Origin of the sequence: Acinetobacter sp. P8-3-8 (assembly GCF_000214135.1) — a bacterium.
Taxonomy (GTDB): domain Bacteria; phylum Pseudomonadota; class Gammaproteobacteria; order Pseudomonadales; family Moraxellaceae; genus Acinetobacter.
Genome location: NZ_AFIE01000002.1, coordinates 57,672 through 115,342 on the forward strand (window position 1 = coordinate 57,672; position 57,671 = coordinate 115,342).

Below are 57,671 nucleotides of genomic sequence, written 5' to 3' on the forward strand. Positions count from 1 at the left end.
AACAGCATCCTGAACAATATTCAGTTTTTGCAATTACTGGGCATAGTCGAATTCAAGAACTGAGTGAAATATGCAAACAGTATCATCCAAAATGCGTTGTTGTACCTTCGGATAAAGTGGGTGAGTTACAGCAACTTTTAAAAGCTCAAAATATTTTAGATATAGAAATTTTGACTGATGAAGCGGGTCTGATCGCTGTTTCAGAACATCCTGAAGTGGATGTTGTGATGGCTGCAATTGTTGGTGCGGCAGGTTTATTGCCAACTTTAGCAGCAGTAAAAGCAGGGAAACGAGTTTTGCTTGCCAATAAAGAAGCTTTGGTGATGTCTGGTGATATCATGCTTCAAGCAGCAAAAGATCATCAAGCTTTGTTACTGCCTGTTGATTCTGAACATAATGCAATTTTCCAATGCCTTCCTCAAAACTATTTACAATCAGAAGGTAATGGTCAACCGAAGCAGGGTGTTAAACAAGTTTTGTTAACAGCGTCTGGTGGGCCATTTTTAAACTTTAGCTTAGAACAATTAAAAACAGTAACTCCTGCACAGGCATGTAAGCATCCAAACTGGTCAATGGGACAGAAAATTTCAGTAGATTCAGCTACATTGATGAATAAAGGCTTGGAGTTAATCGAAGCGTGTCATTTATTTTCAATTCAAGAACAATTTGTTACAGTTGTTGTTCATCCACAAAGTATCATTCATTCAATGGTTCAATATGTGGATGGTTCAACTTTGGCTCAAATGGGTAATCCTGATATGTGTACACCAATTGCACATGCACTTGCGTGGCCTGAGCGAATTGAAACACATGTTCCTCCTTTAGATTTATTTGTACATTCACAACTCGATTTCCAAGCACCAGATGTGGCTCGTTTTCCTGCTTTAAAACTCGCACGTCATGCAATGCAAGCGGGCGGTTTAGCACCATCTATTTTGAATGCGGCGAATGAAGTTGCTGTGGCATCTTTCTTGCAACAACAGATTTCGTTTGTTGAAATTCCTCAGGTGGTTGAACATACGCTTAATCACGTTCAAAATGGTTCAGCAGATTCGATTGAAACGATTTTGCACATTGATCAACTTGCTCGCCAAGTTGCATCTAAACGTATCACGCAATTGGAAAGCTGATCATGAGTGTTTTATTTATCATCGTTGCTGCCATATTCTTACTCGGTCCGTTGATTGCAATTCATGAGTTTGGGCATTATTGGGTTGCACGCAAACTTGGTGTCAAAGTTCTGGTTTATTCAATTGGTTTTGGGCCAACTTTGCTTAAATGGACTTCAAAGAAGTCAGGTATCCAATATCAACTTTCAGCATTACCGCTTGGTGGTTATGTGAAAATGTTGGATGAGCGTGAGGGTAATGTAAGCGCTGAAGATGTGCCTTATGCATTTAATCGCCAGCCACCATGGAAACGTATTGCCATTGTTGCTGCTGGTCCTTTGATTAATTTGATTTTTGCAGTTTTTCTATTTTGGATTTTATTTTTACCTGCGCAAGAGCAACTCAACACTCGTGTCGGGGCAGTATTACCCAATACACCTGCTGCGGCAGCACAAATGCACGTGGGTGATAAAATTGTTGCAATTGATGGTACACAAGCAAGCACATGGGAAAAGCTCAATTATGCAATTGTAGACCGTGTGGGTGAAACTGGACATATTGATGTTCAAGCTGAGCGCAATGGTCAATTAAAAACATTTGAATTGCCAATACAAAGTTTCTTAAAAGATCAAAGTCAGTCTCCGTTTGATGTACTTGGATTTACACCTTATCGTCCGCACATTCCTGCAACTGTTTATAAGTTAACGAGTGATGGTGCGGCAATTCGTCAAGGTATGAAAGAAGGTGATCAAATCATTTCAATCAATCAAGTCAAAATGAAAGATTGGTTTGATGTGGTGGATGTGGTACAAAAATCACCTGAAAAGTTACTCAATGTAGATGTGCAACGTAACGGTCAAATTGTACATTTGCAAGTCATGCCGCAAGGTAAGCGGGATAATATGGGAAATGTCACTGGTATGTTAGGCGTGCAAGCGCAGACTGACAAACTGAGCATTCCTGCTGAATATAAACAAACGATTCAATATAATCCTGTTGAAGCATTTGGTGTTGCTGTTGAAAAGACAGGTCAGCTTTCAGCAATGATCTTGAATTCGATGGTGAAAATGGTCCGTGGCTTAATTGGCTTAGACAACTTGTCGGGTCCAATTACGATTGCTAAGGTTGCTGGTCAAAGTGCAGAAATGGGCTGGCAATCATTTATCTCATTCATGGCACTGATGAGTGTGAGTTTAGGGATTTTAAATTTATTGCCAATACCAATGTTAGATGGTGGTCACTTGGTTTATTACATAATTGAAGCAATTCGTGGTAAACCTGTTTCTGAACAAATACAATTGGTTGGCTTAAAAATTGGTATGGTACTGCTTGGTAGCATGATGCTCCTTGCAATATTTAATGATTTTATGCGTTTATAACGTAATAGTGGATTAACTTACTGGAAAATAATAGGCATGCAGCAATCACATTTATTTATGCCATTGGCACTGGTTAGTGCTATGGCGGCTGTACAACAAGTACAAGCTGCAGATGAGTTTATTGCACGAGATATCCGTGTAGATGGCTTGGTACGTTTAACACAACCTAGTGTTCTAGCACTTTTACCCATAACCAGTGGTGAACGTGTCAATGATCCTGCGATTGCTGATTCAATCCGTGCTTTATATGCTTCAAATTTATTTGATGATATTCAAGCGTCAAATCAAGACAATGTCTTAGTTTTTAAAGTTGTTGAACGTCCAGTTATTTCTAAAATTAACTTTAAAGGCAATAAGCTGATTCCAAAAGAAGCGTTGGAAGAAGGTTTAAAGAAGATGGGCTTAGCTGAAGGCGAAGTTCTGAAAAAATCTGCGTTACAAACTTTAGAAACTGAGTTAGAGCAACAATATGCTCAACAAGGTCGCTATGATGCTGATATTAGTGTTGAGCAAGTTGCACGACCAAATAACCGTGTCGACCTAGATATTCAATTTAATGAAGGCAAACCCGCTAAAGTTTTTGATATTAATGTCATTGGTAATACCGTTTTTAGTGATGATGATATTAAACAAGCATTTGCTGTCAAAGAAAGTGGTTGGATGTCTATTATTTCTCGTAATGACCGCTATGCCCGTGAAAAAATGGCAGCAAGTTTAGAGTCCTTACGTGCTTTGTATTTGAACAAAGGTTATATCAATTTTGATGTGAACAGCTCGAACTTAAATATCAGTGAAGATAAAAAACATATCTTTATTGAGGTTTCTGTCAAAGAAGGCGAGCAATTTAAATTTGGTGAATCTAAGTTCCTAGGTGATGCACTTTATAAACCTGATGAACTCAAAGCACTGCAAATATATAAAGATGGTACAACGTATTCGCAAGAAAAAGTGAATGCAGTTAAACAACTGTTAATGCGTAAGTATGGTAATGCAGGTTATTACTACACAGAAGTGAATGTGGTTCCTGAAATTAACAATGAAACGAAAACAGTTGATTTAAATTATTATATTAATCCAGGTCAGCAAGTCACGGTTCGTCGTATTAACTTTACTGGAAATACAAAAACCGCAGATGAAGTATTACGTCGTGAACTGCGCCAAATGGAAGGTGCGTTGGCAAGTAATGAAAAAATTGACTTGTCAAAAGTGCGTTTAGAACGTACAGGTTTCTTTAGTAAAGTTGACGTTAAACCTGTTCGTGTGCCAAATGCACCTGACCAAATGGATTTAAATGTTGAAGTTGAAGAACAACATTCAGGTACAAGTACCTTGGCAGTGGGTTATTCGCAGAATGGTGGTATTACCTTCCAAGCGGGTTTAAGTCAAACCAACTTCTTGGGTACAGGTAACCGTGTTGCTATTGATTTGTCACGTTCTGAAACGCAAGATTATTATAACTTAAGTGTGACTGATCCATACTTCACCATTGATGGTGTGAGTCGTGGTTATAACTTGTACTATCGTAAAACCAAGTTAAATGATGACTATAACGTCAATAACTATGTAACAGACAGTATTGGTGGTGGTTTGACTTTTGGTTATCCGATTGATGAAAACCAAAATATTAGTGCGGGTCTAAATATTGACGAAACTAAAGTCACCACAGGTGCTTATGTTTCGACTTATGTACGTGATTATTTGTTAAAGCACGGTGGTAAGCAAACTCATACATCTACCTACTGTACTGAAGAATTAGAACCAATTAAAGATGTTAATGGGAATATTACTGGCTACAAAGACTGTCCGCCAGATAAATTAGTTCCATATGGTGATGAGTTTGAAGGTAAGTTCTTAACCTATAACTTGAATTTAGGTTGGTCATACAATACTTTAAACCGTCCAATTTTTCCAACCAATGGTACTTCGCATCGTGTCAATGCAGAAATTGCATTGCCTGGCAGTGATGTTGAATACCAGAAGGTAACTTATGATGCGCAAACCTATTTCCCATTAGGTCATGACTTTGTGTTAAGAGGTTATGGTAAATTGGGTTATGGTAATGATCTACCATTCTATAAAAACTTCTATGCCGGTGGTTTTGGATCTGTTCGTGGTTATGACAACAGTACATTAGGGCCACAGTACCCAGGTGTAACGTATAACGAAAGAAAAACCAAAGATTATGATCCAGAAGAAGTGGGTGGTAATGCTTTGATTCAATTCGGTACAGAGTTGGCATTGCCGGTTCCATTTAAAGGGGATTGGGCACGTCAAATTCGTCCAGTATTATTTGCAGAAGGTGCACAAGTATTTGATACCGATTGTAATACTGCTAAAGGTCCACTTTATTTAAATGGTTCGACTACATCTGTTGATGCAAAACAATATTGTAAAGATAACTACGATTTTGATATGAGCAATATGCGTTACAGTGTGGGTGTTGGCTTTACATGGATTACCATGATTGGTCCACTTTCATTGAGTTATGCATTCCCATTGAATGATAAACCAGGTGATGAAACCAAAGAAATTCAATTTGAGATCGGTCGTACTTTCTAAGTACGATTCATCTTGGATTTAATGACAGCATAATTAAGGAACAAATATGAAAACAATGAAGATGGTTGTATTAGGCCTAGGTCTAGGCATTGCTGGATTAACTCAAGCAGCAGGTTTTGGTGTGGTTGATTTAGAAAAAGTTGTAGAAAGTAGTACGTATTTAAAACAACAAAATGCGAGCTTAGAACAATCTGTTAAACCACAGACTTCAAAGCTTGAACAAATCACCAAAGACATTGAAGCTTTAAAACAGAAAGCACAAGCTCAAGGTGCAAATGTTCAGCAAATCAATGCACAATATCAAGCCAAAGTGAATGAATTTCAAACCATTCAACAAGGTGTGCAAGCAAAAGTTCAAAGTACAATTCAAAGTACCAATGCAACTTTTGAGACGCGTGTAAAGCAAGCTGCTGAACAATTACGCCAAGAAAGCGGTTTAGATTATATTTTGAATAAAAATTCAGCACTTGCTTATGACGCAAAGAACGATATAACTGCTAAAATGATCCAAAAGGTCAATGCAATTAAATAATCAATGAGATCCAATTATTTCCATCTCGATGAATTAGCTCAACTTGTTCAAGGCGAGCTAATTGGTCAACCTGATTTAGCCCTCAATGGACTTGCAAGTCTAGAACAAGCGCAGGCAAATCAAATCGCCTTTGTAAATGGTGATAAGCATTTGAATGCCGCACAAAATTCTAAAGCAGGTGCTTTGATTGTGACAGCTGAAATGCAAAAGCAGTTGAGTCATCATCAAAACTTCATTGTTGTGGCAAACCCTTATCTTGCATTTGCAATCTTGACGCATAAGTTTGAAATTAAAATCACCCAACGTGGAATTGAACGGACTGCTCAAATTTCACCTTCTGCCATCATCGCAGATGATGCCTATATTGGGCATTATGTTGTGATTGGTGAGGACTGTGTGGTGGGTGCAAATAGCATTATCCAATCTCATGTTAAAATTGACGATGGTGTGGAAATTGGTAAAGATTGCTTTATTGATTCTCATGTGACACTGACGGGTTTTGCAAAGATCGGTGATCGAGTACGTATTCATGCCAATACAGTGATCGGCGGGGAAGGTTTTGGATTTGCGCCTTATCAAGGTAAGTGGAATCGAATCGCTCAATTGGGTTCGGTACGTATCGGAAATGATGCGCGTATCGGTTCAAACTGTAGTGTTGATCGTGGTGCATTGGATGATACAATTATTTCAAACGGTGTCATTATTGATAACCTTGTGCAAATCGCTCACAACGTACACATTGGTGAAAATACTGCACTTGCTGCCAAGTGTGGTATTGCTGGAAGTACAACCATTGGCAAAAACTGTATCCTTGCGGGTGCTGTAGGTGTTGTTGGACACATAAATATCACCGATAATGTGACAATAACAGGTATGTCAATGGTCACAAAAAATATTTCTGAAGCAGGTTCATATTCTTCAGGTACTGGACAATTTGAAACAAATCATTGGCGAAGAACGGTTGTTCGTCTTCGACAATTAGCAGATGTGCCATTGACCAAATTGGTCAAACAACTGGATCATATGCAGACTCAAATTGAGTCCATTGAATCAACTTTAAAATCGCGTAAATAATTATGACTGAGTCTACATCTCTACCTTTTACGGTTCCTGAATTACCTATGCAAACTCAAACGATTCGTGAGTATTTACCACATCGTTATCCGTTCTTGCTTGTTGATCGTGTAACTGAAGTTACAGAGAACGGTATTGTTGGGTATAAAAACGTTTCAATTAATGAAGAGTTTATGCAGGGACATTTCCCTGGTTATCCTATTATGCCTGGTGTTTTGATCGTTGAAGCGATGGCACAAGTTTCAGGTGTGTTAGGTTTCATTATGAATAATGAAAAGCCTAGACCGGGTTCTTTGTTTTTGTTTGCTGGCGCTGAAAAGGTGCGTTTTAAAAAACAAGTCGTTCCTGGTGATCAACTCGTGCTAAAATCTGAATTACTTATGCAAAAACGTGGCATTTACAAATATTTATGTACTGCTAGCGTTGACGGCATGGTGGCAGCAACCGCTGAAATTATCATTTCTCATCAGAAATTAGAGCAGGCATGAGCAATAACGATCTAATACACCCAACCGCTATTATTGACGCATCTGCAGTGATAGCACCAGATGTTCAAATTGGTCCATATTCAATTATTGGGCCACAAGTGACTATTGGAGCAGGCACCAAACTCCATTCTCATGTTGTGATTGGTGGATTTACACGTATTGGTCAAAACAACGAAATTTTTCAATTCGCCAGTGTCGGTGAAGTTTGTCAAGACTTGAAATATCAAGGTGAAGAAACTTGGTTAGAAGTTGGTGACAACAATAAAATCCGTGAACATTGCAGTTTGCATCGTGGTACAGTTCAAGATCGAAGTCTGACCAAGGTTGGTAGTAATAACTTACTGATGGTCAATACGCATATTGCACACGATTGTGTGATTGGTGATAACAATATTTTTGCAAATAATGTGGGTATCGCGGGTCATGTGCATATTGGTGATTTTGTAATCGTCGGTGGTAACTCAGGTATTCATCAATTTTGTAAAGTTGATTCATACAGCATGATTGGTGGCGCTTCACTGATCCTTAAAGATGTTCCTGCCTATGTGATGGTATCTGGAAATCCTGCACATGCTTATGGAATGAATGTTGAAGGCATGCGTCGTAAAGGCTGGTCTAAGAAAGTGATTCAAGGCTTAAGAGAGTCGTTTAAATTGATCTATAAAGAGAATTTAACGACTGAACAAGCGATTGAAAAAATTCGTCAAGATATTCTTCCTGAAGTTGAAGAAGTACAGTTGTTGATAGATTCGATAGTAGAATCTAAACGAGGTATTGTTCGTTAATTCTATTATTCATCAAAAACCGACTGAATCCAGTCGGTTTTTTTATGACTTATTTAAGATACTGAGTGTATTCTCATGCAATATTGGGCATTGATTAAATGCAGAAAATTTTTGTATTTCAGTTTTTAATTCAGTAAAAAAGTGCTCTCGATCCGCTATGTTATTTTCCAAATGTAGACTTAAAATTTCGAAGACCTTCTTGGCACGATGTGCTTTACAATCAATACGACCAACCAGTTGATCACCATATAAAATAGGTAGACAAAAATACCCATAAATACGTTTAGATTCAGTCACGTAACATTCAATGCGATAATCAAATTTGAATAGAGAATTAAGGCGGTCACGGTGAATTACGAGATTATCAAAAGGTGACAAGATTTTTACTTTTGGTTCAATCGAAATAGTTTGATTGAGTGAAGCACTATTCACATAATAAAGTTGTCCATCTACATCCTTGATCGTTGTAATCAAACCTTCTTCAATTTACTGATTTAAAACGTTTTGCATTGCGTCACGAATATCTTTACCCGTTTTCAAATGCAGTAATTGTTTTAATGTAAATACGCCATGTGCTCGAAATGTGGTATTCAATAGATATAATGCATATTCATCCAATGAAGGTTTGCTTAAATCAAGACCAGAGGGTAGGCATGATTCTGTAAGGCTATAGACTTTTTCCATACCTATACGTTCACTGATCATCAAATCACCTTGCATGAAAAGCTGCTCAATGGAACGACGGGCAAGACTCATATTCCACCAACCACCTGTATTGGCTTTATTTTCTTTATCAATATCACGTAGGCGAATTTTTCCTTCAGCTTTAGCACGAATGAGGATTTCATTCATTAAGCGTTGATCACCTCTATTAAAATATCGATGGATACCATCACGGACTTTTTCCATGCGAGGAAGCGCATAGCGATAATCTTGAATGGGTAAATAAGAGGCTGCGTGATACCAATATTCAAAAATTTGTTTTTGTTGAACCAATTGATTGAGGTGACTTTGATCGTAATCTGGAACACGACTCCATAAAATATGGTGGTGTGCACGTTCAACCACAGAGATCGTATCGATTTGCACATAACCTAAATGCTCAATGGCTTGATGCGTTGCAGACAGACCTTTCCCAAAAGAAGGTGAACTCATAAGTCCTTGATGCTGTAAGGCTAAACCTCTTAGTGACTCAATCATAAATAACTCTGTAATTTGTAATAAACTTATATTTGTTGAATGGTTGAAAATATCGAATTTAATTCATTTATCTATAAAATTTTGAATAAGTCGTGCATGATTATTTTATCTCCAGTTTTAATGATTCTTTCCATGATTGAATGAGTATAGCGTTATATCTACTGTGTGTAAGGTGGAAATAGAGTGACGATTACAACAAATATTTTGAGCAAAAGATTGCTTATAAACTCACTTCAACAGCTAAGAGAACCGAATTTAAATCTATTTTTGAATTTGAAACAAAATCAAGTTTAACAAAATAATTTGATTCTTCAAAGATTCTTTATTGAATTGATTGTGATTATAAAGATGTCGGCTTACAATCACTGAAAATCCAAAAGATTGGGAAAATGGTATGTTGCAAGATTTTGTTGAAGAACAGAAATTAGTCTGTGAAGAGTTTGATTCTAAATATATCAAAGTGAATGAAACAGATTTAGTGGCAATTGCTAAGCATACTTTAAATAAAGAACCGATCGTCGGGATTCGTAAAAAACCTGATGCTGAAAATGTGTCGTGGTTTATTTATGGTGGTGAATTAGAGGAAGGTGAAGATTTTTTTGATGTAGTGAGTGTAAAAGAACTTGAAGAGATTTTTCCAGACGCGATTCCATACCTGTCATTGGAAGAAGGTTTTAGATTTATGATCGACGCTGACGAATATGAAGACGTTTGGAAAGCTGATCTTTTGTAGCATTTAACTTGCTAAAACAAATCATTAACTTGTGATGTGAATCATATGAAGAAAGCATTATTGGCAATATTGGTGATATTTGGATCTGCATATAGCTATGCGGATCAAATGACACAGAAACTGACACAAGATGAATATAACAAGAAAATTCAAGAATATACGGATCAAGTGAATGCAACAAAACTGGTTTTAGACGAACCAAATTCAACGACTGATGCCAAACAACAAAAAGAAGCCTTTTGTTCACGTTTGGATGCTTACCAAAATATAGCATTGATTTCTAAAGAGAATATTCAGCTTGATACTGCAAATATGATGTTTATCATTGCGAATAACTTTTTAGATCGTCAAAAGCAAAGTCTGAAAGCTTCTGGAATGACGAGCGAGGTATTCTGCTCAGTTAAGGTTAAATAGTATGATTTTTATTCTATTGGATGTCGTGAGATGACATAAAACTGGCGCAAAATGACAAGATGAAAATCAAAGAAATATAAATAATAGATGCATGAAACAGCGCTATATTATTTGATTTTCCCTGGTCTAAATATGTGTGTGTTTTAATGATCAACAATAAATTGATCTTGCTCCAAACCCGCTTTTAGCGGGTTTTTTAATGTGTGTTTAGAACATTACAATCTTAACATCAGTTCTGGATAAGCTTTGATGTAAGTTATTGAAAAGATAGATCAGGTACAGCGGAGTCTTACCGTTTAAAAGTCAAATGCAAGGATTAACCCACTTCGTCTTGCACTTCGCTTGAAATATATTTCAATCTTATTCAGGTTCGACCTGAGAGGTACTACCTCGCAAGGCTTTCGGGATGAGTGGCACTGCCACGCAAGGGCAAAACCTGAGCTGTGATTAAAGCAGCGCAAGAGTCGCCAACTCGACAGATACTATCAAGTACCTAATGTATCGCAAAAACAGTATATTACAGATCTTGCGGAATATATTCCTCATGCCTCGAACAATGCGACTGACGCTTCCGCGTATCAGATAGTTGGGAATATATCTTATCTCGAACTCAGGTAACCTTATTCAGCTAATAATTTATTTAAATCCTTTGGTACACCTTGCTGACTTTGAACTTCACCTTTGCTATCTTTCCAAATTAAAGCAGGTGTTGCATAAAAACCATATTTATTCATCAATTCTGCATTGAAGTCCAACTTGTCTGATAAATCTTTAGAAGGAACCATAGGCGGCGTCTGTTTAAGCTTAGATTTTCCATTAGAGAGATTGTATTGCTTAAAAAATTCAGCAGGATTTGGATTGTCCAAAATAATTGAAGCCTCACGTTTACTTGATGGTCTAATGATACCCACCAGAATATGACGTAACTGAACTTTACCTGAGTCTACATAAGGACGTGCTTGCTTCCAAAAAGTATGGCAATAAGTGCAATTGGGATCATTAAAAACATAGATAATTTTTTCAGCATCTGGTTTTCCATCCTGAATCCAAGTTGATTTTTCAAGACTTTTCCAGATTTCATTAAGTACAGCACTTTTAACATGCGTATTGATTGCTTGCTCAGTCAAATTTTTACCAGATTGATCAAACAAGTCACCAACCAAGTAGTATTTTTGATCTTTGGCAATAAAAACAGTCGAAGGATATTCATTCTTATATCCTGTCCAACCGATCAAACCTTCAGGTGCTTCAATTTTTTTAACAAAAGTATAGCCTTCTTTTTCAAGTTTGTTTTTTATCAGATCAGTTTCTGCTGCAAAGGCAACACTATTTGCCAACACCCCAATGGTAAAAAGACCTAAAGTTTTAAATTTTTTCATGTGATTGTTCCTAGTCTGAAATAATTTTTTGAACATAATGATCCAATGCAGCATGGGTGATTTCTCCCATATGTGAATCGACCAACTGTCCTTGAGCATTGAAAAACAAAGTACTGGGTAAACCATACATTGCAGTTTTTTGCGCTGTACTACCATGAGGATCCAATAAAACCCAGCGCAACTTTAAGGTGTGCTGTTGTAAATAAGCATGAACAGTTGCTGCATCTTCAAATTGATTAATAAAGACAAATTGTACATTCGGATAAGTCTTTTGCGCTTGATCGAGTACAGGCATTTCACGGCGGCATGGTGGACACCAACTTGCCCATAAGTTAATCACAGTTGGCTTACCTATAAACTGAACGAGTTCAACTTTTTGCTGTTGTAAACTCGTTAAACTGACCTTTGGAAATTGTTGATATTGCAAAAGTACCTGTTTGTGAATGGCTGTGCCTAAAAGTGTGATTGTCGTAAAAATACTCAATAAAATGATCAGAAATCGTCTTTTAATCGCACGATTTTTCCAAAATATCCATAAAGAAGCAGCCAATAACCCTAAATAAAAATTGAAGCCTTTATCTTGAATCTTAATGATTTCAATTGGATGTTGTAGATAGGCATCAAGATTCAATAGAACAAAGCCGATACGCGCGCAGAGCAGACCAATTAAAATTGCAGTCCATATGGTGTCTTTAAATACAGTCCATTGTGAATCACAGACTTTAAAGCGTCGATAACCATAAGGACTATATTGTCCAAACAGCAAGGCTACACCTATTGCGACCATGAGAATCATCAATCCCCATGGCAGCATGATTGGACCTAAGTGTATAGCTTGTGCTGTGATCATGACAGCGGAGTTGTAGGTTTATGAATTTTTGCAACTTGTTGAATCAGTTGTGTTGCTGAGAATGTTCCTGTAAAGCGTAATTCACGAATTTCTTGAGCATTCTCATTTAAAAACAACATGGTGGGTGGCCCTAAAATTTCACGTTGTTTGAGAATGCTGTCCTGAGATTCGTTATAAGTGGTTAAATCCAATTGAATTAAAGTAAAACCTTTTAAAGCCTCTTGTACATCTGTACGGGGAAAAACTTCTTTTTCAATTGGTTGGCAGGCCACACACCAGTCGGCATAGACATCAATAATAATCGGCTGACCTAACTGTTTTGCATTGACTAAAGCATTTTCAAGTTCAGTTGCTGTAGTGACTTTATGCCATGTTAAATGTTGCGTTTGGCTATGCTGAATTTGATAAGCTGAATAACTTTGTTGAATATTCCAAATTGCTGCCACTAAACTGATTAAAGCAATAAAGATTAAAATAATTTTATTGCTTGTTTTTTCAGTATCACGCAAAGCATTGAACAGATAGATTGCAAGGGCAATACACAAGAGGGCGAAAATTGCAGAATATAGTGTAGACGGAAGCATTGGACGAATAAAATACAAAGCGACCATGAGCATAACAAAGCCAAAACTGACTTTAATACGATCCATCCATTTACCCGGTTTAGGTAGTAATTTTGAACCAAAGACACTAGCAATAAATAGTGGTAAACCTATACCTAAACCAAGGATAAATAAGTATAAACCACCTAGAAAAGCACTTTTAGATTGTGAAACGAATAACAATGCTCCTGCCAAAGGCGCACTCATACATGGGCCTACAATGAGTGCAGAAAGTGCTCCCATTGCAATTGCACCATATACAGTGCCTGCTTTTTGATTATTTTGTAGATTACTCAGTTTTTGGCTGATGGCTTGTGGCAAATTGAGTTGATATAAACCAAATAAATTGAGCGCCAAAACAACAAACAGGACAGCAAATAATGAAACAATCCAAGGACTTTGGAACCAGCGTTGAAAACTATAACCAATTTCAGCAACGACAATACCCATGATGGCATAGACAACAGCCATGCTCACAACAAAGCTGAGCGCAATAACAACCGCTTTATAGCCTTTGGCACGTTGGATAATAATACCTGAGAGGATTGGAATTAGAGGTAAAGAGCAAGGTAAGAAGGCCAGTAAAATACCTAATCCAAAAAAGACTAAGAGATTGAGGATCAGTGAATCTTTAGAAAGGAGTTTAAAAAAGGATTGATCATCATTCCATTGTAATGACGTTGTACTGTTATTAGTTGTATTTTGATCTGTTACAAGCTCAGAATTTGTATAACTTGTAATGACAGTGCTTGAGTCCGTAGATTCTTTTAGCTGAGCTTGATTTGGATTAATTTCACTTGCTGAACTGTTAATCGAACGATCTGAATCCTCGGCCTTATTTTCAGCTAAACTCTTGTTTTGATTTGACTGATTCGTTGCCAAATCAGTTTTTATATCTGAATTTTGCTTGTTTAATTTATCTTTTGATTTACTGTCACTCGATTGAGTGAGCAATGATTCTGAATTGCTATTGCTCAGTAAGTTTTTCGTCGCGGTATTTGTTGATGCATTACTTTGTGGAAATAAACCATCTGCATCTGTGCTGATTGTTTTACGTTGCAAGGGATAACATAGACCATCCGCTGAACATCCTTGATACATCACCAAATATTTTGAATTGGGTTTTACCTGAATTTGCGTAGTGACTTGGTCATAATGAACTTCTGTTTTACCAAAGGTAGGATCATCCTTTATATGGCCCTTAGGCAAGTTCAATGGAATACTTTTGTTGTTTACACTGACCTTAAACTGATCATGGTAGAGATAATAATGTGGTGCAATTGTCCACTTGAGTTGTGCTTTATTTTCGGAAATAGATTCAGCAGAAAGCTGAAAGGCTTGATCTGGAGGTAAAAATTCAGTATTTGCTAAAGCAACTGTATTCACTGTATTAAAAGCCAATACAGTCATGCATATAGCATTCAACAACATTCGCAACTTCATAATTCCAAGTCTTTCTATCATTTAAATTCATTATCCATAATTTCAGATTAAGAGAACATTAATCTGAGTTTTTCTTTGTACAATAGTGTACTGAGTTTTTGGGAGCGTGCATGTTTATTTTACTGGTTGAAGACGATCCATATATTGCAAAAAGTATTTGCTTGTCTTTACAGCATCTGAATTTCTCAGTTGAACATGTAACGACAGCTAAAGATGCAGATTATTTTGTGAAAAATACAGCGGTTGATTTGTGTCTGCTGGATTTAGGTTTACCAGATGAAGATGGTTTAATATTACTGAAAAATTGGCGTGATCAGCATATTCAAGTGCCTGTTCTTGTTTTAACGGCACGTAATAAAACACAACAATGCGTAGATGCTTTAAATTATGGTGCAGATGACTATCTCACTAAACCTTTTGAATTATCAGAACTCATTGCCAGAATTCATGCATTGGCTAGGCGTCATCGTGGTTTTGCATCTAATCAAATTAAACAAGGTGCTTTGAAAATAGATACTGCGACGCAGCAAGTGTTTTTACAAGATCAAATTTTAAATTTATCTAGACGTGAATACACCTTACTTGAAATTTTTATGATGCATCCAAATCAAGTGCTGAAAAATGAAGTGCTGATCGATAAAGTTTATGGTTTTCAAGACAATATTGAAAGTAATGCTTTGAATGTACATGTTTTTCACCTTAGACAAAAAATAGGTGCTCAATATATTCAAACTATTCGAGGCGTGGGTTATCTCTTTCAAGTTGAATTAGAAAGTTAGGGCTTTGAATTCATCTATTTATTTGGTTTTAGTTCCAAATAATCGATTTATAAATTATTGAAGAGATTTGATTGTTTTGTCGATATATTGTTTTGTCGATATATTGTGTTGATATATCTTGCATTTTTGTGCTTAGTTTGTGATGTCTAGATGATGAAAAATTACAGTCTAAAATGGCGGTTAGTTCTCAGCATTACCTGTGCCTTTATTCTTGTATGGGCTGTGGCTTTTGCTTGGCTGTATCTTAATTTAGAAAAGAAAATGACAGAAACCTTGGACGAGCGATTATCTGCATCTGCGCATATGGTGTCACGTTTACTCAGTCAAATTCCAGCAGAACAATTGGCGAAGTCTGCTAAACCGATGGTTTCAGAACTCAGCCAACAAAATTTGATTGCTTGTGAAGTGTCTTATTTTAGTTCTGATGTGATTATTAATCATCACGTTGTTGCACGTACCAAAGGCGCACCTGATGGATTGGCGAATCGTGCAGAGGGCTTTAGTACGTGGATTCAAAATGGCACTGAATGGCGTAGTTTTGTATTAAAAAAAGATCAATTACAAGTGGTTGCTGCTGAGAAAATTACGCTCAGAAATTCATTATTAGCTGAGATTTTAAAATCTATTTTATACCCACTCATTTTGACATTAATTCTCTGTATTGTTTTAATTTTATGGATTGTCAAAGCTGAATTTAAGCCGATTGAGAAAGTTACACAATCACTCAATCAACATCAACGAAATGAGACACATGAACTTGCATTTTTATCCAATCTTAAGGTTGAAAGTATTCCCAATGAAATTCAACCTTTTATAGAAAATATGGTTGAATTGGTCACTCGTTTAAAAGAAAGTTTAGAGAATGAAAAGAACTTTAGTGCCTATGCTGCGCATGAATTAAGAAGCCCATTAACTGCGATTAAAACCAATGTACAACTGAGTAAAATGATTGCAACGCAACAGCAGGAAAACGGTCAAAATACTGAGATTATTCACATTCTCAATGATGCGGAAAGTAGCATTCTCCGTTATCAAAATTTGTTAGAACAATTGCTGATTTTAAGCCAAACAGAGCATCAACAAAATTTATATATCGAAGCTACGGATTTAAAAATTTTATTAGATGATGTTCTGATGCAGTTACAAGTGCAATATCCTGAAATTTATAGCCAAATTGATTTAGATGAAGATTCATTGACTGTAATTGATATGTCATATACAGCGATGATGATTGTGCTACGCAATATTATTGAAAATAGCTTGAAGCATTCGAAAAATTTGGATCAACAAAACCCACAAAAAATTAAGATTTTTCAAAAGGGACAACAGCTTTATATCCAAGATTTTGGCATTGGCTTAGATCAGCAAGAATTGAGTTTGGCAACGAAACGTTTTTGGCGTAAGGATTCTTTACAGCAAGGTTATGGTCTAGGCTTGGCTTTGAGTCAAATCTTGTTAGAACAACAACATTTTCAGCTTCAATTTGAACAAACCCAACCTCAAGGTTTAACGGTGATGATTAATTTTCAACCAGACTAATTGTTGTTAAGGGTTTTTAATGACTATTAATGACCGTCACTAATTGAAGAATTAGTATTAGGAAGATCAAAATCTGATTGTCTAGAGCCTTTTAAATTACAAAATAATTTTAAATGACAAAATAATTTTTCAATACGTTATGTTTTTGAATAGATGACGAGGTGACTCGTCATTCAAGATGATTCATTTAAGTTTGATTACTTTCATAAAAAAGCAAGGTAGAATCGTGCTTTAGTATTTATTTTCCAAAAGGAATTGTGCGTCGTTATGAATTATAAAAGATCCTCAGTGATGGAAGAAAAGATGCAACAAAATCGTGAGATGATTTTAAAATCTGCACGGGAATTAGTTGCACACGGAGGATTTAAAGATGCACAAATTCAAGCGATTGCAGATCGAGCAGGGATTTCTAGTGGTTTAGTTTATCGTTATTTTGAAAATAAAAACCAAGTTTTGATCGAAGTATTAAATGCGGCGATTCATATTGAAGTCAGTATTTTGAATGATATTGCCCATACTGATCAGACGGCTATAGAAAAATTGCATCGTGCCGTCACAACCTTTGTCAAAAGAGCAATGAACAGTCCTCGCTTATCCTATTCTTTACTTTTTGAACCTGTCGATCCTAAATTTGAATTAGAACGGTTTCAAAGTAAGCAATTGATTAAAGAGAGTATTATCAAAATACTGACTGAAGGGCGACATTCTGGAGAATTCATTTTTGAAGATTTGAATACCACAGCGCTTTGCGTCGTGGGCGCGATGACATTTGTAGTGATTGAGCCTTTAAGTATTGCCAAAACAAAGATGTTTGATCAAACTTATAAAGAATATTTTGTGAAACAAATTGCTGATTTTTGTTTACAAGCGGTTCGGGTTAAACATGGTCATGCTCAGGATTAATCATGGCAAAAGATTTTAACAATCCGCTGGTTGTTGATGGATATGATGAACATATTCGTAAACTCATTCCAGGTTATGAATTGATTCACTTACAAGTTCATGCACTCTTAGAAAGTTATTTAAATGAATATGCACATATTTTGATTGTCGGTTGTGGAACAGGTTTTGAGTTGCAATATTTACTTGAACAGTTCCCAAAATGGACATTTACCGCAATTGATCCTGCATTAAATATGCTTGAAAAGGCACAAAACCATATTCAAACACGCGCATTATCAGATCGCGTCAACTTTATTCATGGGGATACTGCAATTTTAAATTCAAGCCATGAAAAGTTTGATGCAGCACTTGCAATACTCGTTTCACATTTTGTTCCTGTTGAAAATAAAGCAACTTTTTTTCAGGATATTGCCGATAGTTTAAACCCGAATGGATTTTGTATCAGTGTAGATCTAACTCAAATATCTACTCAGGATGAATTAAAAGTATTAAAAAACATCGCCTTAAAAACAGGACTTTCTGAAAAACAAAGTCAGGCCATGATTGAGCGTTTAGAATATGATTTTCATTTGATCAGTGCTGACGATCTATTGGATTTATATCAGCAATCAGGTTTAAAGCAGAGCAAAAGTTTTACTCAAATTTTAAATTATTATGGGTTTATGGGTTTTAAAGCATAAAAAAACCGAGCTTTACTTCGGTTTTTTATATCGTATTCATCTATTTCAAGTTATTCGATGCTTAAATTCTCAGATGTATTTAAGTATTTAAACCACTTTCATTAGGCTTCTTTGGGTAAATTCATCTCATATAAATGTGCAAATGATGTCAGTAAGCTCAGTGAACCATCAGATTGAATAATGTTAATATTTTGATTTTCAATCGAAATTAAACATTCAGCAACAAAGTATTCTAAAAGTTGATCAATTTCAGCTTGAACCTCAACACCATCCCATTTTAAATAAAATTGTTTTTGAACATTCACATAGTTTTCAGCAATCAAATTGAATAATTGTTGCTTTTCAATGGTCAGGATTGATTGTTCAAGCTGATTTTTCAATAAACTGGCAATCAACGCAGGCAAAATCACGGTATGAATAATATTATTACTAAAATATTTGAGTAGTGCTGCTTGAGTGTCCGCAACTTTGATCCAGCGTTCATTATCATGTTCAATAAATTCAATTTGTTTAAGTTTTAACACATATTGAATGATTTCATGATTGGAAAGTGCTGTAATTTTCATACGATCATCATAACGATGATGTTGAAGTAAATGACGGAATTGCTCTAAGCGTAATAGCACTTCACGTTCTGAAAGCGCATGAGTCGGCGCATTCAATAAAACCAGTGAAACTAAACTGACAGGATTAATCACAACGGCTTTATTAATATTTTCAAGGATTTCATTTGCGACATCATTAATTGACGTTTTTACAGATTCAGGTAGTTCATCTTGTAAGGCCACATGTTTCGGTGCTTGATTTTTATTTAAAATATCATTTAAAAATACAGGTTCACCAAAGTTTACATGAACGATTCCAAACACTTTTTCAATTTTTTGAATTGATTTTAATAAACCAAAAAGTGATTCAGCTTGTTTTTTCTGACCGCCTAATTCCTTGATATAGGATGAACCTTCCATCAATTTTTCATAACCAAAATAAGTTGGAATAAAGACAATAGGTTTACTATGACCACGTAAATGACTCTGAATGGTCATGGCAAGCATGCCTTTTTTCGCGGGTAGCAATAAGCCAGTACGGGAACGACCGCCTTCAATAAAATATTCTAAAGGTGTATTTCGGCTGAGTAAGCTATAAATATATTCTTTAAATACAGAAGTATAAAGCGCATTACCGTTAAAACTACGACGTATAAAATAAGCACCTGCACCACGCATTAATTGCCCAACGATAGGCATATTTAGATTAATCCCTGCGGCAATATGCGGCACCATCAAACCACGCTTATAGATCACAAAGGACAATAATAAATAATCGATATGACTACGATGACATGGTGTGTATACAATTTCATAATCTTTGGCAAGCTCACGCACGGTATCAAAATGATGAACCTCAATACCATCATAGAGTTGCGTCCATAATTTGGTTAATGCAATTTCACCAAATCGTAAGGTGGAATAAGAAAAATCTGAAACGATTTCATCTAAATAACCTCGTGCCAAACTTTCAGCAGCATTAACACTGATTTTTTTATGGATACTTTCAGTCAAAATGGCTTGTTTTACGGCATCAGTCGTCATCAGTTTGTTAATCACATTACGACGATCTGATAAATCGGGCCCTAAAATGGCTTCTTTATATTGATAAAAAGATTTATTTAATTCAGTCACAACATAATGTGCAGGAGCAAAGTTTGGTGCAACTTCAAGTGAAGTATTGATTAAACTTCTTAAAGATATGGCTTGATGAAATTCAATATAATTCTCACGCCCATATAACGTGATATTAATTGCTTGTTTAATTCCTGTAGGCTTAGTCCATGCATCTGCCATCAGTGCTTTATACCAACTGTCCTCATTCTCTGGTGCGCGACCCCATAGAACCGTCACAGGAACCAATAAAACATCAGCTTCAGGGTGTTTAAGTAGATATTCAACTAGGCGAATTAATTTATCTGGATAATATGCCGAAGCATTAGACTTACTGGCTTCAAGCGTCAGAAAAGAATCATCTTCTTGATAGTCACCCATGCTTAAAGGTGCAAATGCAGGACTTAAATTTCTTTTCTCGGTCTCATTATCAATCAAGACTTTATTTGAGGTCGAATCATCTTGGATAACATAGCAAATTGGAAAAGCATTCGATGAATCGCTATTTACTGTATTTTCAAGTGCTTGTGTATCACCCAAAATTTGTGGGGAAACAATTTTATCTAGAATTTTTTTAGTGAATTGACGATAAAATTTTTGATAAGCATTTGTTGCCATGTGATTCTCAAAATATTTTTAATGCGCTTATTATGCTTTATTTCTTATACAGTTGTGCAAGCAGATTTGATGACAAATCAGTCAAATAGTTGAATAATATAACTAAGTTTATGATTTGTAAAAATAAACAATTCGTATAACTAAATATTTTTAGAGAATATCTAATATCGATAAAAAAGCGATATGATAGGATCAATATCACTTACTTAAAATTCAAGGACAGATTATGGCGACAGATCCAAATTTCCCACAAACAGAAAATCTAGGCATCGCAGTATATAGCAATAACGCAGATGCAATCGGTAATACACCTTTGGTACGTATTAACCGTTTAATTCAAGGTGGAGCGACAGTTTTAGCGAAAATAGAAAGCCGAAATCCTGCATTTTCAGTAAAAGACCGTATCGGTGCTGCCTTGATTGCAGATGCTGAAGCGAAAGGTTTACTTAAAAAAGGCATGCATATTGTAGAGCCAACCAGTGGCAATACGGGGATTGCATTGGCATTTGTGGCAGCAGCAAAAGGCTATGATATTACTTTGACCATGCCTGCGAGCATGAGTATTGAACGCCGTAAAGTGTTGAAAGCTTTAGGAGCTCACTTAATTTTAACTGAGCCTGCTAAAGGTATGAAAGGTGCTGTTGAAGAAGCTGTACGTTTAGCAACAGAGCAACCTGAAAAATACTATTTACCGCAACAGTTCGAAAACCCAGCCAATCCAAAAATCCATGAAACAACCACTGGCCCTGAAATTTGGGCAGCAACAGATGGTAAAGTTGATATTTTGGTTGCAGGTGTCGGTACGGGGGGAACGATTTCAGGTATTTCTAGTTACTTTGAAAATGTGAAGAATCAACCGATTTATTCTGTTGCTGTAGAACCAGCGGATTCACCAATCATTGGGCAAACTAAACGTGGTGAAACCTTAACGCCAGGGCCACATAAAATTCAGGGGATTGGCGCAAACTTTATTCCTAAAAACCTAGATTTAGATTTAGTGGATGAAGTGATTGCCATTGGAAACCAAGAAGCGATTGATTTCGCACGTCAAAGTGCCATTCAAGAAGGTATTTTCGTGGGGATTTCAAGTGGTGCAGCTTTAGCTGCCGCATCTCAATTGGCTGCACGTCCTGAAAATGCAGGAAAAACCATTGTGGTGGTACTTCCAGATGCAGGTGAACGTTATTTATCATCAGTATTGTTTGAAGATATTTCAGCAGATTAAACCTTTCAGGGCGTAATCCGTTTGAGTCAATATTGATTAAGACCTATCTAATTCTGTATAGCTATATGAATGTTCGTTTTACATATCATATAGCTAGAGTAGAAGGTAGGTCTTTTTTATTATGCTTATTTATAAAGTAGTTGTTTATAAATAATGTCATAAAATCATGAATTCAACTTTTTTAAGAATAATAAATAATCTTTAGCGACTTTCGCAGGTGCTTCAAGCATAGGTAAATGCCCAGTATCATCCATAATAATTACTTGAGCTTGAGGCATCAAAGCTTTAATGGTTTGCGTGGTTTTAACATCTAAAAGTTGATCCTCTTTACCCCAAATGACAAGTGCGGGTGTTTTAACCGTTTTTGCACGTTCTTCAATTGAATCAGTAACCAATTGAGCTGAAATTTTGCGTTCCAAAGCAGCATTTTTAAGACTGTCTTGCGCAAATTCTCTCAGCATAAACTGAGGAACAAAGGGGGGATTACTCATCACAACTTGATAGAGCTTTAAATAATCTTCTTCATTTTCGATAATCAGAGGATTTTGACCCGTTCCAAAGTTCGCAAAAATCGGCATTCTTGGAACACTCCAAAAGCCACCACTGTCTAGTAATAACAAGCTTTTCACTTGCTGAGGGTATTTCGCTGCAAATGCAAGAGAAATATGCCCACCCATAGAGCTACCGCCCAAATGAATCTGTTGTATCCCTAATTGTGTAATGAATTGATGTAATCTCACTGCCTGAGCATCAGAATCATACTGCGCATTATCAATACGGCTAGATTCACCGAATCCTACGCTATCTGGCAGGATAACGTGGTATTGGTCTGAAAGTTTACGTGAGAAGCGCGTAAAATTATCTTTATTTGCACCAAAACCATGGAGTAATACAATGGTTTCATGCTTTGGATCACCTGCTTCTAAGTAGACAATCTGTTCACCAGTGTTCAGCGTTAACTGCTTTTTTTCTAATCCTGAAACTTTACGTTCAAGATTAACTGCAAGCTGTGTCGTACCTTGTGCATTAAACTGTGAGCATGCTGTTAAACCGAGTGTTAACATGCATATTATGAAAAAGATACTGTAATAAAAGCGTTTTTTATTCATTGTTATTCCTACATAAAACGAGCTTATTTAGTTGTCCAAGACAGTTAAGTAAGGATTTATATTGACAATATATGTTGTCAGTTTTTTAGTGTGCCTAATCTATCACATTTTTGTGTTATATGTATGCTTACGTGAATAATGAACTTATTTGCATCATTTTGACGATAGGGGGCGCTTATTCGTAATTCGTATAGCAAAAATCAGAAGGCGATTCATTCGTTTTAAATCTAAAATAATCTAGTCCTATCAATTCATTCATCAATAAAAGGTTTAAGTTAATGGCTATTTATTTAATTCGTCATGCAGAAAGTGTGGGTAATGTGAATGGACGAACTGCATCACATGCAAGTATTGAACTGACTGATTTAGGGCATGAACAAGCAAGAAAACTGCTAACTCAGTTGCCATGTGCGAGTCACGTGTATATTTCTGCATTTAAAAGAACCAAACAAGCAGCACAACCTTTGCTGGATCGTGATCAATTAGAGCCTGAAATATTTGCCATTGAGGAATTTTCATATTTGTCAGATTCACGTTGTCAAAATACGACATTGGAAGAACGTAAACCGTGGGTAAATGTCTATTGGAAGGCTTTAGATGTAGATTATATAGATGAAAATGATGCAGAATCTTTTCGTAGTTTTTATCAGCGTGTTCAATCATTTAGACAACATCTTTTAGAAATACAGTCTAATTTTATTGAAAATAATTTAATGGTTTTTAGTCACGGTCAATTTTTGAAATTATTTCAAATGTTAAGTGAGCAAGACAGGGTATTATCCGCATCTCTGATGTCAGATTTTAGATATGAAATGATACATCATCCAATTCAAAATACTGAGTTTTTTATTCTTGATCTCAGATCGTAGCCTATTTTCAGACTACGATCTATTGAACGATTTTTAAATTATTTTGAAAATAGCGACAACATTAAGCCATTTCTGTATCAGGTTTTGCTTTTTGAGTTTGTTCAATCAAAAAACCACCTGTTTGTCTTTGCCATAATTGCGCATAAATACCATTTTGAGCAATCAATTCCTCATGCGTACCTTGTTCAGCAATATGCCCTTGATCTAAAACAATTAAACGATCCATTTGAGCAATGGTGGATAAACGATGGGCAATGGCAATCACAGTCTTGCCTTGCATCAATTCATCTAAACTGGATTGAATCGCAGCTTCAACTTCTGAGTCCAAGGCACTGGTCGCTTCATCTAAAATAAGAATTGGCGCATCTTTTAAGAATACACGGGCAATGGCAATACGCTGTCTTTGACCGCCTGATAATTTAACACCTCGTTCGCCGACATAGGCATCAAATCCAGTACGCCCACGTAAATCTGAAAGTTGAGGGATAAACTCATCCGCTTTTGCTTTACGTACCGCTTCAAACATTTCTTCATCGCTCGCATCTGGGCGACCATATTTAATATTCTCAGCCACTGTACGGTGCAGTAAAGAGGTATCTTGCGTCACTAATGCAATATTTCGACGCAAACTGTCTTGGGTAACGTCTTCAATATTTTGACCATCAATGATGATTTTACCGTGATTCACATCATAAAAATGTAAGAGCAGTTGAATCAGTGTTGATTTACCTGCACCTGAACGTCCAACAATCCCAATTTTTTCACCAGGTTTAATGTTTAAATTAAAGTGATCGATCACATTCTTATCGTTATAAGCAAAGCTGACATCTTTAAATTGAATATTGCCTTCTGAAATATCCAGTGGTTTTGCATCTGCTTTGTCTTCAATTTTAATCGGACGTCCTAGTGTTTGCATACCGTCTTGAATCGTTCCGACATTTTCAAACAAAGCGGAAGTTTGCCACATCATGAACTCAGCCATGCTATTCAGTTTCAAGATCATCGCAGTTGTTGCTGCAATCACACCAATTGCAGCCTGACCTTGTAACCATAACCAAACTGCTGTACCCAATACGCCAAAGAAAAGAACCGCTGTCAGTAAATTAATACAGAACTCATATGACGTGCCTAAGCGCATTTGCTTAAAGACCGTAATCATGAATTCCTTCATGGATTCTTTCGCATATTGGCTTTCACGACCAGCATGTGCGAAAAGTTTTACCGTTTGAATATTGGTATAAGCATCAGTAACACGGCCAGTCATAATAGAACGTGCATCGGCTTGTTCTTTTGAAATTCTGCCTAATTTAGGAATGAAATAAAGTGCAGCGCTAACAAATAGAATTAACCACAGAAATAAAGGAAGCAGTAAAATTGGGGAGATTGAACCAAGTACCACGCTAATGGTGATGAAATAGATGACAACATAAGTCACCATATCACCTAGAATGACCCAAAATTCACGCACAGCCAATGACGTCTGCATGACTTTGGCAGATAAACGACCTGCAAAATCATTATGAAAGAAATCTAGGCCTTGTCCAAGCAGTAGGTTATGAAAACGCCAACGCAGACGCATTGGAAAACTACTGTACAAAATTTGATGTCTGACAACCGATTGCATACTTGCAAAGAAAATATTGGCAAGCAGAATACTGGAAAGAATAATCAAGTTATTCTTATGCTGTTCTAAAAAAGTGTTTGGTTTGGATTGCGTTAGCCAATCCACCAAATGACCAATTTGAGAAAAGAATAATGCTTCAAACGTTGCTGTTGCTGCGGTAAAAAGTATAAGAATAATCAAATACCGTTTTACACCAGTTGCAGCTTGCCAAACAAAAGGGAAAAATTTGGTCGGCAATGGTTCGTTTAAACCTTTAGATGGATAGGGATCTACTAATTTTTCGAACCATTGCAGTAACATAAAATCCTCTTAACGTTTTAACGCTTAGATCACCATATCATTTTCATGTATTTTAGAAGATAACATGGCTTGAACATCAGCGCCTGAAGGTGCTTGGTATAGTCTTAACCCAAATAATGGAATAATTGCCATTAAATGATCAAAAATATCTGATTGAATGGCTTCATAGTCATTCCAGACCGTAGTGTTACAAAACGCATAGATTTCTAAAGGTAAACCTTCACTCGTGGTTTGTAACTGACGAATCAGAATGGTGTTGTTTTTTGAAATTCCCGGATGTTGTTTGATGTAAGCTTCTACATACGCGCGGAAAGTTCCAATATTGGTTAATCTACGTTGATTATATACCGACTCATGTTGTAATTGTTGGTTAAAACTTCTTAATTCATCCTGTTTATGATCAAGATAATCGGTAAGTAAATTAAACTCTTTTAACTTACTTTGCGCTTGTAATGACAGAAAATGAATACTGCTTTGATCGATATAGATTGAACGCTTAATTCGGCGTACACCAGCTTGTGACATACCACGCCAGTTTTTAAAGGTATCGGTGACTAACTTATTGGTTGGAATGGTGGTAAAGGTCTTATCAAAGTTCTCAATGGTGACGGTATGTAATGACATATCAATGACAGTACCATCAGCACTTAAAGACGGCATTTCAATCCAATCCCCAATACGAATCATGTCATAAGATGAAATTTGCACTGAAGCGACCAATGATAAAATGGTGTTTTGAAAAACCAACATCAAAACAGCAGCCATTGCACCAAAGCCAGCTAAAAGAGTAAACACATCCTTTTTCAAGAAAGTACCTAGAATCATCAAGCCACATACAATGAAAATGAGTAGTTTAACCAACTGCAAATAGCCTTTAATTGGCTTATTTCTTGATTTAGGATTACGTTGATAAATCAGATTGAAAACACTTAAAAATTCGCTGATCGCCAATGCTAATGTTAAAAAAATGAAGGCTTGCGCAAGCATCTGCGTAATCGAAACTACTTTTTCAGATAAGTACGGTACAGTCGTAATCCCGTTCATAATCACAATAGCAGGAACGATATTGGCAATACGGCGAATCACACTGTGCTGAGCAAAAATTTCATTATTGGCAAACTTTAGTCTGGAAATAAGTTTGCGAATTCCACGTACCACCACTTGTTTAGCTATAAAATTAGCAATGAAAGCAAAGACAATCAGTAAGCCTAAAGAAGTCAGCATCTCTAACCAAGGATACTGATCTGACCAATCTTTAAGATTTTGGATAAATTCAAATTTTTCCAAAAGTAAAACCTCTAATTTAAATTAGTGGCTATTTTATTAATTTTAAATAAGAATAATCTTTTAGGTAACGTATTCACTACATTAAAAGCACTCGAATTAACCATTTTTTAATTTTGTTGAATTTTCTTTTATTTAATTGCCATTTGAAAATGACAGAATGAATCACATTAAAAATAAAAGTGAAAATAAAACAGGAGACCATGTGATCTCCTGTTTTATTTGAAGTGTGAAAAAGTGTTTGCGTAATTTCGATTAAACTTTAAAATTTATCCGCTGATGCTAAGTTCCACATTCTAAAGTAGAAATTCTCTTCATCTTTATTTTCACATCTTAATAGTTCACCATTTTTAAGCCAGAAATGCAGTTGAGCATAGTTCTTGATTTCACGGTCGTTGACACGCTGAGCTAAATGGTGCGCTTTAATTTCATTAGGATGCTGTAAGCCAGCAGCAGCAATCATTTCAGCCAAGGCTTTCAATGTATTCTTTTGGAAATTAAACACACGTTCAGCTTTGGTTGGAACATCCAATGCTTTTTGGCGCTCTTTATCTTGCGTTGCCACACCGACAGGACATTGGTTGGTATGACAACTTTGCGCTTGAATACAGCCAACTGCAAACATAAAACCACGCGCACAATTGACCCAGTCCGCACCAATTGCCATGGTACTGGCAATATCAAAGGCACTGATGATTTTACCACTTGCCCCGACTTTGATTTGATCACGTAAACCTGCACCTACAAGGGTATTATGCACGAATAATAAGCCTTCACGTAGTGGTGTACCCATGTGGTCGATCAACTCGATTGGTGCTGCCCCCGTTCCACCTTCAGAACCATCAACAACAATGAAATCAGGTACGATTTTAGTTTCAAGCATGGCTTTGACAATACCCATAAACTGCCAAGGTTGCCCGATACATAGCTTAAAACCAACAGGTTTACCATTGGATAATTCACGTAGTTGTTGAATAAAATACATCATTTCAATCGGTGTACTAAATGCAGAATGTGCCGCAGGTGAAACACAATCACGATCACGAGGTACGCCACGAATTTGCGCAATTTCTTCACTGATTTTGTGTTTAGGTAAAATACCGCCGTGTCCAGGTTTAGCACCTTGGGAAAGTTTGATTTCAATCATTTTGATTGAATCAAGTACTGCTTGTTTTTGGAACTTTTCAGGGTCAAATTTTCCATCCAAAGTACGGCATCCAAAATAACCGCTACCCAATTCCCATACAACATCACCACCATTTTCAAGGTGGTAAGGGCTAAGGCTACCTTCACCAGTATCGTGATAAAAATTACCCATGTGTGCACCTTTGTTTAATGCACGAATGGCGTTAGCACTTAAACTACCAAAACTCATTGCTGAGATATTCATGATCGATGCGCTATAAGGTTGCGAACATTGATCACTCCCAATATTAATTCTAAACGTGGTGTGATCTGCTGGTTTACATGGCGCTAAAGAATGGGTTAAAAAACGATAATCTTCTTGATAAACATCAATGATTGAACCAAAGGGTTTGTCCGCATTTTCATCTTTCGCACGTTGATAAACTAAACTACGTTGTGAGCGTGAAAAAGGTAGGGCATCTTCATCAGATTCAATAAAATATTGACGAATCTCAGGGCGGAAACTTTCGAAGAAAAAGCGGAAATGCCCCATAATAGGGTAGTTTCTTAGGATTGCATGTTTGCTTTGTATGATGTCATAAATGCCAACAATACTTAGTGCGATAGTAATGACCCAAAGGACGTTGAGAAATGTGTCCGAGAAGAAATAATAAATAAAATGTGAATCATGAAAGAAAATAATCCATGTCAAATAAATCGAAATAAATAAACAAATGAACCAAATTGAATATCGTGAAAAAAAAGTATTAAAAAATTTACTTCGAATTGCTTGAGCAGGACTTGCCATCTGAATTATTTACCCAGCTAAAATAACATAAGGCTAAATTGCCAATTTTATACAGTTTTCTCAAGTAATGAATTGTTAGCAATAAGAAAGATTCTATTTTAAAATAAAAAATGAGTGAAAAATTAACATGTGAAACTTTAAGAAATATATTTTTAAACTTTAATTTTCTGTGCAAATAAAGTCGCGAAACGTTGTTTAATACGTTGCCCATTTTCATCTAAACGATGTAATTCACCTATATTTTCGTTATATTTTAAAATTTTCCAGTCTTGATAATAATTATGTAATTCATTGACTTTGAAACTAAATGGAAAATCAGGCAATGCAGGATAATCGCTTGTATTCATAGCACAAACAATCAAATTAAATCCACCGAAATGAGTCGCATTTTGCATATTTCGAATCAATGGTGGAATCGTTTCAGGTTGCAAAAACATCATCACAACAGTTGAAAATATAAAATCATAACTTGATCGTATATTTTGATCGACATTTAAATCTCGAATGCTTGTGTGAATATTCTGCAAATTTTCGGTTTGAATGATTTCATTTAATTTTAGAATACTCATTTGATTGACATCAAAAGCATCTATTTGAAAACCGAGTTGATTAAGATATAAACTATTACGCCCAGAACCACAGCCAATATCAAGCGCTTTGCCTACTGGAATATCGGGTGTTGCAGCTAAAATTTCAGAATGCGTTGCTGTTAACTGATATTTTTTCTCAAAATAATCACGCGCTTCACAATAAAAATTCAGTTGGCACTGAATATCTTCGGATGCCGATACAATTTTATGCCAAGCTTGTGGCTGAATATAGGGTGGTTGATGATCTACATTAAACTCATGTTCAGATAAAGTTTCACCATTTTCATTCAGCATCGCAAAATGGATTGTGCCTTGCATAATATGCAATTTTGCCCAAGTACCTTGTTTGGTGTTGTGCGGACGTTTAAAACCTTCGGGGATCGTATCAGATGACCAAATAGGGAGTTGTCGATAACAACGCAAATCATTCATTCGCTATTCCTCAAAGGTTTATTTTAAAGTTGAGTCTAAACTCAATCACGTGCTTAGACTCATTTGACTATACCTTATTCACCAGTCGGAACAAGCATAAGCACAGACTCATTTAAAAGCATCGCAAGATCTTCTAAGATTTCCTCATCTGCTAAATCTGCATTGAATACAATGCTTTGACCATCTGCAACTTGTTGTAAAAATGGCGTAAACGCTTCAGAAATACAAATGCCTTCGCCGTTTGCCCAAAACAGAATTTGATCATCTTGATCTGAATAAAGTAAACGTGAAGCAGGTTCTAATTGAATTAAATAGCCTTGATCTAAAGCTTCTTCCAAATCGCCTGTGCCAACTTCTTCTGCTTCTGGAATATTTTCAGGGTATTTAGATTCTGACATTAAACTCATAATTGCATCATCTAGAACAATTGAATTTTGCAATTGCGTTAAGATTTCAGCCTTTAAATAAGCCAATTCATTTTCAGTGATTTCACCAGCACGTGAAACTTGATCACGAATAATATCGATTAAAGGATTCTTTAACTCTTGATTTTCAGAAAACTTATCACAAACTCGATCCATCATATCAGTCACGTTTGGCATACGGAAACCAAAAGAGAAAGTCAGACATTCATCTTCTGCAACACCATAATGTGATAAGCCAGGTGGTACATAAAGTAAATCACCAGGGGCTAAAACTTCGTCAAAATGTACATCAATATCAGCAAGTAATTTAAGTGGTTGTCCTGCAATAAAGTCGGTATCTGCATCACACATTTGACCGAGCTGCCAACGACGGTGTCCATAACCTTGTACTAAAAATACATCATAAAAATCAAAGTGTTTCCCAACAGAACCGCCTTGAGGTGCATAAGACACCATAATATCGTCACGGCGCCATTGCGGAATAAATGGAAATTTTTTCCAAAGTTCAGCTAAATCAAAAGAGTAGTGATCTACAGCCTGAACCAGTAATGTCCACAGCTTTGGCATTTTCTGAAAATCACCTTTAATCAAGGGTGAGTTTTTGACAGACCATTGATTCGGATCTTTGTCTTTTTGTTTGATTAAACGTGCTGTGACATTTTCATCCAGCGCCAACTCCATAACATCACTTGGCTCTAAAATATTGGCAATCTCAGGCAAGGCGTTACGAACCAATAATGGTTTTTTCTGCCAATATTCTGAAAGGAATTGTTCTGCGGTGATTCCGCCTAAAACATCTAAAGGTTGCGACATGAAAATAGCCTAAGCAAATTTGAATCAATATTGGATATATTGTCTTATGAGGAGCTAAATGGTGCAAGTAAATTCAAAATCGCTATTCGAAAATCTAAAAAATAGATTAAAATAAAGCCAACGCACTGACTAAAATGATTCTTCTCCTTGAGAATAAGAATCATACTCTAATATATTATTCAAAGAAGAATTATGATGTTGACTAAAGAACAAGCAGAAAAAATATCAGACAGTATACTTCAGCAAGAAATTGAAAAAAATCAGCTTAAAGAAGCCCAACAAGCATATAAAATTCCTTGGATCTATCGTCGTGATGCTTTAGGTAAAGTGCCTATGCATCAGCAGTATTCATTGTATAAACAAGCGAAATACTTAATGCAGGAATATCGTCCATATAAGAAGTTTGTATATGTAAATTTGATTCTTGCTATAAGCGTCGCTATATATCTATTGATCGATCCTCATAAAATACAATATTTTGGTAGGTTGGAAATATTTACTGTTTATATTTTCTTTGAATTATTCATTTTAAAGGCTTATCAAGCTGTTTTAATCAAAATGTATTTTAATAAATTGATACGAGAAAACCATTCAAACCATGATGTGTAATGATCACAATATTAAATAACAGACTATACAGCATGAGATATCCATTAAATAAACAGTTGTATCGTCTAAAATCTACAAAAAGATGTGGTTAATTAAGGTAAATTCATCCCCAACTTTCTTAAAATTCCACATAACAGAATCATTGGCATACCCATTAAAGTGGTTTGATCCTGACCAATCATTTGTTCAAATAAGCTGATGCCTAAGCTTTCGCACTTAAAACTACCTGCACAATGTAAAGGCTGATCAATTTCAATATAACGTTTGATTTCATCAAGTGTTAAATCTCGAAATTTAACATGATAATGTTCAACTAAAGTGTGCTCAAAACCTGAAGCCAAATGTTGCACACTCAAAGCTGTACTAAAAAAGACATTTTTGCCTGAATTGGCTCGTAATTGCTGAATTGCATTTTCTACAGATAAAGGCTTACCTATAAATTCTTGTGGAGCATGTTCACGCCAAGCCACTTGATCTGAACCAATCACAATGGCATTGGGATGATCCTGAGCAATGACTTGGGCCTTTTCAAAAGCCAATCGCTTTGCTAAGTCATCCGCATGTGTTTCACCCTGAGTAGATTCATCTATATCAGGGGAAATACAACGATAATCCAAACGTAACCGATTCATTAAATCTTTACGGGTTTGGCTAGACGATGCCAAGATGATTTCAGGATGACTTAATTTAGCAACATTCATTTCAATGCTATTCATGGAAAGTTAAACCGCATATTCCATAAGAACATCAAGTGGAACATATGACAAAACTGCTTGGTGGCATGCCTGTAATTTTACTCGTGGCGCCATATCATTTTGATATGCTTCAACCCAACGAGTCACACATAAACACCAAAAATCACCAGGTTCTAAACCAGGGAAGCCATGCTCAGGCAAAGGGGTGATTAAATCATTACCCACTTTTTGAGAATAATTGAGAAATTCAGAAGTCATTTCAGCACAGACAGTATGCTGACCAATATCAGACGGTGCTGTATGACAGAAACCATTACGGAAATAACCTGTAATAGGTGAATAACAACAGCTTGCCAAAGGCTCGCCTAATACATTTAAACCATTAATTTTAGGATCTGGATGAAAAGACATAAGCGTACAAATTTTCGAAGTTAACGCTATGATAATCAAATCTGAATATTTCTACAGCTTTTCTACAAAAGTATCTAACCTTTTTTTGCGTAATCATTTAGAATCTACGCGATTTTTAATATCTATAAAGAGAGCTATACATGAATTTTCAGCGTATGACTGACCTTGATTTAACGGGCAAGCGTGTTCTTATTCGTGAAGATTTAAACGTTCCTGTTAAAAATGGTGTGATTACTAGCGATGCACGTTTACGTGCTGCGTTACCTACGATTAAGCTTGCATTGGAAAAAGGTGCAGCAGTCATGGTTTATTCTCACTTAGGTCGTCCTGTTGAAGGTGAGCCACAACCAGAACAGTCACTTGCGCCAGTAGCAGCGTATTTGACGGAAGCTTTAGGACAAGAAGTAAAATTATTCACTGACTATTTAGACGGTGTTGAAGTTGCAGCAGGTCAAGTTGTTCTACTTGAAAACTGTCGTTTCAACGTTGGCGAAAAGAAAAATAACCCTGAACTTGCAGCAAAATATGCAGCACTTTGCGATGTATTTGTCATGGATGCATTCGGTACAGCGCACCGTGCAGAAGCTTCAACTGAAGGCGTAGCTCGTTTAGCGAAAGTTGCAGCAGCAGGGCCTTTATTGGCTGCTGAGTTAGATGCACTTGGTCGTGCATTACAAACACCTGAAAAACCAATGGTTGCCATTGTTGCAGGTTCTAAAGTTTCTACAAAACTCGATGTATTGACTTCACTTTCTGATATTTGTGATCAATTAATTGTTGGTGGTGGCATTGCCAATACGTTCTTGGCTGCTGCTGGTTTCAATGTCGGTAAATCATTGTGTGAAAATGATTTAATTGACACAGCAAAAGCCATTGCTGCAAAAGTATCTGTACCACTTCCAACAGATGTTGTTGTTGCTGATGCTGCTGAAATTGATTTTTCTGACTTCTTAGGTTCTTTAGCAAAAGCGAAAGCAACAGTGAAGAAAGTTGAAGATGTAACTGATAACGATATGATTTTAGATGTAGGTCCAGAAACTGCAAAAGCATTTGCTGAGATTCTAAAAACATCTAAAACGATTCTTTGGAATGGCCCAGTTGGCGTATTTGAAGTTGATCAATTCGGCGAAGGCACAAAAACTTTATCTTTAGCGATTGCTGAATCTGCTGGATTCTCTATTGCAGGTGGTGGTGATACTCTGGCTGCTATTGATAAATATGAAGTTGCTGACAAAATTGGTTATATCTCAACAGGCGGGGGTGCATTCCTTGAATTTGTAGAAGGTAAAACACTTCCAGCAGTTGCAGTATTGTTAGAGCGTGCATAATAGAGTTGTGTTTATTTAAATATTCATTGTGAGCATTTAGATAAATAACGGTTTTGTGAATAGGCTGACCATGTGTCAGCCTTTTTTATTCTGTCATTCATCATTAAGTCATCAAAATGAAATATATCTGCAATAAAATCGTGAGCATTAAATCACCAGCTGTGGAAAAATGTGATGAAATTTAAATTTGCACTGATTGCACTTATTCTTGCTCCTTTGGCTTTAACGGCTTGTAGTAAACAAGACAAAGCACCTGCTTCTGAGCAAACTTCGGCTTCAAGTGTTGCTATTGAATCAGAAACAGTCAGTCCAGAACAACAAGCAGCAATCGATGCGATTGATAAGCCTGTTTTGGATGAAAAGAATACAGATGTTCCTGCTGAAAAAGCCAATGCACCTGCCGATGTTGCAACTCCTGCAACAGCAGAAGAAGCACCAAAAGCACAATAATTAATTTTGCTTTGTTGTTATTTGTTAAAAATCCCTGCTAAAGCAGGGATTTTTTATGAAATAGTGAATATTGTTGCTGAATTGAAATAATTCCCCATGTAGAATATCGGGCATTACCTGGGAGGATATTATGGCACTTATTTCATTGCGCCAGCTCTTGGATCATGCCGGTGAACATAACTACGGCGTTCCAGCGTTTAACGTAAACAACTTAGAACAAATGCGCGCAATCATGTTAGCCGCAGACGAAACGAATTCACCTGTAATCGTACAAGCTTCTGCTGGTGCGCGTAAATATGCAGGTGCTCCATTCTTACGTCATCTTATTTTGGCTGCAATTGAAGAATGGCCACATATTCCAGTGGTAATGCATCAAGACCACGGTACAGACCCTGATGTATGTCAGCGTTCAATCCAATTGGGCTTCTCATCTGTGATGATGGACGGTTCATTGGGTGCAGATGGTAAAACACCAACCACTTATGAATATAACGTTGATGTAACTCGCCGTACTGTTGAAATGGCGCATGCATGTGGTGTTTCTGTCGAAGGTGAAATTGGTTGCTTAGGTAGCCTTGAAACTGGTTTGGCAGGTGAAGAAGATGGTGTTGGCGCAGAAGGCGTACTTGACCATTCTCAACTTCTTACTTCTGTTGAAGAAGCACGTCAATTCGTAGCAGATACCAATGTAGATGCTTTAGCAATTGCTGTAGGTACCTCACACGGTGCGTACAAATTTACTCGTCCACCTACAGGTGATATTTTGGCAATTGACCGCATTAAAGAAATTCATGCGGCACTTCCAAATACCCATCTTGTTATGCATGGTTCAAGCTCTGTTCCACAAGAATGGTTAGCTGTAATCAATCAATACGGTGGCGACATCAAAGAAACTTATGGTGTTCCTGTTGAGCAGTTGGTTGAAGCAATCAAGCATGGTGTTCGTAAAATCAACATCGATACAGATTTACGTTTAGCATCTACTGGTGCAATGCGCCGTATGATGGCTGAACAACCAAGCGAATTTGACCCTCGTAAATTCTTTGCAAAAACTGTTGATGCAATGAAACAAATTTGCGTAGATCGTTATGTGTCGTTTGGTACAGCGGGTAATGCTGACAAGATCCGCCCAATTTCTTTAGAGAAAATGGTTGATCGTTATAAATAATCGTTAAGGATTGTTTATACAGTTGAAGCCCACTTTTTGTGGGCTTTTTCTTGGATAATGAATAGATAAAAGAAGATCGTCATGGAACTTATATTCTCAGCAGCATTGTGCAGTGTGTTGGTATCAATCCTTTTAAAATTTGCAAAAAATAAAGGTTTTGATGCATTACAAATGATTGCTTGGAATTATGCCATCGCCAGTATTTTGAGTTATCTATGGTTTAAGCCTGATTTAACTCATATTTCGGTTTCAGCGACACCGTGGTGGTTGATCGTTGTATTGGGTATGGTGTTACCCAGTATCTTTTTGTGTTTAGCCAAATCATTACAGACCGCAGGTATTTTAAAAACTGAAATTGCACAACGGTTATCTGTTGTATTGTCGCTTCTAACTGCTTATTTCTTATTTCAAGAACAGTTTAGTCAATTGAAAATAATCGGGGTAGTACTGGGTATTATCGCTGTGTTATGTCTTATTTTTTCACAATCAGGTGCGTCAAAGACCACGTTAAATCGCAATGGTATGTTTTTTTTGCTTAGCGTGTGGGTTGGCTATGCCATTGTCGATATTTTATTAAAATACACAACAAGTTTGGGGCTGCAATTCCCTGTAATATTAACTTTGATGTTTATTTGTGCTTTTATTTTGTCTATTGTTTATCTTCTTATTCAAAAAGCACAATGGAGCATTAAAAATATCATTGCAGGCTTACTTTTAGGGCTGTTAAATTTTGCGAATATTGCCTTATATGTAAAAGCACATATTCTATTGAAAGATTCTCCTGCGATTGTCTTTGCAGGGATGAACATTCTTGTTGTACTATTTGGCGTTATTGCAGGGTTATTTATTTTTAAAGAAAAACTGAATAATATGACGGTACTTGGTCTGGTTCTAGGTCTTGCAGGTGTCATGTGCTTGGCTTTAGCAATTTAATAATAAAGAATAATGAGGAAAATCATGATAGAAAACTTATTTTTAGAAAATGTTGAATTAGCACAAAACAATATACGACTTGTCCCATTGTCATACGAGCATGAACAAGGGCTTGCGGAAGCCTGTAAAGATGGTGAGTTATGGCGTTTAAGAGTCACTTCTGCACCGCATTATTTAGAAGTCAAAAATTATATTGAAAATGCTTTAAAGCAAAAAGCAGAGGGTAGTCGTTATCCTTTTGTCGTGATAGAGGAAAGTACGGGAAAAACATTAGGATCAACCAGTTATCATGATCTTTTATTTGATGTGAAACGTTTTGAAATTGGTTATACATGGTACGCAAAATCGGTTCAACGTACGCATGTAAACACAACGTGTAAGTTGCTGTTATTTAAATTTGCATTTGAACAACTTGGGGCAAATACAGTTGCTCTACGCACTGACCAATTTAACTTTAAAAGCCAAAAAGCGATTGAACGATTAGGTGCTAAAAAAGACGGTATCATTCGTGGTAATGCACGCCGTAAAGATGGCACGATCCGTGATACGGTGATGTATAGCATCGTAAAAGGTGAATGGGCTAATGTAGAAGCACATTTACAATATTTATTGACCAGTTATTAGATGAGCTTATCCATTATTTTAGTCATAAATTATAGATTCTGAAAAGAATCTATAAAACTATCCACGGCTTATGCTTTGACTTATGGATTTTGAATAATATAAATCATCTTCCTCAACTGTTTTAAAGATAAAATTATTTTTCTCCAATACTTTAATGGACGCTGTATTTTTTGGATCGACATAAGCTTCAAGATTTTGAATAGAAAAAGTGTGTTTTAAATCGTTTTCCAGCCATTCAACAGCTTTAGATGCATAACCTAAACCCCAAAATGGTTTAAAAATAACATAACCAATTTGAGCTGTTTCTTGCTGTGGAAAAAGCGTCGCTTGTAATGTTCCGATCGGTTGTTTTAACTGAGTATCACTAAACATAACCCAATTGAGCCATATTTCTTCAATACTTGCTGAACCTTGGATTAAGCGTGAGTATCTTTGTTTAAGTGCTTGTATAGATGTATATTTTTGATCAGGAATATAGTGGTAAAGCGCATCTTCTTGCAAATATTCAAAGAGTATATTTGCATGGTCGATATTTAAACTTTGAAAATAAATTTTAGTCATTAATAAGGTTCTTCTATAATAAATTTCTTTTATTTGGGTGAATACATTTTGATTACAAACGTCTATATTTATATCTCGATTTGATTTGAAAATAAATAATAATCAATCTATTACTTACTGATTCCGATATTGACTCGGGCTGAGTTCAAATTGCTTTTTAAAAGCTTGGCTAAAGGCTGTTTCAGAAGAATAACCCACTTGGTGTGCAATCTGCTGAATAGAAAGTTGACCTTGTTTAAGCAATTGACTGGCAAGACGTAAGCGATGTTGCTGTAGATAAGCCAAAGGTGTTTCACCGATAATCTGATTAAACAGATTGGCAAATTTAGAGCGTGACATACAACAGGTTTCCGCCAATGATTCCACTGTCCAACCAAATGCAGGTTGACTATGAATTGCGGCGAGGGCGTTGGAAAGCTCTGGGTGAATTAAGGCGTTGAGCCAATTGTTTTGATTTTGCATTTGTTCAATATAATCACGGACACATTCAATGACCATGATGCTGACCACATGATCCATGATCTTGTTTTTACCCGCCATGGTTCGCCGTGTTTCAGCTGAAACAAAATACAAACCAATGCGTAACCATTCAGGGGCTTCATCACTCAACGCATTTTGTATATGTAAATAGGGTGGTAAGGCATTCACCAGCGGCTTTGCCATAATGGCATTTAAATGGCATCTGACGGTGAGGATTAAGGTTTTTTCACTGTCCCCTTGACCAAATTCAATGGCATCCTGTCTTAGCCCATCAAATAAAGAATTAATATTTAATACTTCAACTAATTTTTGATCCGAAGTTCCCATGACTTGATGGTGCAATCCCGCAGGAATGAGCAGCATGTCACCGGTGTTTAAATCTAAGCTTTGATTGCGAAAATTTACGTGAGCTTTACCATATAAAATAATATGTGCAATCACCGCAGATTGTTCTGCACATTCAAAAGCCCAAACACCTTGAGCTTGCAAATAGATATATTCAGAGTGATTTAGATGAATATCATCAAAAATTTTACTCAGTGCATCCATAGACTTAATTCAATATTCCATAACGTGATTATAAAACCTATACCTTATTAAAGCATGTGCGTTTAGGACAATTTCTAGGTTGAATGTGCCAAAGACTTTATTAAAGCATGTGCGTTTAGGACAATTTCTAGGTTGAATGTGCCAAAGACTTTTGCATAGCTTTTCTGGACGATTACAACTGTTGTTCAATGCCTGAATAAACAAATATATACATAAGAATAAGGCATTAAAAGGTGAAGTTATGAATGCTCCAGTACAAATGACTGAATTACAGCTTCAGGATGTAAAGCAAAAGTCAGGTTTTCAACTCGATAAAAAAAGATATTTATGGATGATTAGTCCATCATTACCTGTGATTGGTTTAGGCATTTTAGCGGGTTATCATGTCGCACCGAAACCGTTGAAAAAAGTATTTGCACTGGGTGGCCCAATTGTTTTACACGTGATTATTCCAACAATTGATTCATTGATTGGTAAAGATAAAAACAATCCAACCGCTGAAGATGTCAAACTGCTTGAACAAGACCCATATTATGCACGTTTAGTGAAATCTTTTATTCCTATTCAATATGTTGCCAATGTTTATGCATGTTATTTGGTTGGACGTGAACAAACTTCTTTATTAGATAAAATCCTATTGGGAGTGTCCATGGGAGCGATTAACGGGATTGCGATCAATACAGCACATGAGCTGAGCCATAAACATGATCGTATTGATCATATTCTGTCGCATTTAGCCTTAGTTCCTTCAGGGTATAATCATTTCCGTATTGAGCATCCGTATGGTCACCATAAACGTGCGGCGACGCCAGAAGATCCTGCTTCTTCGCAAATGGGCGAAACATTCTATGAGTTCCTACCACGTACCGTGATTGGTTCATTCAAATCTGCAATTGAAATTGAAACCAATCGTTTAAAACGTAAAGGCTTAGGTTTTTGGTGTAAAGAAAATGAATTATTGCAAGGCTGGGGAATGACTGCTGCATTCCATTCTTCAATGGTGGGATTGTTTGGCAAAGGCATATTGCCATATTTAGCGACCCAGTCTGCTTATAGTATTGGTTTATTTGAAATTATTAACTACATTGAGCATTATGGTTTATTGCGCCAAAAGAATGAGAATGGTAAATACGAACGCACTATGCCTGAGCATAGTTGGAACAATAACAACATTGTAACCAACTTATTCTTATATCAGTTACAACGTCATTCAGATCACCATGCTTTTCCAACACGTCCATTCCAAGCGCTACGTCATTTTGATGAAGCGCCAGAATTACCAAGTGGTTATGCAAGTATGTTATTGCCTGCACTCATTCCTTCTTGGTGGTTTAAAATCATGGATAAGCGTGTATTTGATCATTATCAAGGTGATTTGAATAAAGCCAATATTTATCCAAAACGCCGTGCAAGCTTATTTAAAAAGTTTGGTGTGATTGATAAGTTATTAAATTCATCGAAACAAGATGTTTAAGATATTTTATTGATTGTGTGACTGATTCAAAAATCCTTTCCTTTGAAACAGGAGGGGATTTTTAGTTTTTATACTTACTATTTACTATGTTAAGCCTTTTTCACGTGTTGATTCATTCTTTCCAATTTTTGCTGTTCAATCTGTTGTTTGATCTTAAAAATCGTATCATCAATATCTATCATGGTTAAAACATCAAGGTATGGTTTTGCAGGGTGGTCATCTGAAAGCTGTAATCTTTGATATTCGTTTCCAGCTAAATTTCGATGCAAAAAATTATAATCGATCAATGTTCTACGTAATTCAACATGATCAATCCACAGTATGCTTCCAGTACCATTCAACCAGTGTTTCAGTGCTTCATTCACATTTTTCTCATTAAGTATTTGAGATGATGGAACGGTCAATGAAGCCAGTCCTAAACAAGTCTGAAATTCTTCATGCTTTAGGTTTTTAAGCGTGAAATCTTTTTTCTTTAAAAGGCGTTGTAGTATTACCAATATATTTGCTTGATGAATGGTTATTTCAGAAGTTGTTGTATTCATTTTCAAACTCTTTTTTGTTTTGCAGATAATTGAATCTAAGTGAATCACATGGTTAAAATGAGTGCAAAATTTTCATAATTAGCTCATTTTTATGAGATTCATCATTAAAATACATGGCTATCGTATAAAAACTAAACTGAAAAAAGAAGCTGTTTTTAAATAAAAATTGAAATTAATGATCGAAAGATATCTTTTGAAGCATGTTGATTTTATTGAAAATACACGGGTCAAATAGGAGTACGAGTAAAATAAACAGTAGATAAAAGAAATACGCTAGCGATTAAAAAATAATTAAAACCAATACTATAAGCAATTTGCAGGTTTAGGCACTCCAGCCAAACGACTTAAATGACGAGCCACTAAACCTGTATTAAATTTCTCTTGTAAAATCGCATTATTAATTTCAGGGCTGACTGTTTTCATTAAGAATTTAATCAATGGACGTGTAGCAGGTGAGTGTCCAAATTGTGCATAGAATTGGCGAACAGCCTGCAACACTTCAAAATGCCACGGTGTTAACTGTAATTCTAAAGATTTAGCTAAAGCTTGTGCGACATTTTCATTCCAAACGGTGTAATCCACCAAATGACCGTCTTGATCTAATTCTAAATTTAGTTCTAAACTCATTAAATAGCCTAAGCGAATTGAATCATAGATTTATATCGTGCACATAAAACTATGAAGGAAAAATTATTTAAACCTAATCAATGCACTCAAATCAAACGAGATCGATATTGCGCATCGTAAGACAGCATTAGTTTAACCGAATACAACGCTTAAAATCTAAAACTAAGTCTGCAAATTGATCATATGAAAGCTTTTGTATCTGTGCGGGTAAAGATCCAACTAAAATCTCAGCATCATTTTCCAATACAGCAACACGCTGTTTATTTAGGACACGCGGGTCTTGAGCAAATAAAACAGCATCACCCATTAAAACAATATGGTCATGGGGAGTATAGAGGCGTTCTAATTGATTTAAGATAGCATCAGTTTGCTGAAAAGAAGATTGAATTAAATATAGTGTTTTATCTGACATGAATGATTACCTGATTTAAGCCTTTTACCAATACAGCACGTGATCAAATGATTGAATAAATTCAGCATTTAAATCAACAAATGCAAGCTCTTGTTGTGATTGCGTAACGAAACTTGAGTTTTTATCCTTATTTTCTACTAGAACAGGTGTTAAATCATAAAACTCAAAGCTATCCACCATGTTTGATGCGATTTTGAATGCATGCTTTAGACCATCAAATGCCAGTTCTGCATTTAACAAACTCAATGCTGCATCTTGAAGCAACACTTTGACTTCACAGCCAAAAGTTGCCAAAACCATGGTTGCAGAAAGGCTCTCATGGACCTGTAAGCTGTTTAAATTGGCTTGGGTTAATATGACGAGTACAGTTTTCACACAATTTACCTTTTAAATGCAACAATTGAATAAAAATAACAACCTAGAATTGAATTAAGCGATCTGTAGATTGAACAGCATCTGCAAGTTCACCTAAGCCGACAAGTTCAAAGCCTTGAGCAAGGTTGGCAGTGTGAATTTGGTGGCGCTTGGCGTTCTCCTCATCCGTTATTCCACGTGCTAAAGCAGCACTGACACAAACAGGGAGTGTTATTGCTAATTTCTGCCACTCGGCAGTTAAGTTGCGTTGATCATCAGGTATCCATTGCAAATTATTCGCAACTTGTACACCGTCTTGGTAGAAGAAAACACGGAAATGTTGATTTTTGCTTTTTAAAGCTTGCGCAAGACCCAAAGCATGCCATGCATGGATGGAGTTTGGCGCAGAGGTGATTAGCAATAATGTACTCATTGAAATTTCACTTGGAGAATGGAAGGCGACTTTGCAACATTCAAACTTGATAATAAATAGGTAGTATACAATGATTTTAGTGACTGGTGGTTTAGGCTTTATAGGCTCGCATGTGGTTTTAAGCTTGCTTGCTCAAGGGCAAGAGGTCGTCATTGTTGATAACTTAGCCAATGCAAATTTACAGTCTTTAGAACGCCTTGAATATATTACGGGAATGTATATTCCTTTTGTCAAAATTGATATCCGAAATACACCTGCTTTAAATAAAGTATTCGAACAATATTCGATTGATGTGGTAATTCATTGTGCAGGATTTAAGTCGATTGAAGAATCTGTGCTTAAACCGCTTGAATATTACAATGATAATGTCAGTTGCATCATGAGCTTATTACGTGCCATGCAAAGAACTGGCGTGCGAAATTTAGTGCATATTTCAAGCATGGCTGCTTATGCACAATCGAGCAAACAGCTAAATGAACACACGGCTTTTAATTATTCATATCCAAACCCATATATCAAATCGCAACAGATGATAGAAGAAATTATCCGAGATACTTTTAGAACGGATAATGAATGGCGCATTGCTATTTTAAGAGTGGGTAATGTGGTCGGTGCATTTGAGCATGGCGTACTTGGTGAGTTTGTGGTGCCGATGCCGAAAAATATTGTGCCATTGTTATTACAAGTTGCTGCACAACAAAGAGAAATGATCGAATTACAGCAAAATGCACAGACGGATGATGGAACTGTAGAACGTAGTTTTATACATGTACTTGATGTGTGTGAAGCCATTCAAGCCAGTATTTTATGGTTGCAAGGACAACACAATGTCTGTGAAAGCTTTGATATTTCAGGACAATTATCTTCGATTCAAAATTTAATTAAAGTTGTTGAAGAAGTGACTGAAACAGAAATTCAGCAGTTTATTGCGCCGTATCAAATTGAAGAATTGGATCAAATTGGATCGAACAGCACGAAAGCACGGGATGTATTGCAGTGGCAGGCAAAAAGATCATTAAAACAAATGATTGAAGATGAATGGAGGTTCTATCAAAACACCATGAATAATCGTTAAAAGTTATATTTCATTAGAAAACGCACACAAGTGCAAATAATTATCGTTTACATTTGTGGTTGTATTGTTTAGCATTTGGTTGATATCGTTCATGCTATAAGATATTGAAAATGGTAAATACGTGATCAATTTAAAAATATGTTTTCGAATGAAGATTTGAGTATTGAGTTGATCAATTGTGCTAACTATTTTAAGTTTAAGCATGATTAGAATGAAAGTTGTTAATGCAGTGAATACATATCGTTAGATTCGTTAGAAAAATTTGAGGTTGCTATGCAAACACGTATTGAACATGACACGATGGGTGACGTTGAAGTACCAAGTGAGGCGATGTGGGGTGCGCAGACGCAGCGAAGTGTTGAAAACTTTAAAATTGGTACAGAGCATATGCCACGCCCAATGATCCGTGCGATGGGTTTAGTGAAAAAGGCTGCTGCGATCACCAATGCTGAACTGAATCAAATCCCACAAGAACTTGCAAAATATATTGTCGATGCCGCAGATGAAGTCATTTCTGGACAATGGGATTCGCAATTTCCTTTGGTGGTTTGGCAGACAGGTTCAGGTACGCAAAGTAATATGAACTGCAATGAAGTTATTGCCAATATTGCCAATCAAAAACTAGGCAATCCACTTGGTTCACAAAAACCTGTGCATCCAAATGATCATGTTAATCGTGCACAATCAACCAATGACTCATTCCCAACAGCCATTCATGTTGCTGCTGCATTACAAATCAATGAACTACTGATTCCTGCGGTAAAACGTTTAAGAGATACCCTGAATCGTAAATCTGAAGAATTTAACGATATTGTCAAAATTGGGCGTACCCATTTACAAGATGCTACGCCGTTAACCTTAGGGCAAGAGTTTAGTGGATATGTGTCACAGCTTGATCATGGCTTAAAACGCTTACAACAAGCATTGGTTTGGCTATATGAGCTACCTTTAGGTGGGACTGCGGTAGGTACAGGCTTAAATGCACATCCTGAGTATGCTGAAAAAGCGGCTGAGCAATTGGCACAACTTACAGGCTTGCCATTCATTAGTAATCCAAATAAATTTGAAGCTTTAGCAGGGCGTGATGCGGCTGTATTTGCTTCAGGTGCATTAAAAACCTTAGCAGCAAGTTTAAATAAAATCGCCAATGATATTCGTTGGCTGGCCAGTGGGCCTCGTTGTGGTCTCGGTGAATTATCTATTCCTGAAAATGAGCCAGGTTCAAGCATCATGCCAGGTAAAGTTAATCCTACACAATGTGAAGCCATGACCATGGTGGTTGCTCAAGTGATGGGCAATGACACGACCATCAACTTTGCAGGTGCCTCAGGGAATTTTGAGCTTAATGTTTATATGCCAGTGATTGCATATAATCTTGTTCAATCTATTCAATTACTTGGAGATTCTTGTAATAGCTTTGATGAGCATTGTGCTGTAGGGATTGAGCCGAATCGTGAAAAAATTGATTATTTCCTTCATAATTCATTGATGTTAGTGACAGCGTTGAATCCTGTGATTGGTTATGAGAATGCAGCCAAAGTGGCTAAAACGGCTTATAAACAAGGCAAGACTTTAAAAGAAGTGGCTGTTGAATTGCAGTTGGTTACACCTGAGCAGTTTGATGAAGTGGTGCAACCTGCAAAAATGGTTCATCCAAATGCCAAGTAGCGACATACTCAATGGCTTAGACTGTATCAATTGAGCATAAATCATCAGCAATAGTTTGTATCTCGATTCGAAGTGCGTACAATATGCTTTAGAGTTTTATTGTTGATGATGATTATGCTAGATATTTATTTAACGGATGTTCAGGAAAATGTGCAATTTAAGGATTACCCAAGTGAGCATCCTGTTAAATTTATTTTAAATTTCAAAAAAATATTTCCAAGTGTCATGGAGTTATTGCTCCCAGTTCTTCCGAATGATGAAGATTTGGAGAAAATGACTTGGGAATCAAATACTCAAGATTTTGAAACATTTAAAAAGTTGCTGACAGGTTGGGGCGTGATTGAATTACGCTTACAAGCGATTAGCCAATATAAAAATAAAAGCTTTGCAGATCAGTTGGTCAAGCAAGCCCAAATGAAACGTAAGGAATTTGCCAAACAGCAAAAGCAACTCACGACTGTTGAACTCGATTATTTATTTATGCATGAAGTACATGCTTTGATTGATGCAGAACTGGTTGAGCTGGGTGAAAAGTTCTATTTACCCGTTTTACGTGAGCTTTGGAAAAATACAGTTCCAGCAAAAGTGTTGAATGCGAAATTTGATTGATCAGTCTGTATTTTAAGATTTGAGAAAAGACAGCGAGAGGCTGTCTTTTTTATTCGAGGCCGAGATGATTACGTGTAAGACTTTCAGTAAGATCATAAAAATAATATTTATCTACAAAAAGCAGTATAAAAATTATAATTGAATAAAAAAACATCCTTTATACTCTATTTGCTTACTTAATGAATAACAAACAAGGAATGAAAAATGCCTAATCACTTTCAAGCACTTATCGAAAATCGCCGTACCATTTATGCAATTGGGAAAAATGTAAAACAAAGTACCGATGAATTGGTTGAAATTATTGAAAATGCAATTGTGCATGCACCTTCAGCATTTAACTCTCAAACCTCACGTGCTGTTCTGTTATTTGGTACAGAACATACTGCATTTTGGAATATGGTCTTTGATAAATTAAAAGAATTTCTACCCACTGATGAAGCTGTTGCTGCAACGAAAGGCAAAATAGACAGCTTTGCTGCGGGTGTGGGTACTGTTTTATTCTTTGAAGATATGGATGTTGTCAAATCTCTACAAGAGCAATTTGCTTTATATGCAGATAATTTTCCAGTTTGGGCTGAGCATTCAACAGGGATTGCGCAATTTGCAGTATGGACTGCGTTGGCTGAAAATGGTGTAGGTGCATCTTTACAGCACTACAACCCAATTATAGATGATCAAGTTCATGCAAAATGGGAAGTCCCTTCAAATTGGAAGCTCCGTGCTCAACTTGTCTTTGGTTCTATTGAAGCGCCAGCGGGTGAGAAATCATTTATCGATAATGCAACACGCTTTAAAGTATATAAATAATTTTATTTAAATCTTTACAGTATTTAAGGGCAAATCTTGATGATTTGCCTTTTTTTATATGCTTGACAGGATTTTTTTGTTTTATGTAGTTCAGCTTTACTATTTTTACTCGATGATCAAATTTCCTCGGGGATATATTCAAGTTTTTTGAAGAAAAACAGTATATTGATTAGTTAGAGTATATAATTTATCAGAATAATGCGGTCGAATATTAATTTGTGATGATATTTCTGAACCCATTCGAATAATAATACTTCAATGCTTTGATTATCCATTTGTTACTGAACACAGTTGAGCACGCTAAAAATATCTTTAAGCATTCGAAACAATATTTAAATAGCCGATTTAATAAACTTGAATTTTCACTTTATTTTCTACCTTTGTATTATTGACTAAATCCTGAATAAACAGATAGGTATTCATCAAATATGCTTTAAAATTGTGTAAAGATGCACTATAGTGGAACAAAGAAAGTTGAGCGTTGCGCTTGGTTTTTACTCAATTGGTTATCGCCAATTTCAAGCGTATAACATTCACTTTTTGTTTTTCTCTCAATATGAGCAATCAATTGTGTTAAGACGAAGTGGTTTACTGATTGCTTTTGCAACAGTATTTTTACAGTTCGCGGTTTTTCTACAACCGTTATTACCTCAGCAATATCAAATTGCTCCGGTGTGCGAACTTGTCACTCCATCATTACACATCTCTTCTTCAGTTGTATCTTCAGAACAACAGATTTCTCATTATCATCATTCAGAATCCAGTCGTGCATTTGTACTTGACCATGATCAACATGCAAATTCAAATGAACTTGATGTAAATAACAAATATTCGCACCATCACGATCCAAATCATCAATGTCCATATTGTACTTTTTATGGACATTTGATCATGCCACCCGAATTAGGGGTTCAGGAAGCTTTGGTTCGTATTCAGGTACGTTTATTAACTTTTGTTGAAAATTTTCAGCATATTTACTTTCAACTTCAACGTTTATATCTGATTCCTCAGGGACGAGCCCCTCCAAGTTTTGCATAAGTTTTAAGCTTCACTCATAGATAGATTTTTAAAATTATTTATGAATAAACAATATCTTATGTAGAGAGCCAATATGTATTTGCACTTAAATCAACTGATGCAGGGTATTCGACAGATTCAGCCCAAATTTTTGTTGAAAAAAACAGCAATAAATAAACTACAGACAGTGGCTTCTGTTCAAGTTTATGCTTTAGAAACAATGCTAAGAACACGTATTGAACAATATATATTCATCAATCGTCGTAATAATTTTAAATTCAACCATGCGGTTATTGATGGTTTGAAAATGGGTAAGGTGGTGCTATGAGTTTAGGATTTACCGCACTTGAATTGGCACGGATTCAATTCGCATTCACTGTGTCTTTTCATATTATTTTTCCTGCAATTTCGATTGGTTTAGCCAGCTTTCTTGCTGTTTTAGAATGGCGTTGGCTCAGAACCAAAAATCCTGTGTATCAAGACTTATTTAAGTTCTGGGTCAAAATATTTGCTGTTGCTTTTGGAATGGGCGTCGTTTCAGGTGTAGTCATGAGCTACCAGTTCGGAACCAACTGGAGTGAATTCTCTCGTGTCGCAGGTTCTGTGACTGGGCCATTACTGACGTATGAAGTACTCAGTGCCTTTTTCTTAGAAGCAGGTTTCCTCGGTATCATGTTATTTGGTTGGGGACGAGTTGGGCCACGTGCACACTTCTTTGCAACGGCAATGGTGGCACTTGGAACATGTATTTCAATGTTCTGGATTTTGTCATCAAACAGTTGGATGCAAACACCACAAGGCTTTAGCATTGAAAATGGCATTATCGTGCCACAAGACTGGTTCGCAATTGTATTTAACCCGTCATTTCCATACCGTTTAGCGCATATGGCTGTAGCCGCGTTCTTGGTTTCAGCACTCTTGGTTGCTGCAACGGCTGCATGGCATTTGCTCAAAGGTCGCCGTGATGCATTGGTGAAAACATCATTCTCAATGGCAATGTGGATGATTTTAGTCCTTGCACCATTACAAGTTGTGATTGGTGATAATCATGGTCTAAACACTTTAAAACATCAGCCTGCGAAACTTGCAGCAATCGAAGGTCACTGGGAAACCAATAAAGGTGAGGGCATGCCTTTATATTTATTTGGTATTCCAGATATGGAAGCTGAAGAAACTAAATATGCGATTGGTATTCCGAACCTCGGTAGCTTGATCATGACGCATACTATGGATGGTGAGGTCAAAGGCTTAAAAGAATTTGCACCTGAAGATCGTCCAAACTCTTTAATCGTGTTCTGGAGCTTCCGTATCATGGTCGGTCTAGGCATGTTGATGATACTACTTGCATTCTTGGCATTGGTTTTACGCAAAGGTGGAAAAATTTATGAAAATAAATGGCTACATCGTTTTGCATTTGTGATGGGGCCATCGGGATTCATTGCTTTACTTGCAGGTTGGTTTACCACAGAAGTCGGTCGTCAACCGTGGGTTGTCTATGGCGTAATGCGTACCAAAGATGCTTTATCTCCAGTTTCAGCAGAACAAGTCGGTCTGACTTTAATCATTTTCGTAGTGGTGTATTGCGTCGTCTTTGGGATCGGTATTTATTACATGCTCAAGCTTATGCACAAAGGGCCACAATTTATTTATGCATCACCTGAAGAAGGTGTGGTTCATAGTGAAGAAGCTGTCATCCTTGCTTCGAAACGTCCATTAACAAGTGTTGATGAAAGCGTAGATTCAGACCCAAAAACTGACAATGGCAATGAACAGGAGCGTAAATAATGATTGATTTATCTCTAATTTGGATTGTAATTATTGCCATTGGTGTATTTATTTATGTGGTACTCGATGGTTTCGATTTAGGTCTTGGTATCCTGTTTCCATTCGTAAAAGACAGTCGTGAACGTGATGTCATGATGAATACGGTTGCACCTGTTTGGGATGGTAATGAAACGTGGATGGTTTTAGGCGGTGCAGCACTTTATGCAGCATTTCCAATGGTTTATGCAACAGTCCTTTCGGCTTTGTATTTACCCATTATCTTGATGGTGGTTGCGCTTATTTTTCGAGGCGTTGCCTTTGAATTTCGCTTTAAAGCCAATAGAACAAAGCACTTGTGGGATAAAGCCTTTATCGGTGGATCATTTTTTGCAAGTTTTTTCCAAGGGATGATCTTAGGTGCTTATATTCAGGGCATCAAAGTTGAAAACCATATGTATGCAGGTGGGGGCTTAGATTGGCTTACACCATTTACAGTGTTTACAGGCGTTGGTGTGGTCGTACTTTATGCAGCACTGGGGTGTGGATGGTTAATTTTTAAAACTGAACTTGATCTGCAAGATCGTATGTATAAGTTGATGCCTAAATTAATCATTGCCTTGTTTGTAATTTTTGGCGCCGTGAGTATTTACACACCTTTGGCACATCCTCAAATTGCAGAACGCTGGTTCAATCCACAACAATTGATGTATTTCAGCCCTGTGCCTATTTTGGTGGTTGTATTTACATATTTAGTATATCGATCATGTAAAAAGCGCAATGAATTAAGTCCATTCATTTATACATTGGCTTTGGTGTTTTTAGCATACACAGGCTTTATGATCAGCCTTTGGCCATACATCATTCCGCCATCAATTACGATTTGGGAAGCAGCATCACCACAAAGTAGCCAACTATTTACGCTGATCGGTGCATTGATCTTGATTCCAATTATCTTGATTTATACAGGACTTTCTTACTGGGTTTTCCGTGACAAAGTTCGTATAGGTGATGATGGTTATCATTAATTTGATGATAGAGCAGATATGAATCCTTGCTTAGGTTTATTTAGTTAAAATAGCCTAAGCAATTTCAGCAATCATTTTATTTTTCATGATACGAATTTGGAAGGATATAAATCAATGAAGCTTTCTCAAACACAATGGTTTATTTTACTTTGGATCGGTGGCTTTTTAACTTTGGCCATTATTGCTGGTTTTTTTAGAATGTTAATTCAATTGGCTTATTGATCAATATATTTTCATTTAAAAATTTGTTTAAAGAGGTCTTTGAGGCCTCTTTTTATTGCCTGAAATTTGTAGTGTTTATATATGGGGGAGTGCATTTAAATAGCCTAAGCAATTGAACTATTCACAATTTTTTAGTTCCCAAATTCTCTATAAACATAAGTTCTCATATCTTAATTTATGTGATTTAAATAGGTATAAATAAAAAATTTGTGACATAAATTAAACAATATCAATATTAAGAAAGACTAAAATATAAATGAAAGTCTTTTTAATGCTAGAAGGTGAGTATTCAAAATAAAAAAGAAATTTTACGTAATTTTAGTGACTGATTTATTTAGAAAACTCACACAAAATCATATAAAAGAGCAGGGTCAATCAGGAGTAAAACAATGAAAAAATCTTCTGTATTTTTGTTCCAAGCAGAAAATGCTACATATACTTCGGCTGTATTTTCATCTTATAAGTTAGCGCAAAAATGGGTATACGAAAATGCTTTGTCAGGCGTGGTCATGGAATATCCTTTAGATATATCGAGTTATGATTGGTCTATTTCAAAGAACTATTTTAAAGTGAAATCTGCAATTGATCGATCACCCATTTTTATTGGTAGCTTTGTGTCTGCATATCAATACCAGTGGCATTTTAGACATGGAAAATTCATCGATAAATTTTCGACAAAGCTTTTAAAAACTTTTTAAAAATAGCCTAAGCAAAGATTTTCATAATTTCAGATCTTAAAAAATCATTCCTAGAATTTTCTTGCAAATCTTTATGCCAATAAATCCCCATATCTAAAGTTGGAAGTTCAATTGGATGTGCATAAATATTCACATTTGGATCGATATGCATATGTTTTAATATTTGTTTAGGAATCGTCAACATCGCATCAGGGTGTTGCGCTAAAACTTGCAAAGCCGTTGAATAATGCTGACATCTCAAAAAAACCTGACGACTGAATTGTTTACGGTTCAAATGAATATCTTCAAGTAATAGGCCAGTACGACGTGATGAAACACCTATATGTGCAGATGCAAAATATAATTCACTATTCATTTCAGATTGTTGAGTACATACGACAAAATGATCTTGTACAAGACTCTGATATTGAACTTTGTCGCCATAGTTTTGTTCTAAATCAATAATAAAATCGACTTGTTGTGAAGCTAAATCTGCCACAACATTTTTACGATCCAGTTTGGAACTTAAAAATTGAATATTGAGTTTGAGCTTTTGAAAATGATTAATCAGTTGAGGAAAAATAATCGGCTCAATCTCATCATGAACTGCTATTTTCAACGTATGAATCAGACTTGGGTCAAACTTTTGCTTTTGTTTTGAAATATTTTGAATGGAAAATAATGCTGTTTTAATCGGTTGATAAATTTGCTCGGCAAAGGGCGTTGGTAACATTTTCGAACCTGCACGTACAAATAAATCATCGTCTAAATGTTGTCTCAACCGTTGCAATGCATGACTGGCAGCAGATTGGCTAATACATAGAATTTGAGCGGCTTTAGAAATATTTTTTTGCTCATATATCGCAATAAAAAGCGGGTATAAATTAATATCAATGTGGTTGAAAAGTGCCACATCAATAGTAGATTTATTATGAATCATATTCATAGTGATGTATTGAATTAAACCATTTTGTTCATAATAGTTTTTAAGTTAATGTGTTGTAAAGCGTGATAAATACATTAATTGATTTTTAGTGTCATAGAAATCTTAATACGGATAAAAGGATGATGGCTATGTTTGAACTTTCAGCACGTGCACAAGATTATATTCAACGTACTAAAACATTTATAAAAGATGAAATAGAACCAGTAGAAACTGAATTTTGGAATGAAGTTCATCATCTCAATCAAGGTGGTGATTGGACACAATGGCAATGGCCAGCACAGTTAGAAGTATTAAAAAACAAAGCAAAACAAGCAGGGCTTTGGAATATGTTTCTACCTGACCCAGTTTTAGGTGCAGGCTTATCCGTTCAAGAATATGCACATATTGCTGAACTTTCAGGACGTAGTTTAATTGCACCAACTGTATTTAACTGTAATGCTCCAGACAGCGGCAATATGGAAGTGTTATGGCGTTATGGCTCAGAAGCTCAAAAAGAACAATGGCTTAAACCTTTATTAGAAGGAAAAATCCGCTCAGTTTTTTGTATGACCGAGCCTGCTGTTGCTTCATCTGATGCCACAAATATGCAGGCAACTGCAGTAGTCGAAGGCGATGAAATTGTTTTAAACGGTCGTAAATGGTGGTCTTCAGGCTTAGGTGATCCAAATGCCAAAATCATTATTTTTATGGCGCATACACCAGATGAAACCAAAGACCGTCATCATCAACATTCAATGGTTTTAGTTCCTGTAGATGCACAAGGTGTAAAAATTGAACGCATGTTGCCAGTGTTTGGTGATTATGATGCACCACATGGTCACGGCGAAGTCAGTTTTGATAATGTCCGTGTTCCAATCAGTAATTTTATTGGTGGTGCAGGGCAAGGTTTTGAAATAGCTCAAGGTCGTTTAGGTCCAGGTCGTATTCACCATTGCATGCGTTGTATTGGTGCTGCTGAAAAATCTTTAGAATTGATGATTGATCGAGGTATGAGTCGAACTGCTTTCGGTAAAGAAATTTTAAAACTTGGGGGGAATTTAGAACGTGTTGCCGAAGCACGTGTTGCGATAGATCAAGCACGCTTACTGACTTTATATGCAGCTTATAAAATGGATACCCAAGGCAATATGGCTGCCTTAACCGAAATTTCTGCAATTAAAGTCGTCGCGCCATCAGTATTAGAAAAAGTCGTAGATATGGCGATTCAAATTCACGGCGGTGCAGGCATCTCTCGGGATACACCATTAACAGGATTCTTTGCACAAGCACGTGCTTTACGTTTAGCAGATGGCCCTGATGAAGTGCATAAAGGCATGATTGCTAAAATAGAACTGAAAAAACGTGGTTACGGTTCACGTAAAAAGTAACAGTTTAAGTGTTGAAAAATAACTGCTTTACTATAGAAATATTTATATAAACATTCATATATAAGGCAGTTAGAAGATCAGGTTTTATCTCATTATTTCGTTTATACATCATTGATTTTTAGAATGCATAAGATTCAGGGAAATAACATGTCAGTTATTGATATTGGTGGAAATGTACGAGAAGGCGAAGAGCTAGATGTTCGTGCTGTTGGAAATTGGCTCATTGAAAATGGATCTGAAATCTCAGGTGCGGTGGAAGTGACTCAATATTCTGGTGGGGCTTCTAACTGGACATATCGATTGAAATACGACAATGCTGATTTAATTTTACGTCGTCCACCTAAGGGAACAAAAGCTAAATCAGCACATGATATGGCAAGAGAATATAATGTCCAAAAGCATTTAGCACCTTTTTATCCAGTACTTCCTGAAATGGTGGCTTTGTGTCAGGATGAATCTGTGATTGGTTGTGATTTCTATGTAATGAAACGCATTGAAGGCATCATTCCACGTGCAAAATTACCTGTAGAATTGCAATTTGGTGAAGCAGAAGTTAGAGAACTCTGTATTAATGTTTTGGATAAATTAATTGAATTACACCAAGTACCGTACAAAGGCACAGAACTTGAGAAAATAGGTAAAGGTGACGGCTATTGTCGTCGTCAAGTTGAAGGTTGGGATCAACGTTATGAAAAAGCACATACCATCAATGTGCCTAGTTTTAAATTTGTTCGCAAATGGTTAAATGAAAATATCCCTGCTGATTCAACCAGTTGTATCATTCACAATGATTGGCGTTTTGATAATGTGATTTTAGATCCGCAGCAACCGACGAAAGTGATCGGTGTTTTGGATTGGGAAATGGCAACAATCGGCGATCCATTAATGGATTTAGGTTCTGCGTTAGCTTATTGGGTAGAAGATACCGATAATCAAATTTTCAAATCAACACGTCGCCAACCGACCAATTTAAAAGGTATGCTTACCCGTAAAGAAGTGGTTGAATATTATTTAGAAAAAACAGGCTTACAGACTGAAAATTGGACTTTTTATGAGGTCTTTGGAATTTTCCGTTTGGCTGTGATCGCACAACAAATTTATTATCGTTATTATCATAAACAAACAGACAATCCAGCATTTAAAGATTTTTGGATTGTTATACATGCTTTACATATTCGTGCTTTGAAATTGATTGGTTTACACAAACTAGAAGCCAATGAAATTGCACAAAAATACATTGAAAAATTTAAGGAAATTTTAGGAAAATGACCACAATTTATCTCGTTCGCCACGGGCAAGCTTCATTTGGTGCAGAAAGTTATGACAAACTTTCTCCAAATGGGGAGTTACAAGCTAAATTATTGGGTCAATATTTCAATAAAATTTTGAAAGAATCTCCCTATGTTGTTGCAGGTTCAATGCAGCGACATCAGCAAACCGCTCAATTTGCATTGGCTGAAAGCTTCCCTGATGTTCAAATCGTTACAGACAATGCTTGGAACGAATTTAATCATCAGCAAGTTTTTGCACAATATGATTCACGATTTAACGAGCCACATTTGCTTAAACAAGATGTGGCTAAAGAAAGTAGTCCACGTGCCTATTTAGCCAAAATTTTTGAAGGTGCAATTGATCGTTGGACAGGCGGTGAATATCACCATGAATATGATGAATCATGGCCAGATTTTAAAAATCGTGTAGAAACAGCATTACAAAATTTATGTGATGAATTGGCTAAAACCAAACCACGTTATGCCGTCGTTTTTACCTCAGGTGGTGTAATTTCCGTTGCGGCAGGAAAGTTGTTAGAACTGAGTCCGAATAAGACATTTGCACTGAATTGGGCAATTGCCAATGCCAGTTTAACCACACTGCGTTTGGTTGGAAATGAACCGCAATTACTTAGCTTAAATGAACATCATTTTATTAAAGCCGAAGAACCACAATTATTGACGTGGATTTAATGGTTTATATCTGATTCATATTGAAAGAAATATAAGGGAAATAGCATGGCAAAAACGATTTTGATCACAGGGGCGAGTTCAGGTATTGGTGCAGGCATGGCACGTGAATTTGCTCAAAAAGGTTATAATTTGGCGATTTGCGCACGTCGTTTAGAGCGACTAGAAACGTTAAAGCAAGAACTAGAATCTAAATATGGTGTCAAAGTTCTGACCAAAGTCCTTGATGTCACCAATTATGACCAAGTTTTTCAAGTTTTTCGTGAGTTTAAACAAGAATTCGGCACACTTGATCGAATCATTGTCAATGCAGGTGTCGGTGATGGACGTCGTATTGGTAATGGTAAATTTGCGATCAATCGTGCAACGGTAGAAACCAATTTTATTTCGGCTTTAGCGCAATGCGAAGCAGCCGTTGAAATTTTCCGAGAGCAAAAGTTTGGTCATCTCGTGGTGATTTCTTCTATGAGTGCAATTCGTGGTATGCCAAAACATTTAACTGCATACGGCGCAAGCAAAGCAGGTGTTGCTGCTTTAGCTGAAGGAATTCGTGCAGAACTAATTAATACCAAAATAAAAGTTTCAACGATTTTTCCAGGTTACATTCGTACTGAAATTAATGAAGGTGCAAAAAAATTACCATTTGAAGTTGATGTAGAAACAGGCTCGCATTTGCTGGTTAAAGCCATTGAAAAAGAACCTGTTAAGGCTTATGTTCCTCAATGGCCGTGGCTACCATTGGGTTTGGCGATGAAAATATTACCTTTAAAACTTGTCAATAAACTTGGTTAGTTACTAATACGAGTTAAGGTGTGAAAATGTCTTAACTCTGTTGTAATTTAAAGTTGTGATTCAAAATTGTATTCCTTTAAAAATAACCATTACGAAGATTTTTATTGTTGAAAAATAAAATTTGTTTAAGATCATACTACGGCAATAAATTTTGAATAAGGCAATTACAGGCGAGTAGATTCAAAATTTTAAAATCAGTATTTCTATTGTGATGATTGGTCTATGTTTTTAAAAATATCTACACTGTTATTAATTCCATCGCTTGTCGTTCAAGGCTATAGTGTCAAGAAATATACCCCAAGATTGGAAGAAGCAAGTGGTCATCGACAAGGTACAATTGGCAAGGGCACAGCTTTATCTATTTTAATTTTAGGTGATTCGGCTGCTGCAGGTGTAGGGGTAAAAGATCAGCAAGATGCTTTATTGGGTTCAATTTTAAATGAATTAAAACATGATTTTGAAATTCATTATCAACTTGAAGCTAAAACAGGTGATACCACCTTACAGGTTTTAGAAAGAACAAAACAACTCAAAAATCAGCATTTTGATATTGTGATTACTTCTGTCGGTGTCAATGATGTGACCAAATTGATTTCTCCACAAAAATGGATTCAGCAACAACAACAATTTTATATAGAAATTGAGTCCAAATTTTCTCCAACAATGCTTATATTAACAGGAGTTCCACCCATGCATTTATTCCCAGCCTTGCCTAATCCTTTAGGATGGTTGTTGGGGCAATATTCGACTGCGATGAATAAAC

The 57,671-nt window shown here is 36.3% G+C and carries 57 protein-coding genes and 1 pseudogene (2 of these 58 cut by a window edge); 37 read left to right on the plus strand and 21 right to left on the minus strand.

The window, feature by feature from the left end; genetic code table 11:
• The 7 genes in view from ispC to lpxA are tightly spaced (at most 46 nt apart) and all read left to right on the plus strand, a layout consistent with a single transcriptional unit that may run on beyond the window.
• Positions 1-1,130, plus strand: the 3' portion of a protein-coding gene (ispC, locus tag GGG_RS0101415) for a 1-deoxy-D-xylulose-5-phosphate reductoisomerase (RefSeq protein WP_010111466.1). It extends 67 nt beyond the left edge of the window; the window shows 1,130 of its 1,197 coding nt (coding positions 68-1,197); the start codon falls outside the window, past its left edge; it ends in the stop codon at positions 1,128-1,130.
• A 2-nt stretch (positions 1,131-1,132) separates the two neighbouring features.
• Complete coding sequence (rseP, locus tag GGG_RS0101420) at positions 1,133-2,488, plus strand: RIP metalloprotease RseP (protein ID WP_010111467.1); 1,356 nt, start codon at positions 1,133-1,135, stop codon at positions 2,486-2,488.
• Positions 2,489-2,524: 36 nt separating this feature from the next.
• Entirely contained in the window at positions 2,525-5,047 is a 2,523-nt protein-coding gene (gene bamA, locus GGG_RS0101425; protein ID WP_010111469.1) for an outer membrane protein assembly factor BamA, read from the plus strand.
• A gap of 46 nt (positions 5,048-5,093) precedes the next feature.
• Positions 5,094-5,579, plus strand: a complete 486-nt coding sequence (locus GGG_RS0101430; protein ID WP_010111471.1) for an OmpH family outer membrane protein — start codon at positions 5,094-5,096, stop codon at positions 5,577-5,579.
• 3 nt (positions 5,580-5,582) lie between these two features.
• On the plus strand, positions 5,583-6,653 hold the full coding sequence (lpxD, locus tag GGG_RS0101435; protein ID WP_010111472.1) for a UDP-3-O-(3-hydroxymyristoyl)glucosamine N-acyltransferase: 1,071 nt from the start codon (positions 5,583-5,585) through the stop codon (positions 6,651-6,653).
• Between the two features lie 2 nt (positions 6,654-6,655).
• Positions 6,656-7,141 carry a 3-hydroxyacyl-ACP dehydratase FabZ gene (fabZ, locus tag GGG_RS0101440; RefSeq protein ID WP_010111473.1) on the plus strand — a complete coding sequence of 162 codons (486 nt, stop codon included), beginning with the start codon at positions 6,656-6,658 and terminating at the stop codon, positions 7,139-7,141.
• Positions 7,138-7,926: an acyl-ACP--UDP-N-acetylglucosamine O-acyltransferase gene (lpxA, locus tag GGG_RS0101445; RefSeq protein WP_010111474.1), complete on the plus strand. Its 789-nt coding sequence runs from the start codon at positions 7,138-7,140 to the stop codon at positions 7,924-7,926. Before fabZ ends, lpxA begins: the two co-directional genes overlap by 4 nt.
• Positions 7,927-7,968: 42 nt before the next feature.
• Here lpxA and GGG_RS19375 read toward each other — a convergent pair.
• Positions 7,969-9,126 (minus strand): annotated as a pseudogene (locus tag GGG_RS19375) (winged helix-turn-helix domain-containing protein).
• Positions 9,127-9,520: 394 nt separating this feature from the next.
• On the opposite strand from GGG_RS19375, the gene GGG_RS0101455 reads away from it, so the two are divergent.
• Entirely contained in the window at positions 9,521-9,859 is a 339-nt protein-coding gene (locus GGG_RS0101455) for a hypothetical protein (RefSeq protein WP_010111475.1), read from the plus strand.
• Positions 9,860-9,904: 45 nt separating this feature from the next.
• The gene (locus GGG_RS0101460; protein WP_010111477.1) at positions 9,905-10,273 is read left to right on the plus strand and encodes a hypothetical protein; all 369 of its coding nucleotides are present in this window, start codon (positions 9,905-9,907) and stop codon (positions 10,271-10,273) included.
• A 620-nt stretch (positions 10,274-10,893) separates the two neighbouring features.
• Here GGG_RS0101460 and dsbG read toward each other — a convergent pair.
• The 3 genes from dsbG to dsbD are packed head-to-tail and all read right to left on the minus strand — an operon-like array spanning position 10,894 to position 14,568.
• The gene (gene dsbG, locus GGG_RS0101465; RefSeq protein WP_010111478.1) at positions 10,894-11,652 is read right to left on the minus strand and encodes a thiol:disulfide interchange protein DsbG; all 759 of its coding nucleotides are present in this window, start codon (positions 11,650-11,652) and stop codon (positions 10,894-10,896) included.
• Positions 11,653-11,662: 10 nt separating this feature from the next.
• Entirely contained in the window at positions 11,663-12,502 is an 840-nt protein-coding gene (locus GGG_RS0101470) for a TlpA disulfide reductase family protein (protein WP_010111479.1), read from the minus strand.
• Positions 12,499-14,568 carry a protein-disulfide reductase DsbD gene (gene dsbD, locus GGG_RS0101475; RefSeq protein ID WP_029574387.1) on the minus strand — a complete coding sequence of 690 codons (2,070 nt, stop codon included), beginning with the start codon at positions 14,566-14,568 and terminating at the stop codon, positions 12,499-12,501. Before dsbD ends, GGG_RS0101470 begins: the two co-directional genes overlap by 4 nt.
• An 89-nt stretch (positions 14,569-14,657) precedes the next feature.
• On the opposite strand from dsbD, the gene GGG_RS0101480 reads away from it, so the two are divergent.
• The 4 genes from GGG_RS0101480 to GGG_RS0101495 all read left to right on the plus strand — a co-directional run bounded on the left by GGG_RS0101480 (position 14,658) and on the right by GGG_RS0101495 (position 18,448).
• Positions 14,658-15,326, plus strand: coding sequence for a response regulator (locus GGG_RS0101480; RefSeq protein WP_010111481.1), 669 nt, complete (start codon positions 14,658-14,660; stop codon positions 15,324-15,326).
• A gap of 150 nt (positions 15,327-15,476) precedes the next feature.
• On the plus strand, positions 15,477-16,865 hold the full coding sequence (locus GGG_RS0101485; protein ID WP_010111483.1) for a sensor histidine kinase KdpD: 1,389 nt from the start codon (positions 15,477-15,479) through the stop codon (positions 16,863-16,865).
• Positions 16,866-17,132: 267 nt separating this feature from the next.
• On the plus strand, positions 17,133-17,768 hold the full coding sequence (locus GGG_RS0101490) for a TetR/AcrR family transcriptional regulator (protein ID WP_029574389.1): 636 nt from the start codon (positions 17,133-17,135) through the stop codon (positions 17,766-17,768).
• 2 nt (positions 17,769-17,770) lie between these two features.
• Positions 17,771-18,448, plus strand: coding sequence for a class I SAM-dependent methyltransferase (locus GGG_RS0101495; RefSeq protein WP_010111485.1), 678 nt, complete (start codon positions 17,771-17,773; stop codon positions 18,446-18,448).
• Positions 18,449-18,549: 101 nt separating this feature from the next.
• Here the strand turns inward: GGG_RS0101495 and plsB are convergent, their stop codons facing one another.
• Positions 18,550-20,724: a glycerol-3-phosphate 1-O-acyltransferase PlsB gene (plsB, locus tag GGG_RS0101500; protein ID WP_010111486.1), complete on the minus strand. Its 2,175-nt coding sequence runs from the start codon at positions 20,722-20,724 to the stop codon at positions 18,550-18,552.
• A 226-nt stretch (positions 20,725-20,950) separates the two neighbouring features.
• Here plsB and cysK point away from each other — a divergent pair, with 226 nt between their 5' ends.
• Complete coding sequence (gene cysK / locus GGG_RS0101505) at positions 20,951-21,949, plus strand: cysteine synthase A (RefSeq protein WP_010111487.1); 999 nt, start codon at positions 20,951-20,953, stop codon at positions 21,947-21,949.
• Positions 21,950-22,113: 164 nt separating this feature from the next.
• On the opposite strand, the gene GGG_RS0101510 is transcribed toward cysK, so the two are convergent.
• Positions 22,114-23,058: an alpha/beta fold hydrolase gene (locus tag GGG_RS0101510; protein ID WP_029574390.1), complete on the minus strand. Its 945-nt coding sequence runs from the start codon at positions 23,056-23,058 to the stop codon at positions 22,114-22,116.
• Positions 23,059-23,336: 278 nt separating this feature from the next.
• Between GGG_RS0101510 and GGG_RS0101515 the strand changes: the two genes are divergently transcribed.
• Entirely contained in the window at positions 23,337-23,927 is a 591-nt protein-coding gene (locus GGG_RS0101515) for a histidine phosphatase family protein (protein ID WP_010111490.1), read from the plus strand.
• Positions 23,928-23,988: 61 nt separating this feature from the next.
• On the opposite strand, the gene GGG_RS0101520 is transcribed toward GGG_RS0101515, so the two are convergent.
• From GGG_RS0101520 to GGG_RS0101540, 5 genes are all read right to left on the minus strand, one after another.
• The gene (locus GGG_RS0101520; RefSeq protein WP_010111492.1) at positions 23,989-25,851 is read right to left on the minus strand and encodes an ABC transporter ATP-binding protein; all 1,863 of its coding nucleotides are present in this window, start codon (positions 25,849-25,851) and stop codon (positions 23,989-23,991) included.
• A 24-nt stretch (positions 25,852-25,875) separates the two neighbouring features.
• A complete protein-coding gene (locus GGG_RS0101525; RefSeq protein ID WP_010111494.1) occupies positions 25,876-27,138 on the minus strand; it encodes a mechanosensitive ion channel family protein in 1,263 nt (420 codons plus the stop codon).
• Between the two features lie 259 nt (positions 27,139-27,397).
• The gene (locus tag GGG_RS0101530; protein WP_010111496.1) at positions 27,398-29,068 is read right to left on the minus strand and encodes an FMN-binding glutamate synthase family protein; all 1,671 of its coding nucleotides are present in this window, start codon (positions 29,066-29,068) and stop codon (positions 27,398-27,400) included.
• A gap of 152 nt (positions 29,069-29,220) precedes the next feature.
• A complete protein-coding gene (tehB, locus tag GGG_RS0101535; protein ID WP_010111498.1) occupies positions 29,221-30,090 on the minus strand; it encodes an SAM-dependent methyltransferase TehB in 870 nt (289 codons plus the stop codon).
• Positions 30,091-30,164: 74 nt separating this feature from the next.
• Complete coding sequence (locus GGG_RS0101540) at positions 30,165-31,328, minus strand: cupin domain-containing protein (protein ID WP_010111500.1); 1,164 nt, start codon at positions 31,326-31,328, stop codon at positions 30,165-30,167.
• A gap of 195 nt (positions 31,329-31,523) precedes the next feature.
• Here GGG_RS0101540 and GGG_RS0101545 point away from each other — a divergent pair, with 195 nt between their 5' ends.
• Complete coding sequence (locus GGG_RS0101545; RefSeq protein ID WP_010111502.1) at positions 31,524-31,937, plus strand: hypothetical protein; 414 nt, start codon at positions 31,524-31,526, stop codon at positions 31,935-31,937.
• A gap of 92 nt (positions 31,938-32,029) precedes the next feature.
• On the opposite strand, the gene GGG_RS0101550 is transcribed toward GGG_RS0101545, so the two are convergent.
• The gene (locus GGG_RS0101550) at positions 32,030-32,638 is read right to left on the minus strand and encodes a nucleoside triphosphate pyrophosphatase (RefSeq protein WP_029574392.1); all 609 of its coding nucleotides are present in this window, start codon (positions 32,636-32,638) and stop codon (positions 32,030-32,032) included.
• A gap of 21 nt (positions 32,639-32,659) precedes the next feature.
• The gene (locus tag GGG_RS0101555; protein ID WP_010111506.1) at positions 32,660-33,043 is read right to left on the minus strand and encodes a DUF2237 family protein; all 384 of its coding nucleotides are present in this window, start codon (positions 33,041-33,043) and stop codon (positions 32,660-32,662) included.
• 140 nt (positions 33,044-33,183) lie between these two features.
• Here GGG_RS0101555 and GGG_RS0101560 point away from each other — a divergent pair, with 140 nt between their 5' ends.
• The 5 genes from GGG_RS0101560 (at position 33,184) to GGG_RS0101580 (ending at position 37,546) form a co-directional block, all read left to right on the plus strand.
• Positions 33,184-34,371 (plus strand): phosphoglycerate kinase, encoded by a 1,188-nt coding sequence (locus GGG_RS0101560; protein WP_010111508.1) that lies wholly within the window; start codon positions 33,184-33,186, stop codon positions 34,369-34,371.
• A gap of 174 nt (positions 34,372-34,545) precedes the next feature.
• Complete coding sequence (locus GGG_RS0101565; protein ID WP_010111510.1) at positions 34,546-34,821, plus strand: hypothetical protein; 276 nt, start codon at positions 34,546-34,548, stop codon at positions 34,819-34,821.
• Between the two features lie 130 nt (positions 34,822-34,951).
• Positions 34,952-35,989, plus strand: coding sequence for a class II fructose-bisphosphate aldolase (fba, locus tag GGG_RS0101570; RefSeq protein ID WP_010111512.1), 1,038 nt, complete (start codon positions 34,952-34,954; stop codon positions 35,987-35,989).
• Positions 35,990-36,070: 81 nt separating this feature from the next.
• Positions 36,071-36,922, plus strand: coding sequence for a DMT family transporter (locus tag GGG_RS0101575; RefSeq protein ID WP_010111513.1), 852 nt, complete (start codon positions 36,071-36,073; stop codon positions 36,920-36,922).
• A 24-nt stretch (positions 36,923-36,946) separates the two neighbouring features.
• Positions 36,947-37,546, plus strand: coding sequence for a GNAT family N-acetyltransferase (locus GGG_RS0101580; RefSeq protein ID WP_010111514.1), 600 nt, complete (start codon positions 36,947-36,949; stop codon positions 37,544-37,546).
• Between the two features lie 57 nt (positions 37,547-37,603).
• Here GGG_RS0101580 and GGG_RS0101585 read toward each other — a convergent pair whose 3' ends face one another.
• Together GGG_RS0101585 and GGG_RS0101590 are read right to left on the minus strand one after the other, a co-directional pair.
• The gene (locus GGG_RS0101585) at positions 37,604-38,107 is read right to left on the minus strand and encodes a GNAT family N-acetyltransferase (RefSeq protein ID WP_010111515.1); all 504 of its coding nucleotides are present in this window, start codon (positions 38,105-38,107) and stop codon (positions 37,604-37,606) included.
• Positions 38,108-38,221: 114 nt separating this feature from the next.
• On the minus strand, positions 38,222-39,136 hold the full coding sequence (locus GGG_RS0101590; RefSeq protein ID WP_010111516.1) for an AraC family transcriptional regulator: 915 nt from the start codon (positions 39,134-39,136) through the stop codon (positions 38,222-38,224).
• 241 nt (positions 39,137-39,377) lie between these two features.
• Between GGG_RS0101590 and GGG_RS0101595 the strand changes: the two genes are divergently transcribed.
• A complete protein-coding gene (locus tag GGG_RS0101595) occupies positions 39,378-40,610 on the plus strand; it encodes an alkane 1-monooxygenase (protein WP_010111517.1) in 1,233 nt (410 codons plus the stop codon).
• Between the two features lie 89 nt (positions 40,611-40,699).
• On the opposite strand, the gene GGG_RS0101600 is transcribed toward GGG_RS0101595, so the two are convergent.
• The 5 genes from GGG_RS0101600 to tusD form a co-directional block, all read right to left on the minus strand.
• Positions 40,700-41,152: a DUF2087 domain-containing protein gene (locus tag GGG_RS0101600; RefSeq protein ID WP_010111518.1), complete on the minus strand. Its 453-nt coding sequence runs from the start codon at positions 41,150-41,152 to the stop codon at positions 40,700-40,702.
• Between the two features lie 303 nt (positions 41,153-41,455).
• A complete protein-coding gene (locus GGG_RS0101605) occupies positions 41,456-41,779 on the minus strand; it encodes a TusE/DsrC/DsvC family sulfur relay protein (protein WP_010111520.1) in 324 nt (107 codons plus the stop codon).
• Between the two features lie 127 nt (positions 41,780-41,906).
• The gene (locus GGG_RS0101610; protein WP_010111523.1) at positions 41,907-42,191 is read right to left on the minus strand and encodes a DsrH/TusB family sulfur metabolism protein; all 285 of its coding nucleotides are present in this window, start codon (positions 42,189-42,191) and stop codon (positions 41,907-41,909) included.
• Between the two features lie 24 nt (positions 42,192-42,215).
• Positions 42,216-42,566 carry a hypothetical protein gene (locus GGG_RS0101615; RefSeq protein ID WP_010111525.1) on the minus strand — a complete coding sequence of 117 codons (351 nt, stop codon included), beginning with the start codon at positions 42,564-42,566 and terminating at the stop codon, positions 42,216-42,218.
• A 43-nt stretch (positions 42,567-42,609) separates the two neighbouring features.
• Positions 42,610-42,978, minus strand: a complete 369-nt coding sequence (tusD, locus tag GGG_RS0101620) for a sulfurtransferase complex subunit TusD (RefSeq protein WP_010111527.1) — start codon at positions 42,976-42,978, stop codon at positions 42,610-42,612.
• Between the two features lie 70 nt (positions 42,979-43,048).
• Here tusD and GGG_RS0101625 point away from each other — a divergent pair, with 70 nt between their 5' ends.
• The 10 genes from GGG_RS0101625 to GGG_RS0101670 all read left to right on the plus strand — a co-directional run bounded on the left by GGG_RS0101625 (position 43,049) and on the right by GGG_RS0101670 (position 51,863).
• Positions 43,049-44,053, plus strand: a complete 1,005-nt coding sequence (locus GGG_RS0101625; protein ID WP_010111528.1) for an SDR family NAD(P)-dependent oxidoreductase — start codon at positions 43,049-43,051, stop codon at positions 44,051-44,053.
• 273 nt (positions 44,054-44,326) lie between these two features.
• Positions 44,327-45,721, plus strand: a complete 1,395-nt coding sequence (fumC, locus tag GGG_RS0101630; protein WP_010111529.1) for a class II fumarate hydratase — start codon at positions 44,327-44,329, stop codon at positions 45,719-45,721.
• Positions 45,722-45,835: 114 nt separating this feature from the next.
• Positions 45,836-46,330, plus strand: coding sequence for a hypothetical protein (locus tag GGG_RS0101635; RefSeq protein WP_010111530.1), 495 nt, complete (start codon positions 45,836-45,838; stop codon positions 46,328-46,330).
• A gap of 204 nt (positions 46,331-46,534) precedes the next feature.
• Entirely contained in the window at positions 46,535-47,137 is a 603-nt protein-coding gene (locus GGG_RS0101640) for a nitroreductase family protein (RefSeq protein WP_010111531.1), read from the plus strand.
• Between the two features lie 570 nt (positions 47,138-47,707).
• Positions 47,708-48,175 carry a DUF2946 family protein gene (locus tag GGG_RS0101645; protein ID WP_029574393.1) on the plus strand — a complete coding sequence of 156 codons (468 nt, stop codon included), beginning with the start codon at positions 47,708-47,710 and terminating at the stop codon, positions 48,173-48,175.
• A 73-nt stretch (positions 48,176-48,248) separates the two neighbouring features.
• The gene (locus tag GGG_RS0101650; RefSeq protein WP_010111533.1) at positions 48,249-48,482 is read left to right on the plus strand and encodes a hypothetical protein; all 234 of its coding nucleotides are present in this window, start codon (positions 48,249-48,251) and stop codon (positions 48,480-48,482) included.
• The gene (locus tag GGG_RS0101655; protein ID WP_010111535.1) at positions 48,479-49,939 is read left to right on the plus strand and encodes a cytochrome ubiquinol oxidase subunit I; all 1,461 of its coding nucleotides are present in this window, start codon (positions 48,479-48,481) and stop codon (positions 49,937-49,939) included. Before GGG_RS0101650 ends, GGG_RS0101655 begins: the two co-directional genes overlap by 4 nt.
• Positions 49,939-50,943, plus strand: a complete 1,005-nt coding sequence (cydB, locus tag GGG_RS0101660) for a cytochrome d ubiquinol oxidase subunit II (RefSeq protein WP_010111536.1) — start codon at positions 49,939-49,941, stop codon at positions 50,941-50,943. The genes GGG_RS0101655 and cydB overlap by 1 nt, the downstream gene beginning before the upstream one ends.
• 114 nt (positions 50,944-51,057) lie before the next feature.
• The gene (locus GGG_RS20800) at positions 51,058-51,165 is read left to right on the plus strand and encodes a DUF2474 family protein (protein WP_010111538.1); all 108 of its coding nucleotides are present in this window, start codon (positions 51,058-51,060) and stop codon (positions 51,163-51,165) included.
• 389 nt (positions 51,166-51,554) lie between these two features.
• Positions 51,555-51,863, plus strand: a complete 309-nt coding sequence (locus tag GGG_RS0101670; protein WP_010111540.1) for a hypothetical protein — start codon at positions 51,555-51,557, stop codon at positions 51,861-51,863.
• A 7-nt stretch (positions 51,864-51,870) separates the two neighbouring features.
• Here the strand turns inward: GGG_RS0101670 and GGG_RS0101675 are convergent, their stop codons facing one another.
• A complete protein-coding gene (locus GGG_RS0101675) occupies positions 51,871-52,788 on the minus strand; it encodes a LysR family transcriptional regulator (protein ID WP_010111541.1) in 918 nt (305 codons plus the stop codon).
• 128 nt (positions 52,789-52,916) lie between these two features.
• Here GGG_RS0101675 and GGG_RS0101680 point away from each other — a divergent pair, with 128 nt between their 5' ends.
• The 5 genes from GGG_RS0101680 to GGG_RS0101700 form a co-directional block, all read left to right on the plus strand.
• Positions 52,917-54,155 carry an acyl-CoA dehydrogenase family protein gene (locus tag GGG_RS0101680; RefSeq protein ID WP_010111542.1) on the plus strand — a complete coding sequence of 413 codons (1,239 nt, stop codon included), beginning with the start codon at positions 52,917-52,919 and terminating at the stop codon, positions 54,153-54,155.
• A 147-nt stretch (positions 54,156-54,302) separates the two neighbouring features.
• A complete protein-coding gene (locus tag GGG_RS0101685; protein ID WP_010111543.1) occupies positions 54,303-55,424 on the plus strand; it encodes a phosphotransferase family protein in 1,122 nt (373 codons plus the stop codon).
• Positions 55,421-56,119: a histidine phosphatase family protein gene (locus tag GGG_RS0101690; protein ID WP_010111544.1), complete on the plus strand. Its 699-nt coding sequence runs from the start codon at positions 55,421-55,423 to the stop codon at positions 56,117-56,119. Before GGG_RS0101685 ends, GGG_RS0101690 begins: the two co-directional genes overlap by 4 nt.
• A gap of 45 nt (positions 56,120-56,164) precedes the next feature.
• Entirely contained in the window at positions 56,165-56,908 is a 744-nt protein-coding gene (locus GGG_RS0101695; RefSeq protein WP_010111545.1) for an SDR family oxidoreductase, read from the plus strand.
• A gap of 222 nt (positions 56,909-57,130) precedes the next feature.
• Positions 57,131-57,671, plus strand: partial view of an SGNH/GDSL hydrolase family protein gene (locus tag GGG_RS0101700; protein ID WP_010111546.1) — the 5' portion only. 176 nt of this gene lie beyond the right edge of the window; the window shows 541 of its 717 coding nt (coding positions 1-541); its start codon is at positions 57,131-57,133; its stop codon lies off the right edge, out of view.

Coding starts and splice junctions, on each gene's coding strand:
- GGG_RS20800 (WP_010111538.1), top strand. CDS start 51,058: ATGAAGCTTTCTCAAACACAATGGTTTATTTTACTTTGGATCGGTGGC.
- GGG_RS0101650 (WP_010111533.1), top strand. CDS start 48,249: ATGTATTTGCACTTAAATCAACTGATGCAGGGTATTCGACAGATTCAG.
- GGG_RS0101480 (WP_010111481.1), top strand. CDS start 14,658: ATGTTTATTTTACTGGTTGAAGACGATCCATATATTGCAAAAAGTATT.
- GGG_RS0101580 (WP_010111514.1), top strand. CDS start 36,947: ATGATAGAAAACTTATTTTTAGAAAATGTTGAATTAGCACAAAACAAT.
- GGG_RS0101585 (WP_010111515.1), bottom strand. CDS start 38,107: ATGACTAAAATTTATTTTCAAAGTTTAAATATCGACCATGCAAATATA.
- GGG_RS0101520 (WP_010111492.1), bottom strand. CDS start 25,851: ATGTTACTGCAATGGTTCGAAAAATTAGTAGATCCCTATCCATCTAAA.
- bamA (WP_010111469.1), top strand. CDS start 2,525: ATGCAGCAATCACATTTATTTATGCCATTGGCACTGGTTAGTGCTATG.
- rseP (WP_010111467.1), top strand. CDS start 1,133: ATGAGTGTTTTATTTATCATCGTTGCTGCCATATTCTTACTCGGTCCG.
- GGG_RS0101515 (WP_010111490.1), top strand. CDS start 23,337: ATGGCTATTTATTTAATTCGTCATGCAGAAAGTGTGGGTAATGTGAAT.
- GGG_RS0101565 (WP_010111510.1), top strand. CDS start 34,546: ATGAAATTTAAATTTGCACTGATTGCACTTATTCTTGCTCCTTTGGCT.
- GGG_RS0101640 (WP_010111531.1), top strand. CDS start 46,535: ATGCCTAATCACTTTCAAGCACTTATCGAAAATCGCCGTACCATTTAT.
- GGG_RS0101560 (WP_010111508.1), top strand. CDS start 33,184: ATGAATTTTCAGCGTATGACTGACCTTGATTTAACGGGCAAGCGTGTT.
- lpxA (WP_010111474.1), top strand. CDS start 7,138: ATGAGCAATAACGATCTAATACACCCAACCGCTATTATTGACGCATCT.
- dsbD (WP_029574387.1), bottom strand. CDS start 14,568: ATGATAGAAAGACTTGGAATTATGAAGTTGCGAATGTTGTTGAATGCT.
- GGG_RS0101430 (WP_010111471.1), top strand. CDS start 5,094: ATGAAAACAATGAAGATGGTTGTATTAGGCCTAGGTCTAGGCATTGCT.
- GGG_RS0101635 (WP_010111530.1), top strand. CDS start 45,836: ATGCTAGATATTTATTTAACGGATGTTCAGGAAAATGTGCAATTTAAG.
- GGG_RS0101545 (WP_010111502.1), top strand. CDS start 31,524: ATGTTGACTAAAGAACAAGCAGAAAAAATATCAGACAGTATACTTCAG.
- dsbG (WP_010111478.1), bottom strand. CDS start 11,652: ATGAAAAAATTTAAAACTTTAGGTCTTTTTACCATTGGGGTGTTGGCA.
- GGG_RS0101675 (WP_010111541.1), bottom strand. CDS start 52,788: ATGAATATGATTCATAATAAATCTACTATTGATGTGGCACTTTTCAAC.
- GGG_RS0101605 (WP_010111520.1), bottom strand. CDS start 41,779: ATGAGTTTAGAACTAAATTTAGAATTAGATCAAGACGGTCATTTGGTG.
- GGG_RS0101625 (WP_010111528.1), top strand. CDS start 43,049: ATGATTTTAGTGACTGGTGGTTTAGGCTTTATAGGCTCGCATGTGGTT.
- fabZ (WP_010111473.1), top strand. CDS start 6,656: ATGACTGAGTCTACATCTCTACCTTTTACGGTTCCTGAATTACCTATG.
- GGG_RS0101530 (WP_010111496.1), bottom strand. CDS start 29,068: ATGGCAAGTCCTGCTCAAGCAATTCGAAGTAAATTTTTTAATACTTTT.
- GGG_RS0101590 (WP_010111516.1), bottom strand. CDS start 39,136: ATGGATGCACTGAGTAAAATTTTTGATGATATTCATCTAAATCACTCT.
- fba (WP_010111512.1), top strand. CDS start 34,952: ATGGCACTTATTTCATTGCGCCAGCTCTTGGATCATGCCGGTGAACAT.
- GGG_RS0101495 (WP_010111485.1), top strand. CDS start 17,771: ATGGCAAAAGATTTTAACAATCCGCTGGTTGTTGATGGATATGATGAA.
- cydB (WP_010111536.1), top strand. CDS start 49,939: ATGATTGATTTATCTCTAATTTGGATTGTAATTATTGCCATTGGTGTA.
- GGG_RS0101685 (WP_010111543.1), top strand. CDS start 54,303: ATGTCAGTTATTGATATTGGTGGAAATGTACGAGAAGGCGAAGAGCTA.
- GGG_RS0101510 (WP_029574390.1), bottom strand. CDS start 23,058: ATGAATAAAAAACGCTTTTATTACAGTATCTTTTTCATAATATGCATG.
- fumC (WP_010111529.1), top strand. CDS start 44,327: ATGCAAACACGTATTGAACATGACACGATGGGTGACGTTGAAGTACCA.
- GGG_RS0101595 (WP_010111517.1), top strand. CDS start 39,378: ATGAATGCTCCAGTACAAATGACTGAATTACAGCTTCAGGATGTAAAG.
- plsB (WP_010111486.1), bottom strand. CDS start 20,724: ATGGCAACAAATGCTTATCAAAAATTTTATCGTCAATTCACTAAAAAA.
- GGG_RS0101455 (WP_010111475.1), top strand. CDS start 9,521: ATGTTGCAAGATTTTGTTGAAGAACAGAAATTAGTCTGTGAAGAGTTT.
- GGG_RS0101490 (WP_029574389.1), top strand. CDS start 17,133: ATGAATTATAAAAGATCCTCAGTGATGGAAGAAAAGATGCAACAAAAT.
- GGG_RS0101610 (WP_010111523.1), bottom strand. CDS start 42,191: ATGTCAGATAAAACACTATATTTAATTCAATCTTCTTTTCAGCAAACT.
- cysK (WP_010111487.1), top strand. CDS start 20,951: ATGGCGACAGATCCAAATTTCCCACAAACAGAAAATCTAGGCATCGCA.
- GGG_RS0101540 (WP_010111500.1), bottom strand. CDS start 31,328: ATGTCGCAACCTTTAGATGTTTTAGGCGGAATCACCGCAGAACAATTC.
- GGG_RS0101470 (WP_010111479.1), bottom strand. CDS start 12,502: ATGATCACAGCACAAGCTATACACTTAGGTCCAATCATGCTGCCATGG.
- GGG_RS0101550 (WP_029574392.1), bottom strand. CDS start 32,638: ATGAATGTTGCTAAATTAAGTCATCCTGAAATCATCTTGGCATCGTCT.
- GGG_RS0101670 (WP_010111540.1), top strand. CDS start 51,555: ATGAAAAAATCTTCTGTATTTTTGTTCCAAGCAGAAAATGCTACATAT.
- GGG_RS0101655 (WP_010111535.1), top strand. CDS start 48,479: ATGAGTTTAGGATTTACCGCACTTGAATTGGCACGGATTCAATTCGCA.
- lpxD (WP_010111472.1), top strand. CDS start 5,583: ATGAGATCCAATTATTTCCATCTCGATGAATTAGCTCAACTTGTTCAA.
- GGG_RS0101695 (WP_010111545.1), top strand. CDS start 56,165: ATGGCAAAAACGATTTTGATCACAGGGGCGAGTTCAGGTATTGGTGCA.
- GGG_RS0101485 (WP_010111483.1), top strand. CDS start 15,477: ATGATGAAAAATTACAGTCTAAAATGGCGGTTAGTTCTCAGCATTACC.
- GGG_RS0101680 (WP_010111542.1), top strand. CDS start 52,917: ATGTTTGAACTTTCAGCACGTGCACAAGATTATATTCAACGTACTAAA.
- tehB (WP_010111498.1), bottom strand. CDS start 30,090: ATGAATGATTTGCGTTGTTATCGACAACTCCCTATTTGGTCATCTGAT.
- GGG_RS0101690 (WP_010111544.1), top strand. CDS start 55,421: ATGACCACAATTTATCTCGTTCGCCACGGGCAAGCTTCATTTGGTGCA.
- GGG_RS0101600 (WP_010111518.1), bottom strand. CDS start 41,152: ATGAATACAACAACTTCTGAAATAACCATTCATCAAGCAAATATATTG.
- GGG_RS0101575 (WP_010111513.1), top strand. CDS start 36,071: ATGGAACTTATATTCTCAGCAGCATTGTGCAGTGTGTTGGTATCAATC.
- tusD (WP_010111527.1), bottom strand. CDS start 42,978: ATGAGTACATTATTGCTAATCACCTCTGCGCCAAACTCCATCCATGCA.
- GGG_RS0101555 (WP_010111506.1), bottom strand. CDS start 33,043: ATGTCTTTTCATCCAGATCCTAAAATTAATGGTTTAAATGTATTAGGC.
- GGG_RS0101460 (WP_010111477.1), top strand. CDS start 9,905: ATGAAGAAAGCATTATTGGCAATATTGGTGATATTTGGATCTGCATAT.